The sequence below is a fragment of the Streptomyces lunalinharesii genome (assembly GCF_039532155.1).
Lineage (GTDB): Bacteria > Actinomycetota > Actinomycetes > Streptomycetales > Streptomycetaceae > Streptomyces > Streptomyces lunalinharesii.
The window spans coordinates 1-51,595 of the sequence record NZ_BAAARK010000042.1; the positions used below are offsets into that span (position 1 = coordinate 1).

The window sequence follows — 51,595 nt, forward strand, 5'->3', positions numbered from 1 at the left end:
GCCCCCGCACCACCCGCCCCCACCCCACCCACAACACAGGGCCCTCCCCCTCCTCCCTCCACACCGTCAACTCCCTCCACACCATCAACGATCAACTCCTGGTAGCCACCCACCTCATGGCCACCCACTGGAACGCGCTGCACGACCGCCCCATGGCCCCCGTCATCGTCACCATGCCCATCGACGACCGACCGCGAGGCCCCCACATGCCCATCGGCAACGGCACCCGCCTCACCCCGGTCGCCTTTCCCCCCATCCCTCCCAACACGCCCAGCGCCCCCACCCGCACCCCCTTCTCCCCCCAACCCCCCAGCCCCACCGTCACCCAGCTCCTCCACCACACCGCGGCCCGCACCCAAGCCCTGAAGTCCGCCACCCCGGGACCCCAACTCGCTTTCCCCTCCACCGCCTTGACGTCCCTCCCCCTCCCCGTCGGGGCGCGGCGCGCCCTCACCCGCGCCCTCCACTCCCTCGCCGCCCCCTGGACACCCACCGTCCTGCTCTCCAACATCGGCCGGGTCCCGTATCGCCTGGACTTCGGCGACGCGGGAGGCCGGGCGACCGCGGTGTGGTTCTCCGCCCCGGCCCGGATGCCGCGCGGCGTGAGCATCACCGCCGCCACACCCCGCGACGGCGACCGCATCCACCTGGCGCTCCGCTGGTCCCGCGCGCTCCTCGACGACGCGGCCGCCGCCCAACTGCTCGCCCTCTTCCGCGCCTCCCTCGCCGCCACCGCCTCGGCCACCACACCGCCCCCACCGGTGGGCGCCACCCCACGGACTGAAGGAGGCGGCACCCCATGACCGCCCTGCGCAACTTCTACGAGAACCCCGCGGTGCCGGTCGCCTCCGGCGACGCCCGGACCAGGCGCCAGGCCCGCCTCCTGGCGCGCGCCCTCGGCCCCGCCCGAGCCGGCGCCCCGCCCGCCACCGTCTTGGACATCGGCTGCGGCGACGGCACCGCCGCGGCCACCGCCGCGGACGTCCTCACCGGTCACCGCGTCGTCGGCGTCGACTGGTCCCAGGACGCCCTCCGCCGCGCCGCCGCCCACATCGGGCACGTCGTCCGCGGCGAACTCACCGACGGCGGGCTACCGTTCGCGACCGGCTCGGCCGACGCGGTCCTCTTCAGCGAGGTCATCGAGCACCTCGTCGACCCGGACGCCGCACTGGACGAGCTGCGCCGCGTCCTGCGCCCCGACGGCCACCTGCTGCTGTCCACCCCGAACCTCGCCGCCTGGTACAACCGCGGCCTGCTGCTCGCCGGCGTCCAACCCGTCTTCTCCGAGGTCAGCCTGCGCGGCATCCACGGCCGCCCCGGAACCCACGTCGTCGGCCACCTACGCCTCTACACGGCCCGCGCGCTCCGCGCCTTCCTCACCGCGTCCGGGTTCGACGTCATCCGCATCGCCGGCGCCCCGTACCACGACGTCCCCCGCCCCCTCCGCCCCCTCGACCGCGCCGCCTGCCACACCCCCTCGTTGGCCTCCATCCTCTTGGCCCACGCCCACCCTCACCACTCTCCGTAATCAACCGGGAACAAAACTACAGTCCGTAATCGTTGCCGAAACAGCAAGGAAAGAGGCCCCCGCAAGGCCCACCCGCACCCGACCCGACTCCCCAGCCCCAACCCCAACCCCAACCACCCCCAACCCGATCCGCCCCGACTCCCCAGCCCCCCCGACCCGCCCTGACTCCCCACCCATCCCCCATCAGGACCGACCCTCCCCAGCCAACCCGAGGCCCACCCCGAGGCGCATCCCGAAGCCCATCCCGAAGCCGTCCCCAGAAGGAGGTAGGCCAATGCTCTGGTGGGGCGTGGCGTCCGCACTCCTCGCCAACGTCCTGTACAGCACCGGCTTCGTGCTGGAAAAGCGCGCCCTCGCCGCCCTCCCTGCCCTCAACACCCGCCGCCCCGCCCAGCTCGTGCGCCACCTCCTCAGCAGCCCGCTGTGGCTCGGCGGCTCACTCGCCCTGGCCGCGGGCTTCGGTGCCCAACTCGCCGTCTACCGCGCCCTCCCCATAGCCGCCGCCCAAGGCATCTTCATCTCGGGCCTGGTCCTGCTGCTGCTCATGTCCTCCATGGTGCTGGGCGAGCGCACCAGCGGCCGGGAGCGGCAGAGCATCGCGGCGATCCTGCTGGCGCTCGTCCTCGTCGTCGCCTCCCTCCGGAACGACGACGCCCGCACCATCGCCCACACCGCCCCACCCGCAACCCTGCTCGCGATCGCGGTACCGTCCCTGGCCACCGGGCTGATGCTGTACCGCTCGGCGGAACGGCGCGCCCGGCGCCGCCACCGCCGACCGACCGCCGGCGTCCCCTACGGCGTGGCCGTCGGACTCCTCTACGGCGTCAGCTCGCTGGCCATCAAGGGCGCCTCCGGCCTGCTCGATCTCCAGGACCTCCCGGGCACCGCGGCAGCGCTGCTCCGCTCGCCCTACCCGTATCTCCTCCTCATCACCGGCACCACCGGCCTGGTCCTGTCACAGACGGCCCTGCAACGCTGCCGCGCCTCGGTGATCGTCCCCGTCTGCACCACCGTGACCTGCATCTTCACCGTCGCCTGCGGCACCGTCGCCTTCGACGAACCCTTGCCCGACGACCCCGTGCGCCTGGCCCTGCGACTCGGCGGCACCGCCGTGGCACTAACGGTCCTCCTGGCCCTACCCCGCCACGAAGCCCCCACCGACACGCCCGCACCATCCACCCCGCACCCGACCAAGCTCCCCTCCAGCCCCATTAGCCCCTCTAGCCCCTCCAGTCCCCCCAGCCTCTCCAGTCCTGCCCGCCCCTCCGGCAAAGCGGCGCCCGCATTGGAGCCGACACCGAGCCTCGCTCCCCCACCCACACCTCAACCCGGCGCCTCCATGACAACCACTGGGCAGATCAACGCAGTTGAGTCACGAGGCGAGGCATCCGCGACCGCATCCACATCGGCATCGGCATCGGCATCGGCATCGGCAGAAAGGGAGATCAGGACTGGACCGCCCACGGGAACGGCGAGAGGCGGAAGGAAAAACGAGAACACAAGGACAAGCAAGTTCCGGAGCACCACTCACGAGCTCCACGCCTCGCCACAGGGCCGCCGGGCAAGGGAAGGCACGAGACCCGAACCATGAACCCGGCACCCCATGCACCCCATGCGCCCCGAGCAACCCAAGCAACCCAAGCAACCCAAGCAACCGAAACACACCAACCACGAAGGGATTGACCGATGACGGAGTCGGCGGAGTCGGCAGAGTCGGCGGAATTGATGGAATTGACGAAGTCGGCGGGATCGGCAGGGTTAGTGGAGCCGACAGGACCGTCGGAGTTAGCGGAGTTGGCCAGGTGGAGCGATGACGGCGTTGGGCGCGGCAGGGTCGATCGCGCAGTGCCCGCCGAACACGCACGGCAGGAAGGGAGCGAGTCATGAAGGCTGACGATGCGCTGTTGAGGATTCTCGCGTGCCCGATCGACAAGGGCCCGCTGGCGCTGCTGGCCGCCGAGGAGGCGCTCTACAACCCGCGGCTGCGGCGGCGCTATCCGATCCTCGACGGGATTCCGCAGTTGCTGCCGTCTTCCGGGGAGCAGCTCTCGGACACGGACCACGAGCGTGCGGTGCGTCAGATCGAGGAGGCCGCGGAGGCTGATGCGGAAGCGCGGGCGGAGCAGACGGAGGGGGCGGGGTCGTGACGCTGGCGGCGCGGGTGGGGCCCTGGCTACCGGGGCGGCTGGTGTCGGCGCTCGCGGCCGGGCTCTACCAGCGCTTCGAACCGGAACTGGGCCGGCTGCACGACCTCTGCCCCGCGGGCGGCACGGCCGTGGACGTAGGGGGCTGGTACGGCCCGTGGACCCGCCGGCTGGCCCGGCACGCGGACCGGGTCGTCACCATCGAGCCCGTCCCCCATCTGGCCCGGGTGCTGGCGTCGGTCACCCCCGCACACGTCGACGTCATATCCGCCGCCGCCACCGACCACACCGGGTGCGCCACGCTCTGGCTCCCGCCCGGCGGCCGGGGCGATCGCGGGGTCTCCTCCCTCGTGCGCCGTGACGTGCACTCCGCCACCCTGGACGTCCCTTGCCTGCCTCTGGACGCACTGGGCCTCACCACCGTCACCCTCATCAAGATCGATGTGGACGGCGGCGAACTGCCGGTCCTACGCGGCGCGGCACGCACCATCGAGCGCGAACGACCCGCCCTCTTCATCGAGTTGGAGACCCGCATCCAGCCACTGACGCCCGTGCTGGAGTGGACCGCCGCCCGCGGGTATCGCGGCTGGGTCCTGCCGGACGACCGCTGGCTGCCACTGTCCGACTTCGATCTGTCCGCTCATCAGTCCCGCACCTCCCACGTCGCCGAACACGGTCTGCTGCGGCGCTCCCTCGCCCCGCACCGCCGTTACGTCAATTCCGTCCTCTTCCTCCCCGACGGCCTCCACCCGGGCCCCGTACGCACCCCGTCCACCCCCCGCACCACACCCACCGAGCGCACCTCACGCACCTCGCCGGCCGCCGCCCCCGCGCCGCCCCCCGCCGGCATCCACGACCATGTCCATCATGACCCCCGCCACTGACAACGCCCCGCCCGCCGGCTCCGGCACCCCCTCGGACCTGCCAGGACCCGTCGCGTTCCAGCTCGTGCTGCTGCGCCGCATGGCCGACCACCACCCGGTTCTCGTCGAGGACGCGCTCCGCCAACTAGGCGTCACCCGCGCGCAGATGCGCGAGGCCAACCGCCGCTGGCAGGCACGGATGCACAGCCCACGGGCGCGCGCCGGCCTCCAGTCGTACCGGGCGCTGCTCGGCACGCCCGAGACCGCGACCGCCCGCCGCATCGGCGACCTGACCTGCGAGGCGCTGACCTGGCCCGTCCCGCTCTGGCCGGACCTGCGGTTCGAGGTGCTCACCGCGCCCGGAGGCGGCGTCTGGAACGCCTGGCTGGTCCGGGCCCCCGGCGCGCCCGCCCCGGACCTCCGCACGACCGCGGACCTCGTGCCGTGGTCCTGCACGGTCGACGAGGTCGCCCGCGCCTTCGCCCCGGCCCGCCCGATGGAGGGCAGCGCCCCCACCCGCTGGCGCCTCGCCTGCACCGCCCCCGGCCCGGACGGCCCACCGCAGAACGTCATCGCGGAATTCACCTGGGGCCTCTACCAGCGACGAGCGGAGCCCACGAAAAACGGCCCCGCCACCACGGAGTCCCCGTAACCGACGCTCCGAACAGCTCCGACAGCTCCGACAGCTCCGACGAGCCTCGTCCGACAAGCCTCGCAGCAGCCACGTCGTCGATCTCGCGCACAAGGCACTGACGACGCATCACATCAGCACACCCAAGCCCCTGATGTCACACCATCAGATACTCAACGAGCCCACGAGGCCGCGAGCCCAGCGCCCCACAGTCCCGCACCCCCACCACACACCCCAACCCTGGCACCCCACACCCCACACCCCACCCCCGAAACGCCCCCTGAACAGGCCGCGAAGCCCCCCGCCCCGCTCCGCCCGTCCCCCGCCTGCCCGCCCCGTCCCCCGAGCGGACGCGCTCAACAGGCGGGCGCCGGTGCGGGCTCGGAGGATGGCGCACGAGCGCTTACGTGCGGGCGCTCGTGCCCAGATACCGGCCCACCGGGGACGTTCACACCGGCCCATCGGGGAGGAATCCACCATGACCATCAGCCTCGCCCAACTGCGGCGCTGCTCGGCCGCCGTCGACCTCGGCGCGGCCCGGACCAGGGTGTACGTCAAGAACCAGGGGCTGGTCGTCGACGAACCGACCGTCGCCGCGGTCAACACCCGCACCGGGTCGATGCTGGCCGTGGGCGCCCAGGCCGAGCTGATGGACGGCCGCACCCCCGACTACATCCGCGTGGTCCGGCCGGTCTCCAACGGGACGGTCGTGGACATCGACATGGCCCAGCGGCTGCTGCGCCATCTGGTGGGCGACAAGCTGCGCAAGACCTGGCGGCGGCGCCCCACGATGCGGGCCGCGGTCTGCCTCCCGTACGGCAGCGAGCCGCTGGCGCAGCGGGCGGCCGTGGAGACCCTGACCGGGCTGGGTGCCCGCCGGGTCGAGCTGGTCGACACGTTGGTCGCGGCGGCCGTCGGTTGCGGGCTCCCGGTGGAGCAGCCGGAAGCGACCATGATCGTGGTGTGCGGTGCGGGCACCACGCAGGTGGCGGTGCTCTCGCTCGGTTCGATCGTGGCCGCGGAGACCGTCCCGGTGGGCGGCAACGCCATCGACCACGCGGTGATCCAGCACCTCCGGTTGCACCACGAGTTGATGCTGCCGAACCAGTCCGTGCGCCCGCTGCACCTGATGCTGTCCGGGGACGGCGAACTGACCCCCGGTTCCACGGAGGTGCACGGGCGGGACGTGGTCAGCGGCCTCGCCCGGTCCGTGCACGTGGACACGGAGCGGGTGCGGCGGGCCATCATCACCCCGTTGACGGCGATCCTGGACGGGATCGGGGCGGTGCTGCGGCGTTGCCCGCCGGACCTCGTGGCCGACCTCGGCGAGCGCGGCATCATGCTGGCGGGTGGCAGCGCGCTGATCCCGGGGCTGGAGCCGATGATCCACGAGGCCACGTCGATGCCGGTGCACATCGCGGACCAGCCGGGCACCTGCGCGGTGCAGGGGCTGGGCGCCATGATCGAGGGCAAGGTGCAGCCCCTGCACCTCGACCCGATGGCCCCGTGACCCCGGCCCCAGCACCAGCACCAGCACCAGCACCAGCACCAGCACCAACCTGAGCCCGCCCCGCACCGGACAGGGACCGGCCCGACTCCCGCACCGGCGCCCCCGCTCCCCGCTCCCCGCTCCCCGCTCCCCGCTACAGACTCCGCGCGTTCCAGGCGACCACCGCGGGGCGGTCGTGTTCGCTGCCCAGGACGCCGACCGCGCCGGTGCCGAAGGTGAACAGGCCACCCGCGGAAGCCGGAAGGCCCAGCCGCCGCGCCGTCAGCACCCGCAGGAAGTGGGCGTGGCCCACGAGCGCCACGTCCCCCTCGTCGCCCCCGCCGTCCTCGTCGCCCTTGAGGTGGGGTGCGATCAGGGCCAGTACGCGGTCGGCGCGCGCGCCGACCTCCTCGGGCGACTCCCCGGGGTGCTCGGCCGGGCCCGGGGCGACGCCGTCGTCGAAGAGGTACCAGTCGGGTCTGCTGCGGTGGATCTCGGCGGTGGTGATGCCCTCGTCCCCGCCGTAGTCCCATTCCCGCAGGTCATCGAGGACGTGCGGGGTGGGCAGCCCGGCGAGTTCGGCGGTGCGCAGGGCCCGCTGCATCGGGCTTGCGTAGACCCGCGCGATCTTCCGGCCCGACAGCAGCGGACGGAGGGCGCGGGCCTGCTCCTCGCCGTCGGTGGTGAGCGGGAGGTCGGTCCAGCTGGTGTGCCGGCCGTCGCGGCTCCACTCGGTCTCGCCGTGGCGGACCAGCAACAGCTCGCTCACGCGCGCTACGCCTGCTCTCCGGTGCCGGCCTGTCCCTGCTGGTCCTGCTGGGCCTGGGCGTCGGCGACCGAGGCGCGGACCTCGTCCATGTCGAGGGCGCGGGCCTGGCCGATGACGTCCTCCAGGGCGGCCTCGGGGAGCGCGCCGGGCTGGGCGAACACCGCGATGTTCTGCCGGACGATCATCAGGGTGGGGATGGAGCTGATGTCGAAGGCGGCGGCGAGCTCCGGCTCCTTCTCGGTGTTGACCTTGGCGAAGACCAGGTCACCGTGGGTCTCGGACGACCGCTCGAACACCGGCCCGAACTGCTTGCAGGGGCCGCACCATTCGGCCCAGAAGTCGATCAGGACGAAATCGTTGCCCGAGACGATCTCGTCGAAGTTTTCCTTGGTGAGCTCCACGGTGCTCATACGCGCTTCCCTACTTACGGGCCGTCGGGGCTTTGGCGGGTTCCCGCCGGCGCCCCGGGTACGGCTGTCGTCTGTGGCTGGTTTCGGCTGTTCGGTTGGTTCGTTGCGGTGTACGACGCTACGACGGGCCGCGTGGCACGCCGCAAGCGGGTGGCGGTCCGCCCGCGTTTCCTCCGTTATGGCCGCTGTCAGCACCTTCGTGACAGTTTCCGTAACAGCGGCACGCCGTACGGTATTCCGCACACCCAACTGCCCGGCTCCCCTGCCCACACCGAGCCGTCCTAGACGTGCCGTGGCCGAGATCACCTGCCCGGGCCCACGCGACGGGGCGCAGGTGTCGGGAGCGCGCGCCCGCGCGGCCCGTCCGCCCGCACTGCCGTGCCCCACCCCCCGCCCTACGATGGACGGGGGGCCGCCCCGGAAGGAGGCGTCGGCCCGATGGACGCGACGGACACCCGCGTCGACGAGATCGCGGACGGGATCTACCGGATCTCCACGTTCGTTCCCGAGGTGGCCGCGCCGGCCGGCTTCACGTTCAACCAGTTCCTCATCGACGCGGAGGAACCGCTGCTCTTCCACACCGGCATGCGTCACCTCTTCCCGCGGGTCTCGGAGGCCGTCCGCCGGGTGGTGCCGCTGGACCGGTTGCGCTGGCTGGCGTTCGGGCACGTGGAGGCCGACGAGTGCGGCGCGATGAACGAGTTCCTGGCCGTGGCTCCGCGCGCCCAGGTGGCGCACGGGCTCCAGGGGTGCCTGGTCTCGCTCGACGACCTCGCCGACCGGCCGCCGCGCCCGTTGGCGCACGGCGAAACCCTCGACCTGGGCGGCAAGGAGGTGCTGCGGCGTCGGGTGCTGCACCTCAACACCCCGCACGTACCGCACAATTGGGAGGCGCGGGTGCTGTTCGAGGAGACCACCGGCACGCTGTTGTGCGGGGACCTCTTCACCCACCTGGGCAACGGCCCGCCGGTCACCGACCACGATCTGGTGGAGCCTGCGCTGGACGCGGAGGAGGTGTTCCGCCAGACGTCGTGCCTGACGGCGGCGGTGGAGACGCTGCGTTCCCTGGCCCGGCTCTCGCCCGCGACGTTGGCGGTGATGCACGGTTCGTCGTACCGGGGGGACGGGGCGGCGGCGCTGCGCGCCCTGGCCGACGGTTATCAGGAGCGGTTCGGCCCGGAGCGGGAGTTCGCCGCCCGCCCGAGCGCCCTCGCCGGCGCCAGCGCCCCGCAGGGCTGACCGCCGCTCCTCGCGGCGGGCGGCCGAGGTGGTGCGTCCGGGCCCGGCGGGGCGTCGCCGAGCGCGTCGCGACGGGATGTCGCGGCGGCTGCGTCGTGGCACGCAGCGGTCTGTGGCGCCGGCTAGCATCGCTGGAGAGACCGCCAAGAACGGAGTGTTCATCTGTGCGTCAGCTGCGCGTAGGCGTCGCCATCTTGACCATGGGAAACCGCCCCGCCGAACTCCAGGAGCTGCTGGATTCGGTGGCGAAGCAGGACCTTCCGGCGACGCACATCGTGGTCGTCGGCAACGGCTCGCCGCTGCCCCCGCTGCCCGAAGGCGTCACGGGCGTGTCGCTGAGCGAGAACCTGGGGGTCTCCGGTGGCCGGAACGTCGCCCTGGACGAGCTGCGCAAGCTCGGTGACCTGGACGTGGTGGTCGATCTCGACGACGACGGGCTGCTGATCAGCACGGACGTCTTCAGTCGGCTCGCGGAACTGTACGAGCAGGACCCGAAGTTGGGGATCGTCAGCTTCCGCATCGCCGACGAACTGGGCCGCACCCAGCGCCGCCACGTGCCGCGCCTACGGGTCGGCGATCCGCAGCAGGGCGGACTGGTCACCACGTTCCTCGGCGGCGGGCACGCGTTGTCCGTGCCGATGCTGGACCGGACCGGCGGCTGGCCGGACGAGTTCTTCTACGCCCACGAGGAGACCGATCTGGCCTGGCGGGCGTTGGACGACGGCTGGCACATCCGCTACGCGCCGGAGATGGTGCTGCAGCACCCGTACACCTCGCCGACCCGGCACGCGGTCTACCACCGGATGGTCGCCCGGAACCGCGTGTGGTTGGCGAAGCGCCACCTGCCGGCGGTGCTGGTCCCCGTGTACCTCGGTGTCTGGGCGGGCCTGACGGCCGTCCGCAGCCCGTCGGCGGCGGGCCTGCGGGCGTGGGCCGCGGGGTTCGCCGAGGGCGTCCGGACCCCGTGCGGACGCCGACGGCCGATGCGCTGGCGCACGGTGTGGCGCATGACACGACTGGGGCGCCCCCCGGTCATCTAGGGCGTTTCTGACGGATCTCCGCGCGGCCGGCCGGACCGTACGGCGCCGCACGCAGGAAAGGCCCCCGCGGTTTCCCGCGGGGGCCTTTCCTGTCTTTCTCGCCGTGCGCCGTCAGGCCAGATCGTTTCTGCGCCATGGGGCTGTGGTGGGGCGGGTGGGACTCGAACCCACGGCCGACGGATTATGAGTCCTTTTCGGATCTTCCGATCAGTGCATGTTCTTGCCTTGATCTTCTCGTTTCCGCAGGTCAAGAGGCTGCTGACGTTCGTGTCCCACCTTGGCCTTCCTGGTCTTTCCGGGCCCTTCCGTCCACTGCGAGTCCACCGGCGTCCGTCCTGATCGCCAGGCCTGAAGGCACGGTGAGCCATCCCCACAGGTCGAAGCCATCCGGGTGGAGGGGCATCGGACTTCGGCGCAGCGGAGTGCCCTTCCAACACGTAGAGGCTCCACCCAATTGGGCGGAGCCTCTAGCAAAGTCCTAACGAGGAAGAATACCTCGCCGCGCCAGCATCAGCCTTCGCGCACCGGTTAGTCCTCGGAGAAGGTGTGCGTCGCTCGGCGGTAGGGCTGGGAGATCATGGCGAGACGCTGTGGAAGCCACAGGTCGTCTCGCTCGTTCAGGCTCAGTTCAGTTCCGCGCCGCAGCAGCCAGATGTCCTCGAACTGGAAGTGCAGCACTGCGTCACCGGCGACTCGCCCCAGGAGGGCGGAAGTCAGCCGGATCATCTCGTCCTGCTGGTCGGAGGGTTCCCCTCTCCGGCCATCCAGCCGGAACCGGACTGACGCCGTCGGGGTGAAGCCCAGGTCAAGGGCCACAGGGTGCCCCCACGGCATCGGCCGGTCCTCACCGACCGAGATCCACATGCCGGAGCCTGTGACCGCGCCTTCCTCGAGCACACCCTCGGGGGTGACTGATGCATCGAACACCCCGGCGGACCGGGCGACGTCACAGAGATGCCAGGCAACCTGTAGGACGGATTTCTCCGCCGCGATATCGAGGCTGTAGGAGATGGCCATGCAGTTAGTCTTTCTCGCGAGTTCTAGGGGTAGAGGTGCAGGATGTTGCCGTCTTTATCGATGGCGATGACCTCTTTGAGTCCCGGGTTCGGCCAGTCGTGCAGCTGCGCGTTCATCTTGGATACGTCGACAGGGCTGTCGGTCAAGTTCAGCACGACGCGTTCGGTTTGCTCTTTGTCGATCTTTCCCTGGATTTCGCCGGCGATGTTCCGGGCGCTGCCGGAGCTGGGCGAGTAGCAGTCGAATACCTTGCCGTTGATTTTGTAGTCCGGATTTTTAGAGCCGGGTACCTCAGGTGAATGCTCGACGTCGTAGCCGTGTTGGGCCAGTTTGTCAGCCGACTCGTTCTGGCGCGTCAGCGCGCGTACGGTCGTGGGGTCGGCGTTCTTGGAGATGGATTCTGGATTGCCGCGTGCCGTGGCGTTGGGGTCGGGGTCGCGCTGAGGCAGAGTGTGGCCATTGTCCTCGGGTGGCCGACCGCCCCCGCCTCTCCCGTCGGACTCCATGTTCACACGGTTGGGGCCTGCCGCGTCCTTGAAGATGTCGCTTGCTCCGGCACCGGCCAATCCGAGGCCGCCGGCGATCGCGGTGGCGGAGACCGCGGCGGTGGGCACGCCCAGCGCGGCGCCGACCCCGGTGAGGTCCAACGCGGCGCCGGCCACTTCTCCACCGGCACCGAGGGTCGCCAGGCCAATGCCTCCCAGCACCTGTCCGACGGCACCGGGATCGTGCAGCATGGCGTTGCCCACCGAGGCAAGGTCGGTCAGCACGGTTTCGCCGACCTTTGCGACGACGTGGCCTGTACCGGAGAGGAACGAGCCGATGCCGTCGCCGAGTTCGGACCAGAACCCCGGTTCCGGAGGTGCGAGGTCGCGTGCTTCCCCGATGATGATGGCCGCGGTCTGCCCAGCGGTGTCCAATTGGCTAGCGGCGCTGTCCAGTTTACTCTGGGCGGCTTCGTGATTCTCTTCGCCCGAGTTCCAGAGGCTGATGGCGTCTTCCGCCTGGTTCTGCGCCCAGGACAGTGTGGCAACGTAGGCGTCCATGGCCTTTGCGGCGTCATGGAAGGCGTCGCCGGCGCGCAGCCACTTGCTTGGCTGGCCGTGGTAGACCTCGTGAAATGCGTCGGCTGCCTCACCGCTCCAGCCGTCGCTGGTGTCGATGCGTTTCAGGCCCTCGCCGGCGCGATAGAGGAGGTCTCCGTACGCCTGTAGTGCTGACTGCGTGCGACGTAGCGCGGCGGGGTTGCCGGGTATCAGCTGTGTTGCGCGGCTACCTTTTTCGAGGTCTGTCACTGCCGCTTCACCGCCGGGTCCGTGGTCCCGCGCAGCATTCCGTGGAATTGCTTGTGGGTGTGTTCCTCAACGCTGCGGTAGGCGTTCACGCTCGCTGTCAGACGGGTGGCGATCTCCTGGCCGTCCTTTGCGAGGTTGTCGACTCCACGCTGCCAACAGTCAAGGAAGTCGGACAGGGTGCTGGCCAGGCCTTCGTGCCCGACCTCCGACTCGTCGTGCGAAATGTCGCTGACTTTTTGAACGCTGATCTGGTCCAGCGTGCCGTTCACCCCGGTGGCGGCCTTCTCCAACGCTCCAAGGTCAACCTGGTACTGCTCGCCCATCTATCCCCCCGGTTCAGGTCTCCACAAGCCGATACCCGACCGAGGGGAGTCTGCCAAAAGACAGGTTCCGATTTGATCCCTATATAACGTTTTAGCGCGCGTAGATGGAGGGTTCTTGACTTGGCCTTGGATTGCACTTGGGCAACGATTCATGACCTTGCTGCCGACGCCTCACGAGTCAGCAAGGCCTCAGCCGCATGCGCAACTCGCAGTGAGCGATCCTGCCGCAACACTCACGCGCGGGGCGCGCCTCTCGATCAGGTCAGGAACCGGGTTCCGTGACTGGGACCGTCGCCCGACGCTTCGAGCCTCGCTTACGGGACCGCCTGTTTGCAGCAGCAGGCAGAGCGGGCTGACTTTCTCAATCCACCCACGTCGCCCCACTGCCGGTGGACATCGAAGTCCCGATCAGCCCGACCGTGCCCCAGCCGGCCGAGCTCATACGCGTACCGGTCCGCCGCGCCCTGCCGCAGATCGGGGTTGGCGTACACCGCCTTGCGACAGCCGGGGCGGCACGAGCTTGTCGTCCATCTCGCGCGGCAGCAGCGGCTTGACGCTCGCCTTCCGCCGGGCGGGCGCCGGCAGGCCGCGGACTCCGGCCAGGACCCGCTTGCCGGCACTCGCCGCGTCCAGCGCCTGCGGCTCACCGAGCAGCGTCAGGAACGGGCACACCGTGGCGTACTGGGCCGTCAGCGCAGCCCGCAGGGAGACCTCCGTCGAGTCCTCGGGCACGAGCGAGACCACCACGGCAGTGGCCGTCAGTACGGCAGCGCACGGGGCGACTTCCGCTACCGCCGCCCGCAGCGGCGATAGCCTCCGTACCTACGTTCCCCGAGGCCGCCCTCACCGCACAAGGCCGTTCATGAACGGGATTTTGGTGCCCCGCCGTGGCCCCGGCACTGAAAGTGACCCCGAACCAGGGTTCAGCCGTCGCCGAGACGGGCCCCACAGCCCCGGTCGACGGCACAACCTCGTCACGCGTAGGCAGCCCGATCCGTCCAACTTCCATGCAACCTTCATGCCACCCGCACCTGCCCTAACACGTAGGCTCCCTGCGCAGGAACACACGCCAATCAGGCTCCCCAGATGCGGACATTCCGGACAGGCGCTTGTCCGCTGAAACGTCCACTGGATCTTGAAACGCGCTTGGCTGGGCTCGTTGCGAACGTTCGCAACGAGCCCAGCCATAGCGTTTTCGCAGTTCAGGGCCTTGCTGTACGCCTGCCCTGTGGTGGGGCGGGTGGGACTCGAACCCACGGCCGACGGATTATGAGTCCGCTGCTCTAACCGGCTGAGCTACCGCCCCTCACGGCGCGTCGCGCACATTTGTGCGCGCCGTCTGCCGCAGCATAGCCGCTCATACGATCTGCTGCCCGTGCGGGCTGCCGTCGGGCGACCTTGCACGCCCAAGAGGACTTCGATCACTGGGGGTTCGGTTCCCGGGCACAAGAAAAAGGACCCCTTTCGGGGTCCTCGTTCTGTTGCTCCCCCGACTGGACTCGAACCAGTAACCCTCCGGTTAACAGCCGAATGCTCTGCCAATTGAGCTACAGGGGATTGCGCTCCCCCGACTGGACTCGAACCAGTAACCTGCCGGTTAACAGCCGGCTGCTCTGCCAATTGAGCTACAGGGGATTGTGCTGCTTGCCTCGAATGCATCGCTGTCCGGGACTCCGGACGGCGTGCGCTCGCTGCGACACATACATTAGCGCAAGCAGGGGGGTGCTCCGCCAATCGGTATCGCCGGAGGTCGCCGCGGGCGGCCCGGGTGCCGGTGGGCAGGTGCCAGCCCGGCGTCCGGTGCCGGCCGGCACCGGACGGGATCGAGCGGCAAGGGAAAGGTGGAGCGATGCGCTACCGGCTCACGTTCATCGCGGGACTGGCGGTGGGATATGTGCTCGGCACCAGGGCCGGGCGGGAGCGGTACGAGCAGCTCCGCAAGAGCGCCCGGCGGATCGCGCAGAACCCGGCGGTGCGCAACACCGCCGAGTCGGCCGCGCTGACCGGGCGGCAGGCCGCGTCGAAGGCGTTCGTGACGGTGTCGACGAAGGTCGAGGGGCGGCTGCCCGCTCCGGTGGCGGAGCGGGTGCGGTCGCTGCGGGAGCAGCGGGCGGCCGATGACGACGAGTGGGGCACCAGCAATACGTGAGGTCGGGGCCCCGGTGGGCAAACCCTGACTCTTTCCCCAGGGGGCTCATGGGGCATCATCTGGGGCCATGGGGATAGTCGCCGGGTTGGACAGTTCGTCCGAGAGCACACGGATCGTGGTCTGCGACGCGGACACGGGTGCCGTGATCAGGAAGGGGTACGCGCCGCACCCCGTCGAGAAGGGGCCTGAGGTCGATCCGCAGGCGTGGCTGATGTCACTCGGCGAGGCCGCGGGGAACGGACTGCTGGAGGGCGTGCAGGCCATCGGGGTCGCGGCGCAGCAGAACGCGTTGGTGCCGCTGGACGCCGAGGGTGCTCCGGTGCGGCCGGCGCTGGTGGGCAACGACAAGCGGGCGCAGAGCGCGGCCGCGGACCTGGTGGACGCGCTGGGCGGGCGGGTGGCCTGGGCGCAGGCCGTGGGGTCGGTGCCGCAGGCGCAGCACCCGGTGACGAAGATGCGGTGGCTGGCGCGTGCCGAGGCGGCGAACGCGGCCCGGATCGCCGAGGTCATGACGCCGCACGACTGGCTGGCCTGGCAGCTGCTGGGCCGGCCGGCGCGGCGGACCACGGACCGGGGCGGGGCCTCGGCGACCGGCTACTGGTCGGCGGCGAGCGGGGCGTACCGGTCGGATCTGGTGGAGCTGGCGCTGGGGCACCAGGTGCGGCTGCCGGAGGTGCTGGGTCCGTCGGGGACGGCGGGTTTCACGCCGGAGGGGTTGCTGATCTCGGCCGGGACCGGCGAGACCATGGCCGCGGCGTTCGGGCTGGGGGTGGGTGTCGGCGACGCGGTGGTGTCGCTGGGCGCCTCGGGGTCGGTGTTCGCCGTCCACGAGGAGGCGCTGGCGGATCCGACCGGGACGATCACGTCGCTCGCGGACGCGACCGGGCGGCACCTGCCGGTGGTGCACACCACCAATGCGGTGCGGGTGCTGCGCGGTGCCGCGGAGATGTTGGGGACGGATCTGGCGGGGCTGTCGGAGTTGGCGTCGGCGTCGTCGCCGGGTGCCTACGGGATGGTGCTGCTGCCGTATCTGGAGGGTGAGCGGACGCCTCATCTGCCGCACACGGCCGGGTCGTTGCACGGGATGCGGCGGGAGAGCATGAAGCCGGAGCACATGGCGCGGGCGGCCGTGGAGGGCATGCTGTGCGGGCTCGCGGACGCGTTGGACGTACTGCGGAGCCGTGGGGTGGCGGTGCGCCGGGTGTTCCTGTTGGGTGCGGCGGCGGAGCTGGGTGCGGTGCAGGCGGCCGCGCCGGGGCTGTTCGAGGCGCAGGTGGTGGTGCCGCAGCCGGCGGAGTACGCGGCGCTGGGTGCGGCCCGGCAGGCGGCGTGGGCGTGGCAGGTGGCGCACGGCACGGCCGTGGACGGCGGTGGGGGGTACCCGGAGCCGCCGCAGTGGCCGGCGGCGGCGAGCCAGGTCTTCGAGCCCGGTGAGGAGCTGCCGGTGTGGCAGGCGGTGCGGCAGCAGTTCACGGCGGTGCGGGACGAGGTCCATCCGGGGGCGTTCCAGCGGGAGGGCTGAGCGGCGGGCCGTGGGGTCAGTCGAGGTAGCCGCGGAGCTGGTCGGCGAAGGCGTGGTCGCGGAGTTTGCCGAGGGTCTTGGACTCGATCTGGCGGATGCGTTCGCGGGTGACGCCGAAGATCCGGCCGATCTCCTCCAGGGTGCGGGGGCGGCCGTCGGCGAGGCCGTAGCGGAGTTGGACGACCTTGCGTTCGCGTTCGCCGAGGGTGGAGAGGACCGCGTCGAGGTGTTCGCGGAGCAGGAGGAAGGCCGCGGATTCGACGGGTGAGGCGGCGTCGCCGTCCTCGATGAGGTCGCCGAGGGCGACGTCCTCCTCCTCGCCGACGGGGGCGTGCAGGGAGACTGGTTCCTGGGCCAGGCGCAGGACGTCGGTGACGCGTTCCGCGGTGAGGCCGAGGTGGGCGGCGACGTCCTCGGGGGTGGGTTCGCAGCCGCGTTCCTGGAGCAGGCGGCGTTGGACGCGGACGACGCGGTTGATGAGTTCGACGACGTGGACGGGGACGCGGATGGTGCGGGCCTGGTCGGCGAGGGCGCGGGACATGGCTTGGCGGATCCACCAGGTCGCGTAGGTGGAGAACTTGTAGCCGCGGGCGTAGTCGAACTTCTCGACGGCGCGGATGAGGCCGAGGTTGCCCTCCTGGACGAGGTCGAGCATGGTCAGGCCGCGGCCCACGTAGCGTTTGGCGACGGAGACGACCAGGCGCAGGTTGGACTCGATGAGGCGGCGTTTGGCGATCCGGCCGCGGACCACCAACGTGTCGAGTTCGTGGGCGAGTTGGGAGTCGAGGTCGGGGGTGCGGGTGAGTTTCTCCTCGGCGAAGAGGCCGGCTTCGACGCGGCGGGCCAGGTCGACTTCGTCGGCGGCGGTGAGGAGGGGTATCCGGCCGATCTCGCGGAGGTACTGGCGGAAGAGGTCGGAGGAGGGGCCGGTGTCGGTGGGGGGTCCGGGCGGTTCCGGGGGTTGTTGGGCGGCGAGGAGTTCGACGGCGGGTGGTTCGGCCTGTTGCGGCACGGTGACCGGGGTGGCGTGCAGGCCGGTGTCGGGTGGGGCGGCCGGTGCGCCACCGGCAGGTGCGGCGGAGAGGGTCCGGGTCTGCACGGGGGCGACCTCCAGGGTGATCGCGGCTGGGGCGGCACGAGGACCGGGGCGGAGGCGGCCGGGCCGCCTTTCGGTCGCCCCGCGTCGCGAGCGGCTGCGCGGGGGCGCACGGCCCGTAGGGCGGCGCGTGCGGCCGGATGCGCCGCGCTCCGGGACTTACGGCACCGCTCTTCAGTGTGGAGTACGACGCATGTCCGCCACGAGGGGCGTGCGGGCACTTTTTGAGTCCGTTCCGTGACCGCGTGGCTACCGGGAGGTGCCGGTGGAGGGCGGCGGGGTCCCTGGTGCGGGTGGGGCGGTGGGGCGGGGTGGTTCAGAGGGCGGCGGCGCCGCGTTCGCGGAGGGACTGGCCGTATTGCTGGAGGACCCAGAGTTCGTTCTGGACGGCGGTGAGTTGTTCGGGGTCGGCGCGGGGGTCGAGGCGTTGGAGGGTGCCGCGGATCTCCATGACGCGTTGGTTGACGGCGGCGAGGCGGACGGCGACGAGTTGCACGCCGGCGTAGACCTCGTCGGGGTCGCGGCGGGTGTGGAGGGGTTCCACGGCCAGCTCGGTGACCATGGCGCGGACGGTGTCGTCGGGGGCGGCGGCGCGCACCCGGGCGAGGTAGTCGCCGTCGGCGGAGCCGGTGGTGGCGCCGCCGGCCTCCTCGATGCACTGGCGGACGACGGCGTACGGGGGTGCGGAGAATTCGTCGGCCCCGTAGGCGTCGAAGGCCGGGGATACCAGGTCGGGGCGCTGGAGGGCGAGCTTGAGGAGTTCCCGTTCGACGCGGTGGGCGGGGCTGCGGAGGTTGAGGGCGGGGCCGCCGGCGCCGGGGGCGGGGCGCTGCGGCTCGGCGGCGGAGGGGGTCTCGCGGCGCTGCGGGCGGCCTTGGCCGGGGCCGCCGTCGCGGCCGCGCTCGCGGGCCCAGCGGGCGAGTTGGGAGACCCGGCGGACGACGAACTGGGTGTCCAGGATGCCGAGGATGCCGGCGAGTTGGACGGCGGACTCGTGCTGGATGGCGCTGTTCTTGATGCGGGCGACGATGGGTGCGGCCTCGTCGAGGGCGGCGGCGCGGCCGACGGGGGTGTCGAGGTTGTGCCGGGAGACGACGTGGCGGAGGGCGAACTCGAAGAGCGGGGTGCGGGAGGCGACGAGGTCGGCGACGGCCTGGTCGCCCTTGGCGAGGCGGAGGTCGCAGGGGTCCATGCCGCCGGGGGTGATGGCGATGGAGGTCTCGGCGGCGAACTTCTGGTCGTCCTCGAAGGCGCGTAGGGCGGCCTTCTGGCCGGCGGCGTCGCCGTCGAAGGTGAAGACCACTTCGGAGCCGGAGTTGTCCATCAGCAGTCGGCGGAGGATCTTGATGTGGCCCTCGCCGAAGGCGGTGCCGCAGGTGGCGATGGCGGTGGTGACGCCGGCGAGGTGGCAGGCCATGACGTCGGTGTAGCCCTCGACGACCACCGCGCGGTTGGTCTTGGCGATCTCCTTCTTGGCGAGGTCGATGCCGTAGAGGACCTGGGACTTGCGGTAGAGCGGGGTCTCGGGGGTGTTGAGGTACTTGGGGCCGTTGTCGTCGTCGCGGAGCTTGCGGGCGCCGAAGCCGACGACCTCGCCGGAGATGTCGCGGATGGGCCACATCAGGCGGCCGCGGAAGCGGTCGATGGGGCCGCGGCGGCCTTCCTGGGAGAGGCCGGAGAGGACCAGTTCCTGGTCGCTGAAGCCGCGGCCGCGCAGGTAGCGGGTGAGGTGGTCCCAGCCGGCGGGGCTGTAGCCGATGCTGAAGTGCGCGGCGGCGTCCTGGTCGAAGCCGCGGTCGGCGAGGAAGGTGCGGGCGATGACGGCCTCGGGGCTCTCCAGCTGCTCGGTGTAGTACTGGGCGGCGGCCTTGTGGGCCTCGACGAGGCGGGTGCGCTCGCCCTGCTGGCGGCCGGGGGTGTAGCCGCCTTCCTCGTAGCGGAGGGTGATGCCGGCCTGGGCGGCGAGGCGCTCGATGGTCTCGGCGAAGGAGAGGTGGTCGATCTTCATGACGAAGTCGACGGTGTCGCCGCCCTCCTGGCAGCCGAAGCAGTGGTAGAGGCCCTTGGCGGGGCTCACGTGGAAGGAGGGGGACTTCTCGTCGTGGAAGGGGCACAGGCCCTTGAGGTTGCCGCCGCCGGCGTTGCGGAGCTGGAGGTACTCGGACACGACGGCGTCGATCGGGACCGCGTCCCGTACCGCCTTCACATCGTCATCGTTGATCCTGCCTGCCACGGGTGAATTCTACGGTGGGGGTCGGACAGTTCCCGTCGGGTGCCCGTCGGCCGGGGGCGGTGGGGGTGCGGGGCGGGTCAGCCGAGGAGTTCCCGGAAGCGGTCCGGGGCGATGTTGCCGCCGGAGACGATCACGCCGGTGCGGGCCGGGGGGTGGTCCAGGTGGCCGGCGAGCAGGGCGGCGAGGGCGGTGGCGCCGCTGGGCTCGATGACGATCTTGAGGCGTTCGAAGGCGAAGGCCATGGCGGTGCGGATCTCGTCGTCGGTGACCAGGAGCACGGAGTCGACGAGCCGCCGGTTGATCGCGAAGGTCAGTTCGCCGGGGGTTTCGACGGCCTGGCCGTCGGCGATGGTGCGCGGCACGGGGACGGTGACGCGGTGGCCGGCGGCCAGCGAGCGGCGGGTGTCGTCGCCGGCGGCCGGTTCGACGCCGATCATGCGGATGCCGGGGGCCAGGGCGGTGGCGGCGGTGGCGGCGCCGGCCATCAGTCCGCCGCCGCCGACGGGCACCAGGAGCGCGTCGAGCGGGCCGGTCTCGTCGAGGAGCTCCAGGGCGGTGGTGCCCTGGCCGGCGATGACGTGCGGGTGGTCGTACGGGGGGATCAGGGTCGCGCCGCGTTCCTCGGCGATCCGGCGGCCGAGGGTGGCGCGGTCCTCGGTGTAGCGGTCGTAGGGGACGATCTCGGCGCCGTAGTCGGCGGTGGCGTCCCGTTTGGAGCGCGGGGCGTCCGCGGGCATGACGATGACGGCGTGGGTGCCGTGTTCGCGGGCGGCGAGGGCGACGGCCTGGGCGTGGTTGCCGGAGGAGTAGGCGACGACGCCGTGGGCGAGTTGTTCGGGGGTGAGGCGGGAGAGGGCGTGGTAGGCGCCGCGGAACTTGAAGGCGCCGGCGCGCTGGAAGTTCTCGCACTTGAGGAACGCCTGGGTGCCGGTGCGGGCGTCGAGGGTGCGCGAGCGCAGCACCGGGGTGCGGTGGGCGGCGCCGGCCAGTCGGCGGGCGGCTTCCCGGACGTCGTCGAGGGTGACGTCCGGGGTGCCGCTGGGGTCGGGGTCGGCGCCGCCGGTGGAGCTGTTGGTGCTCGTGGGACCAGAGGTCATACGGGCACGCTACGGGAGCAATGAGGTCAGAGGAACGGTGGGATCGGCCAGCTTGTCGGGGTCCAACGGGATGCCGGAGCGGATCAGTTGCTGGATGTGTCCGGCGACGTCCCAGACGTTGACGTTCATGCCGGCCAGGACGCGTCCCTCGTGGAGCCAGAAGGCGATGAACTCCCGCTTGCCGACGTCGCCGCGGCAGACGACCTGGTCGTAGGAGCCGGGCGGGGCGTAGCCGGAGTACTCCATGCCGAGGTCGTACTGGTCGGAGAAGAAGTACGGGACGCGGTCGTAGCTGATGTCCTGGCCGAGCATGGCGCGGGCGGCGGCCGGGCCGCCGTTGAGGGCGTTGGCCCAGTGTTCGACGCGCAGCCGGGTGTCGAGCAGGGGGTGGTCGGCGGCGGCGACGTCGCCGGCGGCGTGGACGTACGGGTCGGAGGTGCGCAGTGCGGCGTCGACGGCGATGCCGCCGCCGTCGGCGCGGTCGACGACGTCGAGGCCGGCTTGTTCGGCGAGGGCGGTGCGGGGGGCCGCGCCGATGGCGGCGAGCACGTCGTGGGCGGGGTGTTCCTCGCCGTCGTCGGTGCGGACCGAGACGACCATGCCGTCTTGGCCGACGATCTCGGTGAGGTGGGCGCCGAAGTGGAAGCGGACGCCGTGTTCGGCGTGCAGGTCGGTGAAGAGGGCGCCGAGTTCGGGGCCGAGGATGCCGTGCAGGGGGGTCGGCTCGGGCTCGATGATGGTGACCTCGGCGCCGTAGGAGCGGGCGGCGGCGGCCACTTCGAGGCCGATCCAGCCGGCGCCGGCGATGACCAGGTGGCCGTTCTCGCGGCCCAGGGAGGCGAGGACGCCGCGCAGGCGTTCGGCGTGGGCGAGGCGGCGGAGGTGGTGCACGCCGGCGAGGCCGGTGCCGGGGACGTCCAGGCGGCGGGGTTCGGCGCCGGTGGCCAGCAGCAGCTTGTCGTAGGCGATGAGGGTGCCGTCGCCCAGGCGGACGGTGCGGGCCGCGGGGTCCAGGTGGACGGCGGGCTGGCCCAGGTGGAGCTCGATGCGGGCCTGGGCGTAGAAGGCGGGTTCGTGGACGAAGACGCTGTCCCGTTCTTCCTTGCCGAGCAGGTACCCCTTGGAGAGCGGGGGGCGCTCGTAGGGGTGGTCGCGTTCGTCACAGATGAGGATCACCCGGCCGGTGAACCCTTCCGCGCGGAGCGTCTCCGCGGCCTTCGCCCCGGCCAGGCCACCCCCGACGATGACGAACGTCTGGTGCGTGTCGACCACTTGCTTCCTCCTCGTTGCGGTGCCGTACGTCCGCGTCCGCGTCCGTGAACGCCCCCGTTGGTTCCCCCGTCGGTTCCCCCGGTGCTGCCCCGTTGTCGCTGCCCCCGTTCCCTCCTGGCTCCTTGATGCCTTCGACCGCGTTCGGGTTCCCGTACGTCGGTGCGGGGACGAGCGTCCCGCACGGAGCGTGAGGGGGGAAGAGGGGCCGCCCCCCAAGGGTCACCCTGGGTTGCCCTAACCGTTACCAGGGGGACGTGTGAGGCGGGCGTGAAGAGTACGCGCGGAGGCGTCGGTGAGTGCGGCGATCTGGTCGATGACGGCCCGCATCCGGGCGGTGTCGTCGGGGGCCGCGTCGAAGAGCGAACGGAACTGCGGGTCAAGGCCGTCGGGGGCGCGGGCGAGGAGCGCCTCCGCCAATTCGGCGATGACCACGCGCTGGTCGGCGCGGAGCGCTTCCTGGTCGGGGCGTTGGATGACGTAGCGGTCGGCGACGGCCTTGAGAACGGCGCATTCCAGCCGCGTTTCGGCCGGAACCACCAGCTCCGCCGCGTAGCGGGTGAGCGGGGTGCCGCCTCCGTCGGGGCCCGGCCGGTACGGAGGGTGCCCCCACCGCTCCCGGGTGGCCTCCTCGGCGGCCTGGCAGAAGCGGCCGATGAGCTGGCTGGTGGCGTCCTTGAGGCGGGCCTGGGCGAGCGCCGAGCCGTCGTAGCCGTGCGGCCACCACTCCTGCTCCAGGAGGCGGTCCAGGGCCGCGGCCAGCTCCGCCTCGCCGGCGCCGGGGGCGTAGCGCTGCGCGGCGACCACGAAGATCTCGGCGCGCTCGGGGTCGGCGAGCAGGACGTTGGGGTCCAGGTGGCCGGCGTGCAGCCCGTCCTCGACGTCGTGGACGGAGTAGGCGACGTCGTCGGACCAGTCCATGACCTGCGCCTCGAAGCTGCGCCGGGCGGACGGGGCGCCCTGCCGGAACCATGCGAAGACCGGCAGGTCGTCGGCGTAGACGCCGAATTTCGGGAGGGTGGGCCCGTCGGGGTGGGCGCCGCGCGGCCACGGGTACTTGGTGGCGGCGTCCAGGGCGGCGCGGGTGAGGTTGAGGCCGACGCTGATCGGGGCGCCGCCCGGGGACGGCACGAACCGTTTGGGTTCCAAACGGGCCAGCAGGCGCAGCGACTGGGCGTTGCCCTCGAAGCCGCCGCAGGGTGCGGCGACCTCGTTGAGGGCCTGTTCGCCGTTGTGCCCGAAGGGCGGGTGGCCGAGGTCGTGCGCGAGGCAGGCGACCTCGACCAGGTCGGGGTCGCAGCCCAGGGCGGCGCCCAGTTCGCGGCCCACCTGGGCGCACTCCAGGGAGTGCGTCAGCCGGGTGCGGGGGCTGGCGTCCCACGCCTGGGTGGCGCTGCCCGGGGTGACGACCTGGGTCTTGCCGGCGAGCCGGCGGAGTGCGGCGGAGTGCAGGACCCGGGCGCGGTCGCGCTGGAAGGCGGTGCGCCCGGGTCGCTTGTCCGGTTCGGGGACCCAGCGTTCGGTGTCCGCAGCGGTGTAGCCGGGGGGCGCCGCGTGCGGTTCTTGGCCGGGGCTGGGAGGAGTTGCCCGTGTTGTGCCCGTCATACCGCGACGGTAGCCGCCCCGATGACGTGCGTGCCGGATCCGGTACGCGCGCAGAGCGCCTGGTCGTAGCGGTGCAGCACGAGACGGGCCAGCGCGGGGTGGTCGCCCAGGGGTGCGGCGGCCGGCCCGGGGGCGAGGGCCGCGCACTGGTCGGCGAACCGGCCGGGGGCGGCGAAGCAGGCGGCGACGGCGATGTCGCGGGGCCGGTGGCCGCGGTCGGTGAGGGCGCGGACGGCCTCGGGGACGGTCGGGGACACGGCGGAGGCGTAGCCGGGCAGGACGGGGACGCCGAGGCGGGCGGAGAGCAGGCGGGCGGTGCGGGCGGTGTCCCGGGCCGAGCGGGCGGCGCGGGAGCCGGCGGCGGCCAGGACGACGGCGGGCCGGTGGCCGTGGTGGGGGCCGGTGGGGAAACCGGCCTCCAGGAGGCGGTCGTGCAGCGCCTCCACCAGGAGCGCGTCCGGGCCCAAGGGGGTGGCTATCCGTCCGCTGAGGTGCCCGGCGGCGGCGAGGGCGGCGGGCAGGTCCCGGGTGACGTGGTGGCCGTGGCCGAACAGCAGCGGCACCAGGACCGCCGGGCCGGGCGCGTCGCGCAGGGCGGCGAGGGTGTCGGCGAGCGGCGGCTCGTCGAGTTCGAGGTGGCCCAGGTGGACGGGGAGGCCGGGGCGGAGCGCGCGGACGCGCGCCAGGAGGGCCCGCACGGCGGGGGCGGCCCCGGGGTGGCGGCTGCCGTGGGCGACGGCCACCAGGGCGGGCGGCCGGGCCGTGGGGCGGCGGAAGCCGTGCAGGCGGACCGTGCGGAGCCGGCTGCTGAGTTCGGCGGTGATCTCGCAGGCGAGGCCGGCGGCGCCCAGGGGGTCGGCGGGTCGGGGGCACGGGTCGGGGAGCGGCGGGGGCGCGGCGGGGCTCGGTTCCGGGGTGGGGTGGTTCGCTGTCGACGCCGTCATGCGCCGAGCCTGGCAGACGGTCGTTGCGGGGCCGTTTCCCGGCGGGGAACTCCGTGTACCGGGGCGCTGCCGCGGGCCCGCCGGCCCGTGGGAGGACTCCGCCGCGGGCCGGAAACCGGGACGACCCGGCGCCGTAACACGCCCGTTCCACGCTGGCCGGCATGGACACCGTCGCCACGGCCGCCACCGCCACGGTCGAGACCCACTGCCCCTACTGCGCCCTCCAGTGCGGCATGGGGCTCCAGCGCGCCGACGGCCCGGACGGCCCGGCCGTCGAGGTCGTGCCGCGGCCCGCCTTTCCGGTGAACCGGGGCGCGCTGTGCGGCAAGGGGCGGACCGCGCCGGAACTGCTCGCCCCGGGGGCCCGGTTGACCGTCCCGCTGGTGCGCGATCCGGCGTCCGGTGCGTTGGTGCCGGCCGACTGGGACACCGCCCTGGACCGGGTCGCGGAGGGGCTGCGGCGGACCGGTGCGGTGTACGGGCGGGACGCGGTCGGGGTGTTCGGCGGCGGGGGGTTGACGAACGAGAAGGCGTACACGCTGGGGAAGTTCGCGCGGGTGGTGCTCGGCACGTCGCAGATCGACTACAACGGCCGGTTCTGCATGTCGTCGGCCGCGGCGGCGCAGGGTCGGGCGTTCGGGTTGGACCGGGGGCTGCCGTTCCCGTTGGCCGACGTGGCGCGCACCGGGTGCGTGCTGCTGGTCGGCTCCAACCTGGCGGAGACCATGCCGCCGGCGCTGCGCTACCTGACCGAGCTGAAGGAGAACGGCGGCCGGTTGATCGTCGTCGATCCGCGCCGCACCCGCACCGCCGAGCAGGCGGACCTGCACCTGGCGCCGCGCCCGGGCACGGACCTGGCGCTGGCGCTGGGGCTGCTGCACCTGGTGGTCGCCGAGGGCCGCACCGACGAGGAGTTCCTCGCCGCGCGCACCCGTGGCTGGCCGGCGGCCCGGGCCGCGGCGATGGCGCACTGGCCGGAGCTGGTCGAGCGCCTCACGGGGGTGCCGGTGCCGCAACTGCGCGAGGCCGTCGCGCTGTTCTGCGACGCGTCGTCCTCGATGGTGCTGACGGCGCGCGGCCCGGAACAGCAGGCGAAGGGCACGGACACCGTCGGCGCCTGGATCAACCTGTGCCTGGCCACCGGGCGGGCGGGCCGGGAGCTGTCCGGCTACGGCTGCCTGACCGGTCAGGGCAACGGCCAAGGCGGTCGGGAACACGGCCAGAAGGCCGATCAGTTGCCCGGCTACCGGCGGCTGGACGATCCGGCGGCCCGCCGTCACGTGGCGGGCGTGTGGGGGGTGGACCCGGACGCGCTCCCCGGGCCGGGCCGCAGCGCCTACGAGTTGCTGGACGCGCTGGGCGGGGACGTCCGGGCGCTGCTGCTGATGGGTTCCAACCCGGTGGTGTCGGCGCCGCGCGCCGCCCATGTGGAGGAGCGCATACGGGCGTTGGACTTCCTGGTGGTGGCGGACGTGGTGCGGTCCGAGACGGCGGAGCTGGCGGATGTGGTGCTGCCGGTGGCGCAGTGGGCGGAGGAGACCGGGACGACGACGAACCTGGAGGGCCGGGTGCTGCTGCGCCGCCGGGCGCTGGACCCGCCGCCCGGGGTCCGCACGGACCTGGAGGTGCTCGGGGGGCTGGCGGCCCGGCTGGGGCAGCGGACGGGCTTCCCGACCGACCCGGAGGAGGTCTTCGAGGAACTGCGGCGGGCGTCGGCGGGCGGCCCGGCGGACTACTCGGGGATCAGCTACGCGCGGATCGCGGCGGAGGACGGGGTGTTCTGGCCGTGCCCCGCACCCCCGACGCGGGCCGTGACGGGGGCGCAGGCGGCCGGCGGGGGGCCGGCCGGGGTCCCGGCCCATCCCGGCACGCCCCGGCTCTTCCTGGACCGGTTCGCGACGCCCGACGGCCGGGCCCGGTTCGTGCCCGTCACGCACCGCCCGGCGGACGAGGAGACCGACGCCGGGTATCCGGTGGTGCTGACCACCGGGCGGGTGCTGGCCCAGTACCAGTCGGGCGCGCAGACGCGCCGGGTGGCCGCGCTGAACGCCGCCGAGCCCGGCCCCTACGTCGAGCTCCACCCGCGGCTGGCGGACCGGCTGGGCGTCGCCGACGGCGAACCGGTGGCGGTCGTCTCGCGGCGCGGCCGGGCGGTGGCGCCGGCCCGGGTGACCCGGGCGATCCGCCCGGACACGGTGTTCATGCCGTTCCACTGGCCGGGCGCGGGCCGGGCCAACACCCTGACCAACCCGGCGCTCGACCCGGTGTCCGGGATGCCGGAGTTCAAGGTGTGCGCCGTCCGGATCGAGCGGCTGGACGGGTAGCGGCGGGCGGCCGGCCGGTCAGCTGGCGTCGAGTTCCTTCAGGTAGGCGGCGCGGGTCTCGTCGTCCAGGAAGGACGCCAGGAAGGAGTTGCGGGCGAGCGTGCGCAGCGTCTCCTCGTCCAGGTCGAGGGCGTCCCGCACGGCGGTGAAGTTGTCGTCGGCGTACCCGCCGAAGTAGGCCGGGTCGTCGGAGTTGATGGTGACCAGCAGCCCGGCGTCCAGCATGGCGGGCAGCGGGTGGTCGGCGAGGTCGTCGACGACCCGCAGCCGCACGTTGGACAGCGGGCACACGGTGAGCGGGATCCGCTCGGCCACCAGGCGGGCCACCAGGCGCTCGTCCTCCATGCAGCGCACCCCGTGGTCGACCCGGTCCACGCCGAGCAGGTCCAGGGCCTCCCAGACGTACGCCGCCGGGCCCTCCTCGCCCGCGTGGGCGACGCACTTGAGGCCGGCTTCCCGGGCCAGCGCGAAGACCTCCTGGAACTTCGCCGGCGGGTGGCCGACCTCGGCGGAGTCCAGGCCGACGGCGGTGATCCGGTCCAGGTAGGGGCGGGCCGCCTCGAAGGTCGCCAGGGCCGATTCGGCGCTCTCGTCGCGGAGGAAGCACATGATCAGGCGGGTGGTGATGCCGTACGTCTCCGGCGCGGCGTCCAGCGCCCGGGACAGGCCGTTGATGACCGTGCCCAGGGGGACGCCGCGGGCGGTGTGCGCCTGCGGGTCGAAGAAGATCTCGGCGTGCCGTACGCCCTGCTCCTTGGCGCGGGCCAGGTAGGCGTGCGCCAGGTCGGCGAAGTCGTCCTCGGTGCGCAGCACCTCCATCAGCGCGTAGTAGAGGTTCAGGAAGGACTGGAGGTCGGCGAAGGAGTAGGCGCGGCGGAGCTCGTCCTCGGTGGCGTAGGGCAGGGTCACGCCGTTGCGTTCGGCGAGCGCGAAGGCCAGGCCGGGCTCCAGGGTGCCCTCGATGTGGAGGTGCAGTTCGGCCTTGGGCAGGGGGCGGTGGGCGGGGGTGCTCGGGGAGTTGGAGGGCACGGGGTCACACCTGTTCTGCTGTGCTGCGGGGCGGGTTCCGGCTCGGACCGTACGGGGTGACGCGCCCGGCCTCGGACGCCTCGCCCGTACGGGACGAGTCGTCCGAGGCTATCGGGGGGAGCGCGGGGCGGCGCGGCCGGTCCAGTGGCCGCCGGTGATCGGGGTGCCGGTGGCCCGTAGGCGGGTGGCGAGGGGTTCGGCCGCCAGGTAGACCCAGGCGCGGACGGTGCGGCCGTCCGCGCAGACCGCCTCGGTGGCCACCCGCTCGTAGAGGTTGCCGGCGCCCGCCGGGGCGCCCGGGGTGTAGCCCTCCAGCCGGTCCAGCGCGGCGCGGACCGCGTCGTAGTCGGCGTCGCGGGGGCGGATCAGGGCGCCGTGCACCACGGCGTCGGCGGGTCCCGCGGTGGCGTAGGGGTATCCGGGGCCCTCGTAGAGCAGCGCGCCGGCTATCCGGGCCGGTTCCTCGGCGGTGGTACGGCCGCGCAGGGTGCGGGCGTAGTTGGCCCCGCCGGGACGCAGCGTCCCGTAGACGAAGAACGGCAGGCGTTCGGCCTCGGTGGTCATCGTGGCTCCTCCACGGGCGGTGCGGTGCGGCCCACCGGGCGGTGCGGCGGCGCCGGGCCGCCGGCGACCGCGCCGCGACCGGCTGTGACCTTGCCGACGGCGGCCCGTCCCGTGCAACCATGCCAGCCCGCGGCACGTCGCAGCAGGCGACGTCGACCGGCCCCGCACGGCCGCGCTCGCCGTCGATCGACATCGCGCACGCGGTCGGTGCCGGCGCGGCGCGCGGCGGCACCGGGGAACGGGGGCAGGGCATGCGGGGTCCACAGATGTCTCGAGGGTGGTTGCGGCGCGTGCGCCTGCCGCGGACCCGGCGCGCGCAGCGCCGGACGTTCCAGGTGGTCGTGGCGCTGACGGTGCTCGCGCTGCTGCCGGCGACGTGGCTGAACGCCGGCGCCGGTCCGCGCGTCCGTACGGTCGCCGACGTGCCGGCCGCCCCGGTGGCGGTGGTCTTCGGCGCCGGCCTGTGGAACGGCGCACCGTCGCCGTACCTCGCCCACCGACTGGACGCCGCCGTCCGGCTCTACCGGGACGGCACGGTCCGCGCCGTCCTGGTCACCGGCGACAACAGTCGTCACGACTACGACGAGCCGGACGCGATGCGCGGCTACCTGGTGGGGCACGGCGTCCCGGACCGGAAGATCGTCAGCGATTTCGCGGGCTTCGACACCTGGGACTCCTGCACGCGGGCCCACCGCATCTTCGGGGTGGACCGCGCCGTACTGGTCAGCCAGGGCTTCCACATCCGGCGGGCGCTGGCCCTGTGCCGCGCGGCCGGGATCGACGCCTACGGGGTGGGGGTCGCCGCCGACCACGACGTGACCTGGGCGTACGGCGGGGTGCGGGAGATCCTCGCGGCCGGCAAGGCCACCGCGGAGGCGGTGCTGCGGCCCGATCCGCACTTCCTCGGCCCCAAGGAGCGGGGCCTGGCGGCGGCGCTCCGCTAGCGCGCCGCCGCCCGGTCCCGCCTCAGGGGCGGGTGGGCGCTAGGCGTCGTCCGCTCCGTCCGGCACGTCCTCGGAGCCTTGCGAACTCTGGGAGTTCTGGGAGTCCTGTGCGTTCTGGGAATCCTGTGTGTCCTGGGAGCCCTGGGCCTTGGTGGCGCGGTCGTAGAGGCTGAGGATCTCCTTCCCGAAGTACGGGCTGTAGGAGGTGCGGTCGCTGTGCGGGCCCTGGGGTCCGCCGCCGTTCACGCCGCCGATGACGCCGATGACCCGGCCCGTACGGGTCCGCGGGTCGTAGCCGGCCAGCCAGGGGCTGCCCGAGGTGCCGCCGTAGAACCCGTTGCACTCCATGCGCAGTTGACGGGTGCCGGCCAGCCGCTCCGTAGTGGTGTCGCAGCGCACCGCCCGGTCCTCGGGGTCGCTGCGCAGGTTGGGGTAGCCGATGACGCTGACCTGGTTGCGGTAACTGGGCGTCGCCGCCAGGACGTTGCCGCCGGTGACCTCCTCGATGTGCCGACCGGAGTCGTCCGGGGCGACGGTGGCGAACGCGAAGTCCAGGTCGGCGCCGGCCCCCGAAGTGCCGCGGTCCGAGTACGCGTAGCTGTCCTCGATGGCCCAGACCCCGTAGGGCTGGGAGTCCTGCCCGGACTGGTACTGGGGGACGAACGCGGCGCGCGCCCCCGGGTTGCAGTGCCCGGCGGTGAGGATCAGGTTGCCGTGCGGGCTGTGCACCACACTGGCGGTGCAGTGGTGCTCGCGGGCCTCCCCGTCGACGGAGAACAGCACGCCGACGGACGGGATCCCGTCGAAGTGCGTGGCGGTCGGCGCGGCTTGGGAGGTCGTGGCGGGCTTGCCGGGGGCGCGCTCGGGCGGGGCCGCCTTGGCCATCCGCTGCGGGGTCCAGAACGCCTTGGCGTCCTTGCTGGTCCAGGTGGAGCGGGGGTGGGACTCGTGGTTGACGCTGGACTGCGTGCCGTGGCCACCGGGGCCGGTGTCGGCCGCGTGGCTCACCGGGGACGTGGCGAGGCCGAACGCCATGCCCAGGACCAGGGTCACGGCCCGCCCCCGGCGTCGCAACCGGTCGTCGGTGACCCGCAGCGCGTGCCGTCCGCGGCGCGCGGGCGCGGCGTTCCACGGGTGCGCCGCATCCGGTGCACCGTCGGCCCCGCGCGCCTCCACCGCATCCGGCGCCTCGTCGGTGCTCCGCACGTCGATCGCCCTCCGCATGCCGGTCGCCCCCGCCCCGTGGGCCGTCCGCGACCCGTCAGCTTTCTTCGGCACGTCAGCTGTCTTCGACACGTCAGCTCGTCTCCTCTGCGACCCAGGCGAGGTATCCGGCGCCACCGTGGGTGACCGGGGTGGCGATGATTTCCGGGGTGTCGTAGTCGTGCGCGTCGAGGAGGTACGCCTCCAGCGCCGCGTAGCGCGCGCTCGCCGTCTTGAACAGCACCTGCCACTCCTGGTTGGTCTCCACGGCGCCGTTCCAACGGAACACCGAGGTCACCGGCGCGCTGATCTGGGCGCACGCCGCGAACCGGCCCTCGATGGCGCCGCGCGCCAGCCGCTCGGCCTTCTGCTCGCTGTCGGTGGTCGTCATCACGGTCAGGAAGCGCGCCGGCACCCCGACGGGTGCGGGGGCGGCAGCGGGGTCGTTCAGGGCGGTGGGGTCGGCCACGGTTACACAGCCTTCGCGGTCGGGTTGGGTGTGGGACTGGCGGGTCGCACGTCTCGGCTCTCCGGCGCGTCGATCTTTCAATCTTTCGATCAAGGGATCGCCTCGCATCGTACGGACCGCGGTGATCAACTAGCGCACGGCGGGCCGCCCTTTGCCGGCAAGCACCCGGACGTCCCATTGCCTCCGGATTCGCGTCGTCCGCCGGGGAACGTCCCGGTTGCGCCGTGCGGGGCACGGAGAACGATGGAGGAAGGAGCTCCGCCGCCGGTCCCGGCCCGAAGGCCGGCCCGCACCTGAAAGGCGCGCGTCATGGTGAACCTCGAAACCCTCGTCCGCGACCAACTCGACGACGCCAGGGCTTCCGCCCACGGCCGCAGCGCCCACCTCTTCGTCCACGACGGGCCGCTCCGCCAGACCGTGATCGCCCTACTGGCCGGCACCGCGCTCGACGAACACAACGCACCGCCGGCGGCCAGCCTTCAGGTGCTGCGCGGCCGGGTCCGGCTGACCGGCCCGGGCGGCGGAGAGGAGCTGACCGCGGGTCACGTCGCGGCGATCCCGCACGCCCGCCACGGCCTCCAGGCACTCGAGGACTCCGTGGTCCTCCTGACCGCCGTCACCGAAGTGCGCGAACGGGCCCGGGGCGTCACAGCGGGTGCGGCGGCCCGCACCTGACGGCCGCCCCGACGCACGGCCGCCACACCTCCCCTTCTTCACACTTTCGTGGACTTCATATTTTTCTGAAAGTTCCATACCATCGAATCATGAACGCTTCGAACCCTCAGAACCCGCAGAATCAGCAGATCCGACGAGACGCGCAGGGGTCGCAGGACGGGCAAGGTCCGCGCCGTCCGGGGAGTCCGGCGAGCCCCGCCTCGACGACCACGACCACGACAGCACCAACGGCAGCGACATCGACATCGACAACCGGCTTACCGTCGGCGCCGCCAGAACCGACAGAACCGCCTCGGTCGGCGGAGCGGCGACACCCCGTGCGGTTCACCGGGGTGCAGGAGACCCTGCTGGCCACGCTCTACGGACGCGCGCTGGACTGCCGCGCGCGACGGCCGGTCCTCGGCGACACGATGGCCGTCGACGCCGTGCGGCGGATCGACTACGACTTCGCGCGGCTCCGGGTGGGACCCGGCGCCGGCGGCTCGGTCGCCCTGCGCGCCCGCCAGTTGGACCTCTGGACGGCCCGCTTCCTAGCCGCCCACCCGGACGCGACGGTGGTGCACCTGGGGTGCGGCCTCGACACCCGCGTCCGCCGCCTGGCCCCCGGCCCCGAAGTGCTGTGGTTCGACGTCGACTTCCCCGAGGTCATCGCGCTCAGACGGCAACTCTTCCCCGAGCCGTCGGGGTACACCGCCATCGGGTCGTCGGTGACCGACCCGGCGTGGGTGGCACGGATCCCCACGGACCGGCCCACGATGATCGTGGCCGAAGGGCTGCTGATGTACCTCACCGAGCAGGACGGCACCGCGCTGCTCCGCCGGCTGATGGCCCACGCGCCCGGCGGCGGGCTGGCGTTCGACTTCTTCAGCCGGTTCGCGGTCCGCGCGGCCCGCCTCAACACCGTGATCGCGCGCACCGGATCGACGCTGCACTGGGGCGGCGGGCCCGCGGACGTCGCCCGGCTGCGCCCCGGACTGGAGATCGTCGAGAGCTTCGGCGCCCTGGAGATACCCGACCTCGCCCACTTCCCCGCGCGCTACCGGGCACTGGCCCGCGTCACCAACCTGGTCCCCGGCATCCGGGAGATGTCCCGGCTCTACGACTGCCGCTTCTGACGGGACGGTCCTCCCGGCGCGTTCCGCCCTCAGGCGGCGAACCACTGGTCGTAAGCCAGCTTGCAGAGGAGGACGATGACGACGAGGACGAGCACGCCACGGACGAACCCGGCACCGCGCTTGAGGGCCATCCGGGCGCCGACCGTGCCGCCGACGAGGTTGAAGAGCGCCAGCAGCCCGCCCAGTTGCCACAGGACCGTGCCCTGGAGGGCGAACATCGTCAGGGCCCCGATGTTGGTGCAGACGTTCACGACCTTGGCGGTGGCGGACGAGGTCACCAGGTCCATGTGGAGCACGGCGACGAGCGCGACGACGAGGAACGCCCCGGTGCCCGGCCCGATCAGACCGTCGTAGAAGCCGATGCCCAGACCCGCGATCAGCACGGCCGCCAGCACGCGCTGCCGCGAGACGGGGCCCGACGCGGCGACGGCGGTGCCGAAGGCCGGGCGGAAGAGTACGAAGGCGAGCACACCCAGGAGGACGGCCATGATCAACGGGCGCAGCACCTCGCTGTTGATGCCCGCCGCGAAGAACGCCCCGCCCAACGACCCGGCCATCGCGGCGACACCGATGCGCAGTGCGATGCCGACGTCGATCGGCGCCTTGCGGAGGTAGGTGACCGCGGCTGCGGACGTGCCGACGATGGCGGCGGACTTGTTGGTGCCGAGGATGAAGGCGGTGGGCACCTGGGGGAGGCCCACCAACAGGGCCGGGAGCAGCAGCAACCCGCCGCCGCCCACCACGGCGTCGACCCAGCCCGCGGCGAGGGCGGCCAGACAGAGCAGGGACAGCGTGAACAGCGATATGTCAGGGGGCACCAGGCGATCTTATGGAGGCGCCCGGGCGGGCCGTGGACGAGCCGGGGGAGGAAACGGGCCGGTTCACGACGGCCCGAGCCGAGCGGGGACGCGCGCGAACGCGCAGGGAGGAGCGGGAAGGAGCGGGAAGGACCAGGGAGGTTCGTTCAGAGCCGAACGGGGAGGTGCGGGGACATGCCAGGGAGGCGCGCGGACGTGCCAGGAGGCAGGGGGAACGTGTGCGGACGTACGGGGTGCAGGGCGGCGCAAGGGACGTACGGGGACGTGCAGGAGGCCGTGATGTGATGACGTCGTGAGTCGCGCTGTCGAAGAGACCAACCGCCGCATGCTCCGGGCACGGGACGCGATGGACCGCGCCTACGCGCAGCCACTGGACGTGCCGGCCCTGGCCCGGATCGCCCATGTGTCGGAGGCGCACTTCACGCGGACCTTCCGGGCCACGTTCGGCGAGACGCCGCACCGTTACCTGCAACGGCGCCGGGTGGAGCGGGCCATGTTCCTGCTGCGGGAGACCGATCGCAGCGTGACCGACGTCTGTTTCGAGGTCGGCTTCGGCAGCCCGGGCACGTTCAGCCGCACGTTCCGCGGCATCGTCGGGCGGTCGCCGAGGACGTACCGCAAGGAAGCGGTGGCCACGGGCGTGCCGACGTGCTTCACGATGGCGTGGACGCGGCCGAGCGACTGATCGACCGGGCGAATGGGCGACTGATCGACCGGGCGGTCCTTCGGCTGGTCTCCCGGGCTGGTCTCCCGGGCCGCCGCTGGACCGAGCAGTTTTGGATAAGTTTTCGTCGCGGCGGCTCAGTAGCGTGAGGCACATGTTCAACGCCATCACGCAATCGCAGATATACGTCCTGGACCAGGACGAGGCCCTCGACTTCTACGTGGGCAAGCTCGGCCTGGAGGTCGCCGCCGACGTCCCGTTGGGCTTCATGCGCTGGTTGACCGTCAGCGTCCCCGGTCACCCGGAACGCCAGATCCTGCTGGAGAAGCCGGGCGCACCGGCGATGTCCGAGGAGACCGCCGAGCAGGTCCGCGCCTTGGTGACCAAGGGGGCGATGGGCGGGTGGCTCATCTTCACCACGGACGACTGCCGCAAGACCTACGAGACGCTGCTGGGCCGCGGCGTGGAGTTCACCGAGGAGCCCACCGACCGCCCCTACGGGACCGACTGCGGACTCCGCGACCCCTTCGGCAACCGGATCCGGTTCACCCAGCCGCGGGCCTAGGCAGTCGTCGAGGAGCGGCTCCGGTCTCTCGCGCACCTCTCGTCTTTCGCCATTCGCCATTCGCCTCTCGCGCCTCGCGTCTCGCCTCGTGCCGTGCGGATCTTCGTGCGGCCGGGGCGGAGGCTGGAATGGCCAGGGGCCGTTCTGGAAACGGCGTTGCCGCCGTTGTTGCCACCGTTGTTGCCGCGGTGACCACCGGGTGTCGCGGAGCCGGACGGTGGTTCTCCGGTTTGCCGGCGCGTTGGTTCCAGGGGGCCGAACGGGGCGGGTTGGGCCGCTTCTTGACCCTTTGCACTGTGCGCATGTGTTCGGCCTGCGACAGCGGTGTGGTGGAACAGCGACGCCTGTGTCCCGTGGTTCACAGCACTGACATAGTGATCAAGAACGTGCTGAGGAACCGAAGCCGTCACGGCTTCAACCATTGGATATCAAGGGGTCTTTCATGTCCGGCAACCGCCGAACGGCACTTCTCGCCTCCGCAGCCCTCGTCGGCTGCGCCATGTTGATGACGGCGTGCCAGGACACGGGCTCGGGCACCGCGAAGGACTCCCCGTCAGCCGGCTCGTCCGACTCAGCCGGCTCGTCCGACTCAGCCGGCTCGTCCGACTCGGCCAGCTCGTCCGGCTCGTCGGCCGCGGGCGGCGGGAAGGACTCCGGGGCGAAGGACTCCGGTGAGCAGGGCACGCTCGCCGGGACCGGCTCCAACGAGAACGGCAAGATCGGCAAGTGCCGCACCGACGAGCTGCAGGTGACGGCGAAGGACAGCACCATCACCGGCGACAACGAGGGCACCGTCGCGGTGCAGCTGAAGAACGGCGCCGGCCGGGACTGCTCCCTGTCCGGGTACGCGGGCGTAGACCTGAAGACCAACGCGGGGTCGCTGTCCGCGAAGCGCACCGGCGAGAAGGCCGAACCGATGGTCCTCAAGGACGGGAAGTCGGTGTACTTCGGCGTCCACTACCCCCTCAACACGTCGGGCGGCTCCGGCGTCCGCATCACCGGCCTCGTGGTGACCCCGCCGGACGAGACGAAGTCGGTCACCCTCAGCTGGCCGGGCGCCGGCTCGCTGCCCGTCTCGGACGGCCCTGGCTCCCCGGTGAAGGTCGGCCCGCTCGGCAGTGCCGGCCAGGGCGGCTGACCCGCACACGCCACGCGCCCGGCGGAACGTCCTTCCGCCGGGCGCGAGCGCGAACGCGCGTTGGCACTGTTCCCCGGATTCCCGCAGCCCAGCCCGGCCCGGCCCGGCCCGGCGTACATCGTGGCGTCGGGTCAGTCGGCTGGGCGTACCCGCCCGTTCGACGGTTGAGTGCGGGGGAACCGGGGGGCCGGTGACGCGTGGGCGTCGCGGCACGGGCTGCCACCGATGCGGGCGTCGCCGGGCCGTCGGGGGATCACCACGACAGCCGCTGCCGAACGCGGCCCGGTGCGCGGATCCATGCCAGGTCCTCTGTGTTCGGGGGCTTGCGGGCGGAGCCGATTGAAGCAGCGCCCCGAGGGCGCCCACTACTGGTGCCCCACACGAAAAAGCGACGGCGTGCGGCTGTGCAATGGAATGAAGGCACGGAGGGGTCGACCGCGCGCGCCCGCCTGCACGGCGATGTCGCTGAGCGGCCCGACGTGGGCGGCGAATCCGATCTCCGAAGGCGCCGGACTCCCGGCTTTCCGCTGTTTAAGCTGCGGGGCATGGACGCCCAGACGCATTCCGACGCCGCCGCGGACCCCGAGCTGACCGGGCAGCACGGAGTTCAGCGGGAGCCCCACGCAACAGGGCCGACCACGGCGGCCGGGGCACGCACGGCCGGCGGTACCCGTCCCGACTTGACCGGCGGTACCCGTCCCGACTTGGCCGGCGGTACCCTTCCCGACTTCTCCCTCGGGGGAACGCTGACCGTCGGACGGCTCGGGTTCGGGACCGGAGGTCTGGTCGGCCCCGGGTACTGGGGGCCGCGGCACGCGGATCCCGCGCGTTCCCTGGCGGTGTTGCGGCGGGCCGTCGACCGCGGCGTCACGCTGATCGACACCGCGGACAACTACGGCCCCGACGTGGCCGAGGAGTTGGTGGCGCGCGCCCTCCACCCGTATCCGGACGGACTCGTGATCGCGACGAAGGGCGGCGTCGTCCGCACCGGCCCGGACGTCTGGCACGTCGCCGGCCGGCCGGAGGACCTGCGCGCCATGTGCGACGCGAGCCTGCGGCGGCTCAAGACGGACACCATCGACCTCTACCAGCTGCACCGACTCGACCCCGACGTCCCCATGGCGGAGCAGCTGGGCACCCTGGTCGAACTCCAACAGGCCGGAAAGATCCGCCACATCGGCCTGGACAGCATCGGAGCCGCGGAGTTGACCCGGGCACGCGAACTGGCGCCGATCGCCTCCGTGCAGAACCGCTACAACGTGCTGGACCGCGCCTCCGAGGACGTGCTGGAACTGTGCGAGCGGACGGGGACGGCGTTCCTGCCCTGGTTCCCGTTGGGGCACGGCACGCTGGTGGGCCGCCCGGGCGGTTCGGGCGGCCCGAAGGGCCGGTCCGGCGCCTCTGCCTCTGCCTCTGCCTCTGCCTCTGCAACGGACGCCCTGACGACGATCGCCGCGGCGCACGGCGCGACCACCGGCCAGATCGCCCTGGCCTGGCTCCTCCACCACTCCCCCGCCCTGCTGCCGACCCCCGGCACCGGCTCCCCCGACCACCTGGACGAAAACCTCGCCGCGGAGCGGATCGCCCTCACGGAGGCGGAGTTGACGTGGCTCGACGGGCTGGGGACGGTGGCCGGATGAGCGCCCCGTCGGCGCCCGCGGCAGGGGCGTAGACGGCTCCGACCCGGGTGTCAGGCCGGCCGGTCCGCCGAAGACGCGGCCCGCAGGCGGGCGCCGCGGCTCGTGGCGATGCGGCGGATCTCCGTCAGGGACTCGGTCAACTCGACGGTGAGGAGATGGAGTTCGCCGGGCGACCAGTTGCGGGCGTCGAGGAGGCGGCGGGCGTCCTCCACCAGTCCGTCGGCGAGGGAGAGTTGGGCTTCTTCGACGTCGTCGGCCAGGCGGGAGACCAGGCCGGTTCCGTCGCCGAGGACGTAGGACGGCTTGCCCTCGGGGCTCGACCACGGCAGGAGGCGTGGGGTGGCGTCGGTCATCGTCGTCATCCTCCAGGGGTGCGGTGGCCACACCATCGAGCCAACGCGCTTCGTTTGTGGGGGTCTTGCTCGCAGCGAGGCCGGATACTCGGTGTAGCGAATTGGTCACCATGAGAACGCGGCGGGCAAGAGGATCGATGCGGTTGAACGACAGAGTTCAACGGAGTGACCTGCTGCGATGCCGACGTGCGCCCACATGATGAGAGGTCATAGCGTTGGACGAGACGACCACGCCCGATCACTTGAATCCGCTCCAGCGCTTCGGCCGTGACGTCAGGCAAGTACGGCTGGCACGCAAGCTCACACAGAAGCATCTGGCCAAGGCGACGGGCTACACCGACGGCTACGTCAGCAAGGTCGAGTCCGGAACGCTGCTGCCCAGGCCCAGTCAGAAGTTCGCCACGGGCTGCGACAACGTTTTCGGGACAGGTGAGTTGTTCGCGGGGATGTTACGGAGGATCGATGAGGGGGAGCATCCGTCATGGTTCGTTCCGTACCTGAATCTGGAGCGTAAGGCGTCGCGGATCCTGAACTACGAGACCAACCTCGTGGCAGGCATGGTCCAGACGGACGACTACGCTCGGGCCGTCTTCCGCGTATCCAATCCCCTGGCAACTGCGGAGGGGATCGAGGACAAGGTCGCGGCGCGACTACGGCGACGTGAGATGTTCGAGCGGAAGACTCCGCCGCGCTTATGGATCATCCTTCATGAGGCCTGCATGCGAACCGTCGTCGGCGGAGCAGGGGTGATGGCCGGACAGCTTGACCACCTCCGGAAGGTGGCCGCGTCACCACATGTCGAGCTCCAGGTCATGCCGTTCTCAGCGGGCATCCCCGCCACGTCGACGATGCCCTTCACTGTGTTGCGTTTCACGCACGACCCCACGGTGCTGTACACGGAGACCCGGGTAGGAGGCAGGATGCACGAATCCGAACAAATGGTCGGAGCCGCCCTGGATGACTACGACCTGCTGCGGGCGCATGCGTTGTCCCCGGATGAATCGCTGCCCCTGATCAAGACCTTGCTGAAGGAGTACCGAACATGAGCCCCGCCTTGGATCTCACCAGAGCGCAGTGGATCAAGTCGTCGTACAGCGAAGGAAACGGAGGGATGTGCATCGAGGTCTCCCCTGCCTACGCCCAAACCCACGCCCTCGTCCCCCTCCGCGACAGCAAAACCCCCCACGGCCCCGCGATCACCGTGTCCGTAACGGGGTGGTCGTCGTTCGTGGACGCGGTCAAGAATGGGGAGTTCGCCGTCTGAGGACCGTTTTGAGGAGGAGCGCCCGTGGACCTGCGTGACGATGCCCGTGCCCTGTCCGGTGAACTCGTGCGGTTGCGGCGGGCGTTGCACCGGATTCCGGAGACCGGGCTCGAACTGCCCCGTACGCAGGAGGCGGTGCTCGCCGCACTCGACGGGCTGCCACTGGAGGTGACGACCGGCGCGGGGCTGAGTTCGGTGACGGCGGTGCTGCGCGGGGCGGGGTCCGGGCCCGTGGTGCTGCTGCGCGGGGACATGGACGCGTTGCCGGTGGCCGAGCGGCTCGCTCTGGACTTCGCCGCGGACAACGGGCGGATGCACGCGTGCGGGCACGATCTGCACACCAGCATGCTCACGGGGGCGGCGCGGCTGCTGTCGGCGCACCGGGACCGGCTCGCGGGGGACGTGGTGTTCATGTTCCAGCCGGGCGAGGAGGGGTACGACGGGGCCCGGCACATGCTGGCGGAGGGGGTGTTGGAGGCGGCCGGGCGGCGGCCGGTGGCGGCGTACGCGCTGCACGTGCTGTCGGCGGGGCAGCCCAGCGGGGTGTTCGGGGCGCGCGGCGGGCCGATGATGTCGGCGTCCAACGTGCTGCGGGTGACGGTGCGCGGGGTGGGCGGGCACGGGTCGATGCCGCACCGCGCCAAGGACCCGGTGCAGGCGGCGTGCGCGATGGTGACGGCGTTGCAGGCGTGGATCACGCGGAGCTTCGACGTCTTCGACCCGGTGATCCTGTCGGTGGGCACGTTCCACGCCGGGACGCAGCAGAACGTGATTCCGGAGTCCGCGGTGTTCGAGGCTACGGTGCGCAGCTTCTCGGACGCGGCCCAGGCGCGGGTGAAGGACGGCACGGTGGAGGTGTGCCGGGGCGTGGCGGCGGCCCACGAGGTGGCGGTGGACGCGGAGTTCGTGGAGACGTATCCGGTGACCGTCAACGACGGGGCGGAGGCGGAGTTCGTGGCGCACACCGTGCGGGAGGCGCTGGGCGAGGAGCGGTTCGCGGCGCGGCGGAACCCGTTGCCGGCGTCGGAGGACTTCTCGCGGGTGCTGGACGAGGTGCCGGGCGTGATGATGATGCTGGGCGCGCCGCCGGCCGGGGCGGACCCGGAGCGCAGTGCCAACAACCACTCCCCGCTGGCGGAGTTCGACGACGCGGTGCTGGCGGACGGGGCGGCGGTGTACGCGGAGTTGGCGGTGCGGAGGCTGGCGAAGGGGTAGGGGCGCCGGGCGGGCCCGGTGGGCTGTGGTGCGTGCGGCGGCTTGACCCTGACATCCGTGTGAGGCCCTAGCGTCCCGGTCGTCCGCGTGGCGTGCAGGAGCGCCGCGCCGCATGCGAGGGAGCCACTGCCATGCCCCATTCCCACCGCCCGTTGGACGGAAAGATCGCCCTGGTCACCGGCGGCAGCCGGGGCATCGGGCGCGCCATCGCCGAACGCCTCGGCCGGGACGGGGCCGCCGTCGCCCTGACCTACGCCCGTGACGCGGCGGCCGCCGACGAGGTGGTCGCGCGCCTCCGGGAGGGCGGCGGCCGGGCGGTCGCGCTGCACGCCCCGCTCGGGCATCGCGGTGACGCCGCCGCCCTCTGGTCGGCCTTCGACGAGCACGCCGCGGCGTGGACCCCGGCGTCGGGGGGACGGTCGCGGCCGGCGGTGGACGTCATCGTCAACAACGCGGGGATCGCGAAGGTGGCGGCGCTGCCGGAGCTGACCGAGGACGACTTCGACGAGGTCTTCGCGGTGAACGTGCGGGCCCCGTTCTTCGTGGTGCGGGAGGGGCTGGAGCGGCTGCGGGACGGCGGCCGGATCATCAACGTCTCCAGTGGCGCCGGCCGGCTGGCCATGCCCGAGGCCCTCGCCTACGGCGCCACCAAGGGGGCGTTGGACAACTTCACCCTCAACCTGGCCGCGGCGCTGGGCCATCGGGGCATCACCGCCAACGCGGTGGCGCCGGGAATCATCGACACCGACGTCAACGCCGGCTGGCTGCGCGGCAATCCGGCCGCGGAGGCGGACGCCGCCGCGCGGGCCGCGTTGGGTCGGGTCGGCCGGCCGGACGACGTGGCCGACGTCGTCGCGTTCCTGGCCTCGCACGACGCGCGGTGGGTCACCGGCCGGGTGATCGACGTCACGGGCGGCGTCCGACTGTGACGGGTGTCCGGTCCGCCCCGGTTCGTAAGCCCGGGTCTTAGAACCTTCTTAGGACCCGCCACTATTCACATGGGCATGACATCACAGAGCAGGACTGCGCAGAGCAGGACATCGAAGGGCCGTACGCCCAAGGACCGCACGCCCAAGGGCCGTACGGCGACGCGCACCCGGGTGGTCGCCGCGTCGCTGGCGTTGAGCGCGAGCGCGTTCGGGGTCACCGGGTGCGGGCGGGCCGAGGCCGGAACGCTGACGGACGGGCGGTTGGTGCTGCCGGTCGCCGGGGGGACCGCCACCGTCGACACCACCACGCTCGCGGTGCGCGCGCGGGCGGACGACGGGACGCACCTGGTGCTCTCCGAGGCGGCCGGCGGCGGGCTCGGGACGCCCGGGCCGGTGACCCGCACCGCCGACGGGGCGCGTTGGACGTACCCGGCCAAGGGGCTGGCGGTGACCGCGCGCACCGAACGGGGACGGCTGCGGATCGACCTCCGGTCGGACCGGGACCAGCGGGTGAGCTGGCCGGTGACCGGGACGGACCGGGCCGCCTCGGCCGTGCAGGTGCCGCGCGGGGAGGGGTTGGACCTCCCGGTGCGGGACGCGTTCTGGAACTCGGAGCGGGGCGGGCTGGCCGGCAGCACGGTGGACGTGGGGGCGGACCTGGCGCTGCCGCTGTGGGGGTACGCGATGGGCGGCGACGGCGCCGCCCGGCACGGGGTGAGCTACCTGACGCCGACCGACCTCGGGACGTCGCTCGCGTTCGCCTCGCGCGACGGGGCGCTGCGGACGACCGCGGCGCACGCCTTCGACGCCGGCGAGGGCACGCGGGAGTACCAGGTCGCGTTCGCGTTGACCGACGGGGACCCGGTGGCGCCGGCGGCCGACTACCGCTCCTACCTCGCGCAGCACGGGCAGTTGGGCAGCCTGCGCGAGAAGATCGCGAAGAATCCGGCGAACGGGAAGCTGCTGGGGGCGTTCCACGCCTACGCGTGGGGCGAGGCGCGGACCGCGGCGGGCGTGGCGCGGCTGCGGAAGCTGGGCGTGGACCGGATGTGGCTGGGGTACGACGCCGGGCCGGACCCGATGGACGCCGCGGCGGTGCGGGCGGCGAAGCAGGCGGGGTACCTGGTCGGGCCGTACGACTCGTTCGCCAACGGGCAGGACCCGAAGGCGGCGGACAGCCCCACCTCCGCGTGGCCGGGGACGGTGTACCCGGACTTCTGCGTCCGCAAGGCCGACGGGAGCGCGGAGACCGGGTTCGGTGGGCGGGGCTGCTACCTCAGCTCGCAGGCGTTCGAGCGGGCCGAGCCGGCCCACCACTACCTCGCGGACCGGACCCGGCAGATGACCGCGAACGGGGCGGACAGCTACTTCCTGGACGTGGACGCGACCGGTGAGCTGTTCCGGGACCACGCCGCGGGCCACCCGATGACCAAGGCGGGCGACCGGACCAACCGGCTGGCCCGGATGGGGCGGTTGGCGCAGCGCTTCGTGCTGGGCTCGGAGTCGGCGCAGCCGTGGGCCAACGGGGTGCTGGCCTTCGACCACGGGTCGGGGACGCCGGTCGCGGACGGGCTGTGGAAGCTGGAGCGGGACAAGGAGACGTGGGGCGGCTACTACCCGCAGGACGCCCCGAAGAACTTCTTCAAGCCGGTGGCGCTGCCGGCGGACCTGGCGACGGCGATGTACGACCCGAAGTACCGGGTGCCGCTGTACGAGACGGCGCTGCACGGGTCGCTGGTCAACGTGGAGCGGTGGGAGCTGTCCTACGACAAGCTGCCGGCGCAGAAGACCACCCGGGCGCTGCTGGCGATGCTCTACAACACGCCGTTGAACTTCGTGCTGGACGGGCCGTCGCTGACGAAGAACGGCCCGGAGCTGGCCGCGTTGCAGAAGTACTTCGCGCCGTTGCACCGGGCCGCGGGGACCGAGCGGATGACGTCGTTCCGGTGGTTGACGGCGGACCGGAACGTGCAGCGGACGGTGTTCGGGGACGGGGTGCTGACGGTCACGGCGAACTTCGGCGAGAAGGCGTACCAGGGGCTGCCGGGCGGGTGCGTGGACGCGCGGCTGCGGGGCGACGCGAAGCCGCGGCGGCTGTGTCCCGCCCAGGTCAGCGGCGTGACGCGGTAGTCCGACGACGCCCGGCGGTGCGTTTGGCATATGCCGCGGACATCGCCTCACAGTGCGGTCGACGGGCCGCTGAGGGGGGTGTTCCGCCGGGGTAACGCGGGCGATGCGGGCGGGAAACAGTGGCGGCGCAGGCTGTCGGACATGACACTGTCGGACACCGTGCGGACGGATCCCGTGCCGGCGGGCGCAGCGGTCGCGGACCGTGCGCCCGTGGGCGCCTCGCGCCCGGGCCCCGCACCGGGGTCGGGGGCGACGCGGGTGCTGGTGGTCGGCGGCGGGATGGCCGCCGCCCGGCTCGTCCACCAGCTGGCCGCGGCGGTCGGCACCGCGGGCCCAGGGTCACTGACGGTGACCGTCCTGGCGGAGGAGCCGCATCCGCCGTACAACCGGGTGCTGCTCGCCGAGGTCCTCGCCGGCCGCTACCCGCCGCAGGTGATCGCACTGCCCGCGCCGGCCGCCGGGGTGAGGTGGTGCGGCGGCGTCCGGGCGGTCCGCGTCGACCGGGTCGCCCGGCGGGTGCGGTGCGCGGACGGGCGGGAGTTCGGTTACGACGTGCTGGTGCTGGCGACCGGCGCCAATCCCGTACTGCCGCCGTTGCGCGGCCTGTTCGCACCCGGCGGGCGGGAACTGCCAGACGGGGTGCATCCGTTCCGGACCCTGGACGACTGCGCGGCGCTGGCCGCGGCGGTGCGGCCCGGGCTGCCGACGGTGGTCGTCGGCGGCGGCCTGCTCGGCGTCTCGGCGGCCCGGGCGCTGGCCGCGTGCGGGGCGCGGGTCCTCCTGGCGCACCAGGGCACGCATCTGATGGAACGTCACATCGATGCGGAGGCGGGGGCGCTGCTCCGGGACCACCTCACCGCGCGCGGCGTGGAGGTGCACGCCGAGTGCCGGGTGCGCGGCGTCCTGACCCGGCCGACGAGCGGGGCCGCGGGCCCGGCCGGGCGGCGGGTGCACGGCGTGGAGCTGGCCGACGGGCACCGGCTCGACGCCGACCTGACCGTCCTGGCCTGCGGTGTCCGCCCCCGCACCGGCCTCGCCCGGGACGCCGGCCTGGACGTCGGCGCCGGCATCCGGGTCGACGGCGCGCTGCGCACCAGCGACCCGCGCATCCACGCCGTCGGCGACTGCGCCGAGCACCACGGCACCGTGTACGGGCTGGCCGGCGCCGCCCAGGAACAGGCCGACGCGCTGGCCCGGGTGCTGACCGGCCCCCGGCCCGCCACCCCCGCCTACACCGGGACCCGCGCCCTGACCCGGCTCACCCTGGCCGGGCGGGACGCCCTGGACCTCGCCGCGTTCGGCGAGACCGCGCCGCGCCCCGGCGACGACGTGGTGCGGCTCGCCGACGCCACCCGCGGCACCTACCGCAAGGTCGTCGTCCGCGGCGACCGCCTGGTCGGCGGGGTGCTCGTCGGCGCGCTGGGCAGCGTCGGCACGCTCGCCCGGGCCTGGGAGGACGCCGAACCCCTCCCGGCCGACGACGGTCCCCTGCTCCACCTGCTCACCCACGACGGAGGCTCCTGATGTCCACGACGGCTCTTCGTGAGCGGCCCCGCCCCACGCTCGTCCTCGTCGGCCACGGCATGGTCGGCCAGCGCTTCCTGGAGGCCCTGGCCGGACGCGGCCTGACCGGCACGCACCGCGTGGTCGTGCTGTGCGAGGAGCCGCGGCCGGCCTACGACCGCGTGCGGCTCACCTCGTACTTCTCGGGGACGACGCCCGCCGAACTCTCCCTGACCGACGAGCGGTTCCTCGCCGAGCACGGCATCGAACTGCACCTCGGCGACCCGGCCGAACGCGTCGACCGGACCGCCCGGACCGTCACCGCCCGCTCCGGGCTGACCGTCCGCTACGACGCCCTGGTCCTGGCCACCGGCTCGTACCCGTTCGTGCCGCCGGTCCCCGGCAAGGACGCCGAGGGCTGCTTCGTCTACCGCACGATCGAGGACCTGCTGGCGATCGAGGAGTACGCGAAGAACCGGGCGAAGACCGGCGCGGTGGTCGGCGGCGGGCTGCTCGGGCTGGAGGCCGCCGGCGCGCTGAAGGGGCTCGGACTGGACACCCACGTCGTGGAGTTCGCGCCGCGCCTGATGCCGGTGCAGGTCGACGAGGGCGGCGGCGCGGCCCTGTTGCGCACCATCGAGGACATGGGGCTGACGGTCCACACCGGGACCGGCACCCAGGAGGTGGTGACCGGCGCGGACGGGGCGGTCGCCGGGATGCGCCTGTCGGACGGCACCGAGGTCGCCACCGACCTGGTCGTGTTCAGCGCCGGCGTCCGCCCCCGCGACCAGCTGGCCCGGGACTGCGGACTGGCGGTCGGCGAGCGCGGCGGCATCACCGTCGACGCGCAGTGCCGGACGGTGACCGATCCGCGGGTGTTCGCCGTCGGCGAGTGCGCGCAGGCGGTCGACGGGCGGGTGTACGGCCTGGTCGCCCCCGGCTACGAGCAGGCGGAGACGGTCGCCGCGACCCTGGCCCGGGAGGACTCCGCGTTCACCGGCGCCGACCTGTCCACCAAGCTGAAGCTGCTCGGCGTGGACGTGGCGTCCTTCGGCGACGCGCACGGCACCACCGAAGGCGCTCTCGACGTCGTCTACGCCGACTCCCGCGCCGGCCTCTACAAGAAGCTGGTCATCGACCGGGACGGCACCCTGCTCGGCGGTGTCCTGGTCGGCGACGCGGAGGCGTACGGGACGCTGCGCGCGCTCACCGGGTCGGTGCCGCCGCTGGCGCCCGAGCAGCTGGTGCTCCCGGCGGGCGCCGGCGCGCCGGGGCAGCTCGGCCCGTCCGCGCTCCCGGACGGCGCGGTGATCTGCTCCTGCCACAACGTCACCAAGGGCACCCTGCGCGCCGCGGTCACCGAACACGGGTGCACGAGCGTGCCGGAGGTCAAGAAGTGCACCAAGGCCGGTACCGGCTGCGGCAGTTGCGTCAAGGTGCTCGGCCAGGTCGTCAACGAGGAGCTGGCGGCCGGCGGCGTCGAGGTCGACACGGGCCTGTGCGGCTGCTTCGCGCAGACCCGCGAGGAGCTCTACGAGATCGTCCTCGCCCTGCGGATGACCTCCTACCAGCAGCTGCTGGACGGGTACGGCCGGGAGGGCGCCCGGGGCACCGACGGCTGCGAGACCTGCAAGCCCGCGGTCGGCTCGATCCTCGCCTCGCTCGCGTCGGCGATCGGCGCCGACGGCCACGTCCTGGACGGCGAACAGGCCGCGCTCCAGGACACCAACGACCACTTCCTGGCCAACCTCCAGAAGAACGGCTCGTACTCGGTCGTCCCGCGCGTGCCCGGCGGGGAGATCACCCCGGAGAAACTGATCGTGATCGGCGAGGTCGCCCGGGACTTCGGGCTCTACACGAAGATCACCGGCGGGCAGCGGATCGACCTGTTCGGCGCCCGGGTCGAGCAGCTCCCACTGATCTGGACCCGGCTGGTGGACGCCGGCTTCGAATCCGGCCACGCCTACGGCAAGTCGCTGCGCACCGTGAAGTCCTGCGTGGGCCGGACCTGGTGCCGCTACGGCGTCCAGGACTCCGTCCGCATGGCGATCGACCTGGAGCTGCGCTACCGGGGGCTGCGGTCCCCGCACAAGCTCAAGGCGGCGGTCTCCGGATGCGCCCGGGAGTGCGCGGAGGCCCAGTCGAAGGACTTCGGCGTGATCGCCACCGCGAGCGGCTGGAACCTCTACGTCGCCGGCAACGGCGGCGCCACCCCGCGCCACGCGGACCTCCTCGCCCAGGACCTGTCCGACGCCGAACTGATCCGCCTGATCGACCGCTTCCTGATGTTCTACCTCCGCACCGCCGACCGCCTGGAGCGCACCAGCGTCTGGCTGGAGCGGATACCGGGCGGCCTGGAGCACGTCCGCGACGTGGTGGTGGCGGACTCCCTCGGCATCTGCGCGGAGCTGGAGTCGCTGATGGCGACCCACGTGGACCACTACCGCGACGAATGGACCGAAGCCCTCAACGACCCCGAGAAGCTGGCCCGGTTCGTCTCCTTCGTGAACGCCCCGGACACCCCCGACCCGGTCGTCGGCTTCGTCCCCGAACGCGACCAGATCAAGCCCGACCTGCCGCTGCTCTCGCTCGGCCTGCGGCCGGCCGCCGGCGCCCCGAAGACCCTGGTAGACGCCCTGGAAAGGAGCCCCCAGCGATGACCCTGGCCCCCGAGACCCTCGATCTGGAAGTGCAACTGCGGCTGCCCGACGCATGGTTCACGGTGTGCCCGCTGCACGCACTGACCCCGGGCCGCGGAGTGGCGGCCCTGCTGCCCGACGGCCGCCAGGTGGCGGTCTTCCGCGACCGGGCGGGCCGGCTCTACGGCATCGACAACCGCGACCCGTTCGGCGGCGCCGCGGTCCTCTCCCGCGGCCTGACCGGCACCCACGAGGGGCGCCCGTTCGTGGCGTCACCGCTGCTCAAACAGCGCTTCGACCTGGAGACCGGCCGCTGCCTGGACGATCCGTCGGCGTCCGTTGCGACCTACCGGATGCGGACGCGGGCGGTGTGAGGGCCCGGCGTAGGCTGGCCCTCCCCTACCGAGGAGTACGACGTGACCCGGTGGAACACCAGCCACATCCCCGACCAGACCGGCCGCGCGGTCGTCGTCACCGGCGCCAACAGCGGCCTCGGCTACGTCACCGCCCGTGAGCTGGCGCGGCGCGGCGCCCGAGTGGTACTGGCCTGCCGCAGCACCGAACGGGGCACCGCGGCGCTGGCCCGACTGCGATCCGAAGTGCCCGTCGCGGAGGCCGAGTTCCGCCCCCTGGACCTGGCCGACCTGGCGTCCGTACGGCGCTTCTGCGACGACCTCACGGACTTCTGCGGCGACCGACTGGACCTGCTCGTCAACAACGCGGGCGTGATGGCGCTGCCGCAGCGCACCACCGCGGACGGCTTCGAGATGCAGTTCGGCACCAACCACCTGGGGCACTTCGCGCTCACCGGGCTGCTGCTGCCCAAGCTCCTGGCGACGCCCGGGGCGCGGATCGTGACGGTCTCCAGCATGCTGCACGCGCTCGCCAACGTGGACCTCGACGACCTCAACGGCGCGCGCTCCTACCACCGCTGGCTCGCCTACGGCCGCTCCAAGAGCGCCAACCTGCTCTTCACCCGCGCACTGGCCCACCGGCTGGCGGCGGCCGGCTCACAGGTCGTCGCGGCCGCCGCGCACCCCGGCTACGCGCACACCAACCTCCAGACGGCGGGCGTGCGGATGGAGGGCCGGCGCGGCGCCGAGCGGGTGGTGGAGCTGGGCAACCGACTGATCGCCCAGCCCGTGGACGGCGGCGCGCTGGGGACGCTGTGCGCGGCCACCGCCCCGCACATGCGGCCGGACTCCTTCGTCGGGCCGCGCAACGGGCTCCGCGGCGCCCCGGCCCCGTCGTTCCGCGCCCCGTGGACGCGGAACGACGCCACCGCCGACCGGCTCTGGACCGCCTCGGAGGAGCTGACCGGGGTCCGGTACGAGGTCGCCGTGCCGACGGCGTGACCCCGGGCCGGCGGGGGCGCGCGGACGGGATGCGCCGCGCGCCCGGCCGGCGCGCGAGGGCGCGCGGCCGGCACCGTGCCGTCAAGATCGCGTGAAGATCGCCGTGCCGTCCGCCAAGGGCGCGCCAAGGCCGCTCGCCGACCGCCGGACGCCCCCGCACGCTGAGCTGGTCCCACCCAGTGCCGCACGGAGGTACGACGAACCATGTCGACGGTGTCGCAGCCCGCAAACCGGCCCGAACAGCCGCCCCCGGCGGCCCCCGCCGGTCACCCCGCCGCCGGCACCCCGGCCCCCGGCCCCGACCCGGCCGGCGACCGGCACCGGCTCACCGCCCTCCAGGGCCTGGCCGCGCTCTCCCTCGACGCGATGGCCTCCGTCGCGTACGGGCCGGAGGCGATCGTGCTGGTGCTGGCCGCGGCCGGCGCCCACGGCCTGGGCTTCACCCTCCCGGTCACCCTCGCCATCGCCGCCCTGCTCGCGGTCCTGGTGGCGTCCTACCGCCAGGTCATCGCCGCCTTCCCCAACGGCGGCGGCTCCTACGCGGTGGCCAAGACCCACCTGGGGCGCCGCTCGGCCCTGGTGGCCGCCGCCTCCCTGCTCCTGGACTACGTCCTCAACGTCGCGGTGTCGGTGACCGCCGGCGTCGCCGCCCTCACCTCCGCCTTCCCCGGCCTCTACGGCGACCGGATGTGGATCTGCCTGGCGGTGCTGGTCCTGGTGACCGCGATCAACCTGCGCGGCATCGCCGACTCGGCGCGGGCCTTCCTGCTGCCCACCGCCGTCTTCGTCGCCTCGATCCTGGCCATGATCGTGGTCGGGCTGTTCCGGGACGCGCCGGCCTCCACCGTCACCGCCACCGGCCACGCCTCCGTCCTCGCCCACAACGCCACCTCCGTCGGCGCACTGCTGCTCCTGAAGGCGTTCGCGTCCGGCTGCTCGGCGCTGACCGGGGTCGAGGCGGTCGCCAACGCCGTGCCGTCCTTCCGCGCCCCCGCCACCCGGCGCGCCCAGCGGACCGAAGTCGCGCTGGGCGCCCTGCTCGGCGCCATGCTGATCGGCCTCTCGCTGCTCATCGGCCGCTTCCACCTCCAGCCGGTCGAGGGCGTCACCGTCCTCGCCCAGCTGGCGGACGCCGCCCTCGGCCACAACTGGGCCTTCTACGTCGTCCAGTTCACCACCATGGTGCTGCTCGCGCTCGCCGCCAACACCTCCTTCGGCGGGCTTCCCGTCCTGATGGGGCTGCTGGCCCGCGACAACTACCTGCCGCACGTCTTCGGCCTCAAGGCCGACCGGCAGGTCCACCGGCACGGCGTGCTGGCGCTGGCCGCGGTCGCCGCCGCCCTGCTGGTCTTCTCCGGCGGCGACGTCAACACCCTGGTGCCGCTCTTCGCCATCGGCGTCTTCGTCGGCTTCACGCTCTGCCAGGCCGGGATGGTGCGCCACTGGTACCGGGAGCGGTCCGCCCGCTGGGTCGGCAAGGCACTGCTCAACGGCTTCGGCGCGGTGCTCACCGCCGCCGCCGCGGTGGTCGTGACCGCCACCAAGTTCACCGAGGGCGCCTGGCTGGTCGTCATCGCGCTGCCGCTGCTGGTCCTCGCCTTCGAGGCCGTCCACCGCGCCTACGCGCGGATCGGCGACCGCCTCGGCCTGGGCCGGGTGCCCGAACCGCCGCGGCGCGCCCGCTCCCTCGTCGTCGTGCCGGTCTCCCACCTGTCCCGACTGACCGGCGAGGCGCTGAACGCCGCGGTGTCCCTGGGCGACGAGGTCATCGCGGTCACCGTCACCTACGACACCCCCGAGGACCGGCCGGCCACCGAAGCGCTGCGCCGCGACTGGGAGTTGTGGAACCCGGGCGTGGACCTGCTGGAACTCCCCTCCCCCACCCGCTCGCTCGGTCGCCCGATCGCCGACTACGTCGCGGACCTGACGGCCCGTCGCCCCGAGGCGCGGGTCACGGTGCTGATCCCGGAGGCGGAGCCCGCGCACCTGTGGCAGCGGGCACTCCAGAACCAGCGCGGGGCGGTGCTGGCGCGGGCGGTGCGGCGGGAGACGGGGGCGGTCATCTGTCGCCTGCGGTTCCGGCTGACGCCGGGGTAGCCGAACGTCGTCGGGTGTCCCACCGTGGGGTTCGCCTTCGGCGGGGGCCCGCGTACGTTGTCGGCTGTCCCGCCGTGGGGTTCGCCTTCGGCGGGGGATCTTCGTGCGGTGCCGCGCCGTGGTGGGTTTGCCTGTGGCGGGGGTTCTTCGTCGGGTGCCGCGCCGTGGTTGGTTTCGCCTTCGGCGGGGGTGGTTGTGGGGTGGGGCTGCGGTGTGTGGTGGGTGGCGGGGGTGGGGCCTTGGGGGTGGGTGTGCGGACTGCTGCGCTTTACGTCCGCACACCCACCCCCAAGGCCCCA

At 72.7% G+C, this 51,595-nt stretch carries 44 protein-coding genes, 3 tRNA genes and 3 pseudogenes; 29 read left to right on the plus strand and 21 right to left on the minus strand.

Annotated elements, in window-relative coordinates:
* The 7 genes and pseudogenes from ABD385_RS35335 to mreB form a co-directional block, all read left to right on the plus strand.
* A pseudogene (locus ABD385_RS35335) lies at positions 1-803 on the plus strand (hypothetical protein); the annotation flags it as partial.
* The gene (locus ABD385_RS35340) at positions 800-1,528 is read left to right on the plus strand and encodes a class I SAM-dependent methyltransferase (protein WP_344583627.1); all 729 of its coding nucleotides are present in this window, start codon (positions 800-802) and stop codon (positions 1,526-1,528) included. The pseudogene ABD385_RS35335 and the gene ABD385_RS35340, both read left to right, overlap by 4 nt.
* A 274-nt stretch (positions 1,529-1,802) precedes the next feature.
* Positions 1,803-2,840, plus strand: a pseudogene (locus ABD385_RS35345) (DMT family transporter); the annotation flags it as partial.
* A gap of 571 nt (positions 2,841-3,411) precedes the next feature.
* Positions 3,412-3,675, plus strand: coding sequence for a Trm112 family protein (locus ABD385_RS35350; protein ID WP_344583628.1), 264 nt, complete (start codon positions 3,412-3,414; stop codon positions 3,673-3,675).
* Positions 3,672-4,556 carry an FkbM family methyltransferase gene (locus ABD385_RS35355; RefSeq protein WP_344583629.1) on the plus strand — a complete coding sequence of 295 codons (885 nt, stop codon included), beginning with the start codon at positions 3,672-3,674 and terminating at the stop codon, positions 4,554-4,556. The genes ABD385_RS35350 and ABD385_RS35355 overlap by 4 nt, the downstream gene beginning before the upstream one ends.
* Positions 4,540-5,187: a hypothetical protein gene (locus ABD385_RS35360; protein ID WP_344583631.1), complete on the plus strand. Its 648-nt coding sequence runs from the start codon at positions 4,540-4,542 to the stop codon at positions 5,185-5,187. The genes ABD385_RS35355 and ABD385_RS35360 overlap by 17 nt, the downstream gene beginning before the upstream one ends.
* 457 nt (positions 5,188-5,644) lie before the next feature.
* Complete coding sequence (gene mreB / locus ABD385_RS35365) at positions 5,645-6,676, plus strand: rod shape-determining protein (protein ID WP_016571861.1); 1,032 nt, start codon at positions 5,645-5,647, stop codon at positions 6,674-6,676.
* A gap of 133 nt (positions 6,677-6,809) precedes the next feature.
* On the opposite strand, the gene ABD385_RS35370 is transcribed toward mreB, so the two are convergent.
* Both ABD385_RS35370 and trxA read right to left on the minus strand, forming a co-directional pair.
* The gene (locus ABD385_RS35370) at positions 6,810-7,424 is read right to left on the minus strand and encodes a histidine phosphatase family protein (RefSeq protein WP_344583633.1); all 615 of its coding nucleotides are present in this window, start codon (positions 7,422-7,424) and stop codon (positions 6,810-6,812) included.
* A 5-nt stretch (positions 7,425-7,429) separates the two neighbouring features.
* Complete coding sequence (trxA, locus tag ABD385_RS35375; RefSeq protein ID WP_344583635.1) at positions 7,430-7,834, minus strand: thioredoxin; 405 nt, start codon at positions 7,832-7,834, stop codon at positions 7,430-7,432.
* A 438-nt stretch (positions 7,835-8,272) separates the two neighbouring features.
* Between trxA and ABD385_RS35380 the strand changes: the two genes are divergently transcribed.
* Positions 8,273-9,073, plus strand: a complete 801-nt coding sequence (locus ABD385_RS35380; protein WP_344583637.1) for an oxygen-binding di-iron domain-containing protein — start codon at positions 8,273-8,275, stop codon at positions 9,071-9,073.
* A gap of 164 nt (positions 9,074-9,237) precedes the next feature.
* Entirely contained in the window at positions 9,238-10,113 is an 876-nt protein-coding gene (locus ABD385_RS35385; RefSeq protein WP_344583639.1) for a glycosyltransferase family 2 protein, read from the plus strand.
* A gap of 528 nt (positions 10,114-10,641) precedes the next feature.
* On the opposite strand, the gene ABD385_RS35390 is transcribed toward ABD385_RS35385, so the two are convergent.
* The 7 genes and pseudogenes from ABD385_RS35390 to ABD385_RS35420 all read right to left on the minus strand — a co-directional run bounded on the left by ABD385_RS35390 (position 10,642) and on the right by ABD385_RS35420 (position 14,383).
* On the minus strand, positions 10,642-11,130 hold the full coding sequence (locus ABD385_RS35390; RefSeq protein ID WP_344583641.1) for a SitI3 family protein: 489 nt from the start codon (positions 11,128-11,130) through the stop codon (positions 10,642-10,644).
* Between the two features lie 23 nt (positions 11,131-11,153).
* Positions 11,154-12,425, minus strand: a complete 1,272-nt coding sequence (locus ABD385_RS35395) for a putative T7SS-secreted protein (protein ID WP_344583643.1) — start codon at positions 12,423-12,425, stop codon at positions 11,154-11,156.
* Entirely contained in the window at positions 12,422-12,748 is a 327-nt protein-coding gene (locus ABD385_RS35400; protein WP_344583645.1) for a hypothetical protein, read from the minus strand. The genes ABD385_RS35395 and ABD385_RS35400 overlap by 4 nt, the downstream gene beginning before the upstream one ends.
* A gap of 440 nt (positions 12,749-13,188) precedes the next feature.
* Positions 13,189-13,561 (minus strand): annotated as a pseudogene (locus ABD385_RS35405) (Tn3 family transposase); the annotation flags it as partial.
* Between the two features lie 416 nt (positions 13,562-13,977).
* Positions 13,978-14,054 (minus strand) — tRNA-Ile (locus tag ABD385_RS35410).
* 178 nt (positions 14,055-14,232) lie between these two features.
* Positions 14,233-14,305: transfer RNA gene (locus ABD385_RS35415), tRNA-Asn, on the minus strand.
* Positions 14,306-14,310: 5 nt separating this feature from the next.
* Positions 14,311-14,383 (minus strand) — tRNA-Asn (locus tag ABD385_RS35420).
* A gap of 214 nt (positions 14,384-14,597) precedes the next feature.
* On the opposite strand from ABD385_RS35420, the gene ABD385_RS35425 reads away from it, so the two are divergent.
* Both ABD385_RS35425 and ABD385_RS35430 read left to right on the plus strand, forming a co-directional pair.
* Positions 14,598-14,897 (plus strand): YtxH domain-containing protein, encoded by a 300-nt coding sequence (locus ABD385_RS35425; protein ID WP_344583647.1) that lies wholly within the window; start codon positions 14,598-14,600, stop codon positions 14,895-14,897.
* A 67-nt stretch (positions 14,898-14,964) separates the two neighbouring features.
* The gene (locus tag ABD385_RS35430) at positions 14,965-16,419 is read left to right on the plus strand and encodes an FGGY family carbohydrate kinase (RefSeq protein ID WP_344583649.1); all 1,455 of its coding nucleotides are present in this window, start codon (positions 14,965-14,967) and stop codon (positions 16,417-16,419) included.
* Positions 16,420-16,435: 16 nt separating this feature from the next.
* Here the strand turns inward: ABD385_RS35430 and ABD385_RS35435 are convergent, their stop codons facing one another.
* From ABD385_RS35435 to ABD385_RS35460, 6 genes are all read right to left on the minus strand, one after another.
* Positions 16,436-17,539, minus strand: coding sequence for an RNA polymerase sigma factor (locus tag ABD385_RS35435; RefSeq protein WP_344583699.1), 1,104 nt, complete (start codon positions 17,537-17,539; stop codon positions 16,436-16,438).
* Positions 17,540-17,831: 292 nt separating this feature from the next.
* Positions 17,832-19,748: a DNA primase gene (gene dnaG, locus ABD385_RS35440; RefSeq protein WP_344583651.1), complete on the minus strand. Its 1,917-nt coding sequence runs from the start codon at positions 19,746-19,748 to the stop codon at positions 17,832-17,834.
* Positions 19,749-19,825: 77 nt separating this feature from the next.
* Positions 19,826-20,845, minus strand: coding sequence for a pyridoxal-phosphate dependent enzyme (locus tag ABD385_RS35445; RefSeq protein WP_344583652.1), 1,020 nt, complete (start codon positions 20,843-20,845; stop codon positions 19,826-19,828).
* Between the two features lie 9 nt (positions 20,846-20,854).
* Positions 20,855-22,117 carry an NAD(P)/FAD-dependent oxidoreductase gene (locus ABD385_RS35450; RefSeq protein ID WP_344583653.1) on the minus strand — a complete coding sequence of 421 codons (1,263 nt, stop codon included), beginning with the start codon at positions 22,115-22,117 and terminating at the stop codon, positions 20,855-20,857.
* A gap of 234 nt (positions 22,118-22,351) precedes the next feature.
* Positions 22,352-23,719 (minus strand): deoxyguanosinetriphosphate triphosphohydrolase, encoded by a 1,368-nt coding sequence (locus tag ABD385_RS35455; protein WP_344583655.1) that lies wholly within the window; start codon positions 23,717-23,719, stop codon positions 22,352-22,354.
* Positions 23,716-24,663, minus strand: a complete 948-nt coding sequence (locus ABD385_RS35460; protein WP_344583657.1) for a sirohydrochlorin chelatase — start codon at positions 24,661-24,663, stop codon at positions 23,716-23,718. The genes ABD385_RS35455 and ABD385_RS35460 overlap by 4 nt, the downstream gene beginning before the upstream one ends.
* A 161-nt stretch (positions 24,664-24,824) precedes the next feature.
* Here ABD385_RS35460 and ABD385_RS35465 point away from each other — a divergent pair, with 161 nt between their 5' ends.
* Positions 24,825-26,987, plus strand: coding sequence for a molybdopterin oxidoreductase family protein (locus tag ABD385_RS35465; RefSeq protein WP_344583659.1), 2,163 nt, complete (start codon positions 24,825-24,827; stop codon positions 26,985-26,987).
* A gap of 18 nt (positions 26,988-27,005) precedes the next feature.
* Here ABD385_RS35465 and ABD385_RS35470 read toward each other — a convergent pair whose 3' ends face one another.
* Entirely contained in the window at positions 27,006-28,016 is a 1,011-nt protein-coding gene (locus ABD385_RS35470; RefSeq protein WP_344583660.1) for an adenosine deaminase, read from the minus strand.
* Between the two features lie 108 nt (positions 28,017-28,124).
* Positions 28,125-28,580: a gamma-glutamylcyclotransferase family protein gene (locus tag ABD385_RS35475; RefSeq protein ID WP_344583662.1), complete on the minus strand. Its 456-nt coding sequence runs from the start codon at positions 28,578-28,580 to the stop codon at positions 28,125-28,127.
* Between the two features lie 266 nt (positions 28,581-28,846).
* Between ABD385_RS35475 and ABD385_RS35480 the strand changes: the two genes are divergently transcribed.
* A complete protein-coding gene (locus ABD385_RS35480; protein ID WP_344583701.1) occupies positions 28,847-29,524 on the plus strand; it encodes a SanA/YdcF family protein in 678 nt (225 codons plus the stop codon).
* A 39-nt stretch (positions 29,525-29,563) separates the two neighbouring features.
* Here the strand turns inward: ABD385_RS35480 and ABD385_RS35485 are convergent, their stop codons facing one another.
* Positions 29,564-30,820, minus strand: coding sequence for a trypsin-like serine peptidase (locus ABD385_RS35485; protein ID WP_344583664.1), 1,257 nt, complete (start codon positions 30,818-30,820; stop codon positions 29,564-29,566).
* Between the two features lies 1 nt (position 30,821).
* The gene (gene cutA, locus ABD385_RS35490) at positions 30,822-31,196 is read right to left on the minus strand and encodes a divalent-cation tolerance protein CutA (RefSeq protein WP_344583665.1); all 375 of its coding nucleotides are present in this window, start codon (positions 31,194-31,196) and stop codon (positions 30,822-30,824) included.
* Positions 31,197-31,505: 309 nt separating this feature from the next.
* On the opposite strand from cutA, the gene ABD385_RS35495 reads away from it, so the two are divergent.
* Both ABD385_RS35495 and ABD385_RS35500 read left to right on the plus strand, forming a co-directional pair.
* Positions 31,506-31,871, plus strand: a complete 366-nt coding sequence (locus ABD385_RS35495; RefSeq protein WP_344583667.1) for a cupin domain-containing protein — start codon at positions 31,506-31,508, stop codon at positions 31,869-31,871.
* A gap of 317 nt (positions 31,872-32,188) precedes the next feature.
* Positions 32,189-32,986: a class I SAM-dependent methyltransferase gene (locus ABD385_RS35500; RefSeq protein WP_344583669.1), complete on the plus strand. Its 798-nt coding sequence runs from the start codon at positions 32,189-32,191 to the stop codon at positions 32,984-32,986.
* A gap of 29 nt (positions 32,987-33,015) precedes the next feature.
* Here the strand turns inward: ABD385_RS35500 and ABD385_RS35505 are convergent, their stop codons facing one another.
* Positions 33,016-33,804, minus strand: a complete 789-nt coding sequence (locus ABD385_RS35505; protein ID WP_344583671.1) for a sulfite exporter TauE/SafE family protein — start codon at positions 33,802-33,804, stop codon at positions 33,016-33,018.
* Between the two features lie 292 nt (positions 33,805-34,096).
* Between ABD385_RS35505 and ABD385_RS35510 the strand changes: the two genes are divergently transcribed.
* The 4 genes from ABD385_RS35510 (at position 34,097) to ABD385_RS35525 (ending at position 37,811) form a co-directional block, all read left to right on the plus strand.
* Positions 34,097-34,489: a helix-turn-helix domain-containing protein gene (locus ABD385_RS35510; RefSeq protein WP_344583673.1), complete on the plus strand. Its 393-nt coding sequence runs from the start codon at positions 34,097-34,099 to the stop codon at positions 34,487-34,489.
* A 133-nt stretch (positions 34,490-34,622) separates the two neighbouring features.
* Entirely contained in the window at positions 34,623-35,033 is a 411-nt protein-coding gene (locus ABD385_RS35515; protein WP_344583675.1) for a VOC family protein, read from the plus strand.
* 442 nt (positions 35,034-35,475) lie between these two features.
* Positions 35,476-36,171, plus strand: a complete 696-nt coding sequence (locus ABD385_RS35520) for a DUF4232 domain-containing protein (protein WP_344583676.1) — start codon at positions 35,476-35,478, stop codon at positions 36,169-36,171.
* Between the two features lie 545 nt (positions 36,172-36,716).
* On the plus strand, positions 36,717-37,811 hold the full coding sequence (locus tag ABD385_RS35525; protein ID WP_344583677.1) for an aldo/keto reductase: 1,095 nt from the start codon (positions 36,717-36,719) through the stop codon (positions 37,809-37,811).
* Positions 37,812-37,861: 50 nt separating this feature from the next.
* Here the strand turns inward: ABD385_RS35525 and ABD385_RS35530 are convergent, their stop codons facing one another.
* Positions 37,862-38,164 carry a hypothetical protein gene (locus tag ABD385_RS35530; protein WP_344583679.1) on the minus strand — a complete coding sequence of 101 codons (303 nt, stop codon included), beginning with the start codon at positions 38,162-38,164 and terminating at the stop codon, positions 37,862-37,864.
* Between the two features lie 215 nt (positions 38,165-38,379).
* Here ABD385_RS35530 and ABD385_RS35535 point away from each other — a divergent pair, with 215 nt between their 5' ends.
* From ABD385_RS35535 to ABD385_RS35580, 10 genes are all read left to right on the plus strand, one after another.
* Positions 38,380-39,210, plus strand: a complete 831-nt coding sequence (locus ABD385_RS35535) for a helix-turn-helix domain-containing protein (protein WP_344583681.1) — start codon at positions 38,380-38,382, stop codon at positions 39,208-39,210.
* Positions 39,207-39,428, plus strand: a complete 222-nt coding sequence (locus ABD385_RS35540) for a DUF397 domain-containing protein (protein ID WP_344583682.1) — start codon at positions 39,207-39,209, stop codon at positions 39,426-39,428. The genes ABD385_RS35535 and ABD385_RS35540 overlap by 4 nt, the downstream gene beginning before the upstream one ends.
* A gap of 24 nt (positions 39,429-39,452) precedes the next feature.
* A complete protein-coding gene (locus tag ABD385_RS35545; protein ID WP_344583684.1) occupies positions 39,453-40,643 on the plus strand; it encodes a M20 metallopeptidase family protein in 1,191 nt (396 codons plus the stop codon).
* 131 nt (positions 40,644-40,774) lie between these two features.
* Positions 40,775-41,572 carry an SDR family oxidoreductase gene (locus ABD385_RS35550; protein WP_344583686.1) on the plus strand — a complete coding sequence of 266 codons (798 nt, stop codon included), beginning with the start codon at positions 40,775-40,777 and terminating at the stop codon, positions 41,570-41,572.
* A 75-nt stretch (positions 41,573-41,647) separates the two neighbouring features.
* Complete coding sequence (locus ABD385_RS35555; RefSeq protein ID WP_344583688.1) at positions 41,648-43,702, plus strand: glycoside hydrolase; 2,055 nt, start codon at positions 41,648-41,650, stop codon at positions 43,700-43,702.
* Between the two features lie 141 nt (positions 43,703-43,843).
* The gene (locus ABD385_RS35560) at positions 43,844-45,226 is read left to right on the plus strand and encodes an NAD(P)/FAD-dependent oxidoreductase (protein WP_344583690.1); all 1,383 of its coding nucleotides are present in this window, start codon (positions 43,844-43,846) and stop codon (positions 45,224-45,226) included.
* Positions 45,226-47,865 carry a nitrite reductase large subunit NirB gene (gene nirB / locus ABD385_RS35565; RefSeq protein WP_344583692.1) on the plus strand — a complete coding sequence of 880 codons (2,640 nt, stop codon included), beginning with the start codon at positions 45,226-45,228 and terminating at the stop codon, positions 47,863-47,865. Before ABD385_RS35560 ends, nirB begins: the two co-directional genes overlap by 1 nt.
* Positions 47,862-48,218 carry a nitrite reductase small subunit NirD gene (nirD, locus tag ABD385_RS35570; RefSeq protein WP_344583694.1) on the plus strand — a complete coding sequence of 119 codons (357 nt, stop codon included), beginning with the start codon at positions 47,862-47,864 and terminating at the stop codon, positions 48,216-48,218. Before nirB ends, nirD begins: the two co-directional genes overlap by 4 nt.
* 42 nt (positions 48,219-48,260) lie before the next feature.
* On the plus strand, positions 48,261-49,199 hold the full coding sequence (locus ABD385_RS35575; RefSeq protein ID WP_344583696.1) for an oxidoreductase: 939 nt from the start codon (positions 48,261-48,263) through the stop codon (positions 49,197-49,199).
* 204 nt (positions 49,200-49,403) lie between these two features.
* Positions 49,404-51,296, plus strand: a complete 1,893-nt coding sequence (locus tag ABD385_RS35580; protein WP_344583697.1) for an APC family permease — start codon at positions 49,404-49,406, stop codon at positions 51,294-51,296.
* The last annotated feature ends 299 nt before the right edge of the window (positions 51,297-51,595 follow it).

Excerpts from the sequence above, each read along its gene's own strand:
- ABD385_RS35515 (WP_344583675.1), top strand. The coding sequence starts at position 34,623 with ATGTTCAACGCCATCACGCAATCGCAGATATACGTCCTGGACCAGGAC.
- nirB (WP_344583692.1), top strand. The coding sequence starts at position 45,226 with ATGTCCACGACGGCTCTTCGTGAGCGGCCCCGCCCCACGCTCGTCCTC.
- ABD385_RS35555 (WP_344583688.1), top strand. The coding sequence starts at position 41,648 with ATGACATCACAGAGCAGGACTGCGCAGAGCAGGACATCGAAGGGCCGT.
- ABD385_RS35425 (WP_344583647.1), top strand. The coding sequence starts at position 14,598 with ATGCGCTACCGGCTCACGTTCATCGCGGGACTGGCGGTGGGATATGTG.
- ABD385_RS35475 (WP_344583662.1), bottom strand. The coding sequence starts at position 28,580 with ATGACCACCGAGGCCGAACGCCTGCCGTTCTTCGTCTACGGGACGCTG.
- ABD385_RS35530 (WP_344583679.1), bottom strand. The coding sequence starts at position 38,164 with ATGACCGACGCCACCCCACGCCTCCTGCCGTGGTCGAGCCCCGAGGGC.
- ABD385_RS35455 (WP_344583655.1), bottom strand. The coding sequence starts at position 23,719 with ATGACGGGCACAACACGGGCAACTCCTCCCAGCCCCGGCCAAGAACCG.
- trxA (WP_344583635.1), bottom strand. The coding sequence starts at position 7,834 with ATGAGCACCGTGGAGCTCACCAAGGAAAACTTCGACGAGATCGTCTCG.
- ABD385_RS35520 (WP_344583676.1), top strand. The coding sequence starts at position 35,476 with ATGTCCGGCAACCGCCGAACGGCACTTCTCGCCTCCGCAGCCCTCGTC.
- ABD385_RS35460 (WP_344583657.1), bottom strand. The coding sequence starts at position 24,663 with ATGACGGCGTCGACAGCGAACCACCCCACCCCGGAACCGAGCCCCGCC.
- ABD385_RS35390 (WP_344583641.1), bottom strand. The coding sequence starts at position 11,130 with ATGGCCATCTCCTACAGCCTCGATATCGCGGCGGAGAAATCCGTCCTA.
- ABD385_RS35525 (WP_344583677.1), top strand. The coding sequence starts at position 36,717 with ATGGACGCCCAGACGCATTCCGACGCCGCCGCGGACCCCGAGCTGACC.
- ABD385_RS35360 (WP_344583631.1), top strand. The coding sequence starts at position 4,540 with ATGACCCCCGCCACTGACAACGCCCCGCCCGCCGGCTCCGGCACCCCC.
- mreB (WP_016571861.1), top strand. The coding sequence starts at position 5,645 with ATGACCATCAGCCTCGCCCAACTGCGGCGCTGCTCGGCCGCCGTCGAC.
- ABD385_RS35480 (WP_344583701.1), top strand. The coding sequence starts at position 28,847 with ATGTCTCGAGGGTGGTTGCGGCGCGTGCGCCTGCCGCGGACCCGGCGC.
- ABD385_RS35445 (WP_344583652.1), bottom strand. The coding sequence starts at position 20,845 with ATGACCTCTGGTCCCACGAGCACCAACAGCTCCACCGGCGGCGCCGAC.
- ABD385_RS35400 (WP_344583645.1), bottom strand. The coding sequence starts at position 12,748 with ATGGGCGAGCAGTACCAGGTTGACCTTGGAGCGTTGGAGAAGGCCGCC.
- nirD (WP_344583694.1), top strand. The coding sequence starts at position 47,862 with ATGACCCTGGCCCCCGAGACCCTCGATCTGGAAGTGCAACTGCGGCTG.
- ABD385_RS35560 (WP_344583690.1), top strand. The coding sequence starts at position 43,844 with ATGACACTGTCGGACACCGTGCGGACGGATCCCGTGCCGGCGGGCGCA.
- ABD385_RS35465 (WP_344583659.1), top strand. The coding sequence starts at position 24,825 with ATGGACACCGTCGCCACGGCCGCCACCGCCACGGTCGAGACCCACTGC.
- ABD385_RS35580 (WP_344583697.1), top strand. The coding sequence starts at position 49,404 with ATGTCGACGGTGTCGCAGCCCGCAAACCGGCCCGAACAGCCGCCCCCG.
- ABD385_RS35550 (WP_344583686.1), top strand. The coding sequence starts at position 40,775 with ATGCCCCATTCCCACCGCCCGTTGGACGGAAAGATCGCCCTGGTCACC.
- ABD385_RS35540 (WP_344583682.1), top strand. The coding sequence starts at position 39,207 with ATGAGCCCCGCCTTGGATCTCACCAGAGCGCAGTGGATCAAGTCGTCG.
- ABD385_RS35430 (WP_344583649.1), top strand. The coding sequence starts at position 14,965 with ATGGGGATAGTCGCCGGGTTGGACAGTTCGTCCGAGAGCACACGGATC.
- ABD385_RS35350 (WP_344583628.1), top strand. The coding sequence starts at position 3,412 with ATGAAGGCTGACGATGCGCTGTTGAGGATTCTCGCGTGCCCGATCGAC.
- ABD385_RS35380 (WP_344583637.1), top strand. The coding sequence starts at position 8,273 with ATGGACGCGACGGACACCCGCGTCGACGAGATCGCGGACGGGATCTAC.
- ABD385_RS35340 (WP_344583627.1), top strand. The coding sequence starts at position 800 with ATGACCGCCCTGCGCAACTTCTACGAGAACCCCGCGGTGCCGGTCGCC.
- ABD385_RS35495 (WP_344583667.1), top strand. The coding sequence starts at position 31,506 with ATGGTGAACCTCGAAACCCTCGTCCGCGACCAACTCGACGACGCCAGG.